The organism is Treponema sp. OMZ 798 (assembly GCF_024181385.1).
Classification (GTDB): Bacteria; Spirochaetota; Spirochaetia; order Treponematales; family Treponemataceae; genus Treponema_B.
The window spans coordinates 2,710,125-2,767,795 of record NZ_CP051305.1; the positions used below are offsets into that span (position 1 = coordinate 2,710,125).

At 39.0% G+C, this 57,671-nt stretch carries 51 protein-coding genes (2 of these 51 cut by a window edge); 26 read left to right on the forward strand and 25 right to left on the reverse strand.

All coding sequences use genetic code 11. The features are described 5' to 3' along the window. The 5 genes from E4O07_RS12570 to E4O07_RS12590 all read right to left on the reverse strand — a co-directional run. Nucleotides 1-120, reverse strand: partial view of a hypothetical protein gene (locus E4O07_RS12570; protein ID WP_253686336.1) — the 5' portion only. It extends 540 nt beyond the left edge of the window; only the first 120 of its 660 coding nucleotides appear in the window; its start codon is at nt 118-120; the stop codon falls past the left edge of the window. A gap of 120 nt (nt 121-240) precedes the next feature. After that, complete coding sequence (locus tag E4O07_RS12575) at nt 241-696, reverse strand: DUF2004 domain-containing protein (protein ID WP_253677614.1); 456 nt, start codon at nt 694-696, stop codon at nt 241-243. A 280-nt stretch (nt 697-976) separates the two neighbouring features. After that, complete coding sequence (locus E4O07_RS12580; protein ID WP_253686338.1) at nt 977-1,804, reverse strand: exonuclease/endonuclease/phosphatase family protein; 828 nt, start codon at nt 1,802-1,804, stop codon at nt 977-979. A 1,139-nt stretch (nt 1,805-2,943) separates the two neighbouring features. Next, on the reverse strand, nt 2,944-3,339 hold the full coding sequence (locus tag E4O07_RS12585; RefSeq protein WP_253686340.1) for a type II toxin-antitoxin system VapC family toxin: 396 nt from the start codon (nt 3,337-3,339) through the stop codon (nt 2,944-2,946). After that, nucleotides 3,336-3,575 (reverse strand): type II toxin-antitoxin system Phd/YefM family antitoxin, encoded by a 240-nt coding sequence (locus tag E4O07_RS12590; protein WP_253677608.1) that lies wholly within the window; start codon nt 3,573-3,575, stop codon nt 3,336-3,338. Before E4O07_RS12590 ends, E4O07_RS12585 begins: the two co-directional genes overlap by 4 nt. A 254-nt stretch (nt 3,576-3,829) precedes the next feature. On the opposite strand from E4O07_RS12590, the gene E4O07_RS12595 reads away from it, so the two are divergent. Both E4O07_RS12595 and E4O07_RS12600 read left to right on the forward strand, forming a co-directional pair. After that, nucleotides 3,830-5,803 (forward strand): hypothetical protein, encoded by a 1,974-nt coding sequence (locus tag E4O07_RS12595; RefSeq protein WP_253686342.1) that lies wholly within the window; start codon nt 3,830-3,832, stop codon nt 5,801-5,803. A gap of 324 nt (nt 5,804-6,127) precedes the next feature. Beyond that, the gene (locus E4O07_RS12600) at nt 6,128-8,374 is read left to right on the forward strand and encodes a hypothetical protein (protein ID WP_253686344.1); all 2,247 of its coding nucleotides are present in this window, start codon (nt 6,128-6,130) and stop codon (nt 8,372-8,374) included. 67 nt (nt 8,375-8,441) lie between these two features. Here the strand turns inward: E4O07_RS12600 and E4O07_RS12605 are convergent, their stop codons facing one another. From E4O07_RS12605 to E4O07_RS12640, 8 genes are all read right to left on the reverse strand, one after another. Continuing rightward, nucleotides 8,442-10,199, reverse strand: a complete 1,758-nt coding sequence (locus E4O07_RS12605) for an FAD-binding oxidoreductase (RefSeq protein ID WP_253686346.1) — start codon at nt 10,197-10,199, stop codon at nt 8,442-8,444. Nucleotides 10,200-10,212: 13 nt separating this feature from the next. Further along, the gene (locus tag E4O07_RS12610; protein ID WP_253686348.1) at nt 10,213-11,772 is read right to left on the reverse strand and encodes an FGGY-family carbohydrate kinase; all 1,560 of its coding nucleotides are present in this window, start codon (nt 11,770-11,772) and stop codon (nt 10,213-10,215) included. Further along, entirely contained in the window at nt 11,769-12,125 is a 357-nt protein-coding gene (locus tag E4O07_RS12615; protein WP_253686350.1) for a DUF1667 domain-containing protein, read from the reverse strand. The genes E4O07_RS12610 and E4O07_RS12615 overlap by 4 nt, the downstream gene beginning before the upstream one ends. Next, on the reverse strand, nt 12,115-13,512 hold the full coding sequence (locus tag E4O07_RS12620; protein WP_253686352.1) for an NAD(P)/FAD-dependent oxidoreductase: 1,398 nt from the start codon (nt 13,510-13,512) through the stop codon (nt 12,115-12,117). Before E4O07_RS12620 ends, E4O07_RS12615 begins: the two co-directional genes overlap by 11 nt. After that, nucleotides 13,509-15,260 carry an NAD(P)/FAD-dependent oxidoreductase gene (locus E4O07_RS12625; protein WP_253686354.1) on the reverse strand — a complete coding sequence of 584 codons (1,752 nt, stop codon included), beginning with the start codon at nt 15,258-15,260 and terminating at the stop codon, nt 13,509-13,511. The genes E4O07_RS12620 and E4O07_RS12625 overlap by 4 nt, the downstream gene beginning before the upstream one ends. 17 nt (nt 15,261-15,277) lie before the next feature. After that, entirely contained in the window at nt 15,278-16,000 is a 723-nt protein-coding gene (locus tag E4O07_RS12630; protein WP_253686356.1) for a FadR/GntR family transcriptional regulator, read from the reverse strand. Nucleotides 16,001-16,160: 160 nt separating this feature from the next. Further along, on the reverse strand, nt 16,161-16,448 hold the full coding sequence (locus E4O07_RS13540; protein ID WP_371921864.1) for a CC/Se motif family (seleno)protein: 288 nt from the start codon (nt 16,446-16,448) through the stop codon (nt 16,161-16,163). Nucleotides 16,449-16,459: 11 nt separating this feature from the next. Beyond that, nucleotides 16,460-17,833, reverse strand: coding sequence for an L-cystine transporter (locus E4O07_RS12640; protein ID WP_253686358.1), 1,374 nt, complete (start codon nt 17,831-17,833; stop codon nt 16,460-16,462). Between the two features lie 152 nt (nt 17,834-17,985). On the opposite strand from E4O07_RS12640, the gene E4O07_RS12645 reads away from it, so the two are divergent. The 4 genes from E4O07_RS12645 to E4O07_RS12660 all read left to right on the forward strand — a co-directional run bounded on the left by E4O07_RS12645 (nt 17,986) and on the right by E4O07_RS12660 (nt 24,466). Further along, nucleotides 17,986-18,669 (forward strand): TetR/AcrR family transcriptional regulator, encoded by a 684-nt coding sequence (locus tag E4O07_RS12645; RefSeq protein WP_253686360.1) that lies wholly within the window; start codon nt 17,986-17,988, stop codon nt 18,667-18,669. Nucleotides 18,670-18,794: 125 nt separating this feature from the next. Next, nucleotides 18,795-20,657 carry an ABC transporter ATP-binding protein gene (locus E4O07_RS12650; RefSeq protein WP_253686361.1) on the forward strand — a complete coding sequence of 621 codons (1,863 nt, stop codon included), beginning with the start codon at nt 18,795-18,797 and terminating at the stop codon, nt 20,655-20,657. 30 nt (nt 20,658-20,687) lie between these two features. Then, nucleotides 20,688-22,427 carry an ABC transporter ATP-binding protein gene (locus E4O07_RS12655; protein ID WP_253686363.1) on the forward strand — a complete coding sequence of 580 codons (1,740 nt, stop codon included), beginning with the start codon at nt 20,688-20,690 and terminating at the stop codon, nt 22,425-22,427. A gap of 431 nt (nt 22,428-22,858) precedes the next feature. Then, complete coding sequence (locus E4O07_RS12660) at nt 22,859-24,466, forward strand: bifunctional aspartate carbamoyltransferase catalytic subunit/aspartate carbamoyltransferase regulatory subunit (protein WP_253686365.1); 1,608 nt, start codon at nt 22,859-22,861, stop codon at nt 24,464-24,466. Here the strand turns inward: E4O07_RS12660 and E4O07_RS12665 are convergent. Further along, a complete protein-coding gene (locus E4O07_RS12665; protein WP_253686367.1) occupies nt 24,463-26,868 on the reverse strand; it encodes an EAL domain-containing protein in 2,406 nt (801 codons plus the stop codon). The two genes, E4O07_RS12660 and E4O07_RS12665, sit on opposite strands and share 4 nt — an antisense overlap. Nucleotides 26,869-27,067: 199 nt before the next feature. After that, on the reverse strand, nt 27,068-27,409 hold the full coding sequence (locus E4O07_RS12670; RefSeq protein ID WP_253686369.1) for a helix-turn-helix domain-containing protein: 342 nt from the start codon (nt 27,407-27,409) through the stop codon (nt 27,068-27,070). A 505-nt stretch (nt 27,410-27,914) separates the two neighbouring features. Between E4O07_RS12670 and E4O07_RS12675 the strand changes: the two genes are divergently transcribed. Genes E4O07_RS12675 through E4O07_RS12695 form a run of 5 tightly spaced genes read left to right on the forward strand, consistent with a single transcriptional unit; the run spans nt 27,915 to nt 32,681 of the window. Further along, nucleotides 27,915-29,216 carry a hypothetical protein gene (locus E4O07_RS12675; RefSeq protein ID WP_253686371.1) on the forward strand — a complete coding sequence of 434 codons (1,302 nt, stop codon included), beginning with the start codon at nt 27,915-27,917 and terminating at the stop codon, nt 29,214-29,216. Continuing rightward, a complete protein-coding gene (gene dgcA, locus E4O07_RS12680; RefSeq protein ID WP_371921930.1) occupies nt 29,176-30,312 on the forward strand; it encodes a diguanylate cyclase DgcA in 1,137 nt (378 codons plus the stop codon). Before E4O07_RS12675 ends, dgcA begins: the two co-directional genes overlap by 41 nt. Before the next feature lie 21 nt (nt 30,313-30,333). Next, nucleotides 30,334-30,963: a rhomboid family intramembrane serine protease gene (locus E4O07_RS12685; RefSeq protein WP_253686376.1), complete on the forward strand. Its 630-nt coding sequence runs from the start codon at nt 30,334-30,336 to the stop codon at nt 30,961-30,963. A gap of 20 nt (nt 30,964-30,983) precedes the next feature. Continuing rightward, nucleotides 30,984-31,664, forward strand: a complete 681-nt coding sequence (locus tag E4O07_RS12690; RefSeq protein WP_253686377.1) for an LIM domain-containing protein — start codon at nt 30,984-30,986, stop codon at nt 31,662-31,664. A gap of 3 nt (nt 31,665-31,667) precedes the next feature. Further along, entirely contained in the window at nt 31,668-32,681 is a 1,014-nt protein-coding gene (locus E4O07_RS12695; protein WP_253686379.1) for a tRNA dihydrouridine synthase, read from the forward strand. On the opposite strand, the gene E4O07_RS12700 is transcribed toward E4O07_RS12695, so the two are convergent. Both E4O07_RS12700 and E4O07_RS12705 read right to left on the reverse strand, forming a co-directional pair. After that, the gene (locus E4O07_RS12700; protein ID WP_253709014.1) at nt 32,678-34,243 is read right to left on the reverse strand and encodes an LTA synthase family protein; all 1,566 of its coding nucleotides are present in this window, start codon (nt 34,241-34,243) and stop codon (nt 32,678-32,680) included. The two genes, E4O07_RS12695 and E4O07_RS12700, sit on opposite strands and share 4 nt — an antisense overlap. 22 nt (nt 34,244-34,265) lie before the next feature. Beyond that, the gene (locus tag E4O07_RS12705; RefSeq protein ID WP_253686383.1) at nt 34,266-35,465 is read right to left on the reverse strand and encodes a coenzyme F420-0:L-glutamate ligase; all 1,200 of its coding nucleotides are present in this window, start codon (nt 35,463-35,465) and stop codon (nt 34,266-34,268) included. Nucleotides 35,466-35,671: 206 nt separating this feature from the next. On the opposite strand from E4O07_RS12705, the gene fliS reads away from it, so the two are divergent. Next, complete coding sequence (gene fliS, locus E4O07_RS12710; protein WP_253686385.1) at nt 35,672-36,112, forward strand: flagellar export chaperone FliS; 441 nt, start codon at nt 35,672-35,674, stop codon at nt 36,110-36,112. 11 nt (nt 36,113-36,123) lie between these two features. After that, entirely contained in the window at nt 36,124-36,597 is a 474-nt protein-coding gene (locus E4O07_RS12715) for a flagellar biosynthesis protein FlgN (RefSeq protein WP_253686387.1), read from the forward strand. On the opposite strand, the gene E4O07_RS12720 is transcribed toward E4O07_RS12715, so the two are convergent. From E4O07_RS12720 to E4O07_RS12730, 3 genes are read right to left on the reverse strand one after another with little or no spacing between them, the layout of a single operon-like run. Continuing rightward, complete coding sequence (locus E4O07_RS12720; RefSeq protein WP_253686389.1) at nt 36,594-37,508, reverse strand: hypothetical protein; 915 nt, start codon at nt 37,506-37,508, stop codon at nt 36,594-36,596. The two genes, E4O07_RS12715 and E4O07_RS12720, sit on opposite strands and share 4 nt — an antisense overlap. 23 nt (nt 37,509-37,531) lie before the next feature. Further along, nucleotides 37,532-38,401, reverse strand: coding sequence for a nickel/cobalt transporter (locus E4O07_RS12725; RefSeq protein WP_253686391.1), 870 nt, complete (start codon nt 38,399-38,401; stop codon nt 37,532-37,534). 7 nt (nt 38,402-38,408) lie between these two features. Continuing rightward, nucleotides 38,409-39,056 (reverse strand): DUF1007 family protein, encoded by a 648-nt coding sequence (locus E4O07_RS12730; protein WP_253686393.1) that lies wholly within the window; start codon nt 39,054-39,056, stop codon nt 38,409-38,411. 102 nt (nt 39,057-39,158) lie between these two features. Here E4O07_RS12730 and E4O07_RS12735 point away from each other — a divergent pair, with 102 nt between their 5' ends. Then, entirely contained in the window at nt 39,159-39,575 is a 417-nt protein-coding gene (locus tag E4O07_RS12735) for a metal-dependent transcriptional regulator (protein ID WP_253686395.1), read from the forward strand. A 5-nt stretch (nt 39,576-39,580) separates the two neighbouring features. Here E4O07_RS12735 and E4O07_RS12740 read toward each other — a convergent pair whose 3' ends face one another. From E4O07_RS12740 to E4O07_RS12755, 4 genes are read right to left on the reverse strand one after another with little or no spacing between them, the layout of a single operon-like run. Beyond that, entirely contained in the window at nt 39,581-40,495 is a 915-nt protein-coding gene (locus tag E4O07_RS12740) for a PSP1 domain-containing protein (protein WP_253686397.1), read from the reverse strand. A 10-nt stretch (nt 40,496-40,505) separates the two neighbouring features. After that, nucleotides 40,506-41,066 (reverse strand): YaaR family protein, encoded by a 561-nt coding sequence (locus E4O07_RS12745; RefSeq protein ID WP_253686399.1) that lies wholly within the window; start codon nt 41,064-41,066, stop codon nt 40,506-40,508. A 9-nt stretch (nt 41,067-41,075) separates the two neighbouring features. Then, a complete protein-coding gene (locus E4O07_RS12750) occupies nt 41,076-41,495 on the reverse strand; it encodes a bactofilin family protein (RefSeq protein ID WP_253686401.1) in 420 nt (139 codons plus the stop codon). A gap of 2 nt (nt 41,496-41,497) precedes the next feature. Continuing rightward, nucleotides 41,498-42,529 (reverse strand): M23 family metallopeptidase, encoded by a 1,032-nt coding sequence (locus tag E4O07_RS12755; RefSeq protein ID WP_253686403.1) that lies wholly within the window; start codon nt 42,527-42,529, stop codon nt 41,498-41,500. 259 nt (nt 42,530-42,788) lie between these two features. On the opposite strand from E4O07_RS12755, the gene E4O07_RS12760 reads away from it, so the two are divergent. The 12 genes from E4O07_RS12760 to E4O07_RS12815 all read left to right on the forward strand — a co-directional run bounded on the left by E4O07_RS12760 (nt 42,789) and on the right by E4O07_RS12815 (nt 57,443). Further along, nucleotides 42,789-44,336, forward strand: a complete 1,548-nt coding sequence (locus E4O07_RS12760) for a phenylalanine--tRNA ligase subunit alpha (RefSeq protein WP_253686405.1) — start codon at nt 42,789-42,791, stop codon at nt 44,334-44,336. A gap of 33 nt (nt 44,337-44,369) precedes the next feature. Beyond that, nucleotides 44,370-45,995, forward strand: coding sequence for an alpha-glucosidase (locus tag E4O07_RS12765; RefSeq protein WP_253686407.1), 1,626 nt, complete (start codon nt 44,370-44,372; stop codon nt 45,993-45,995). 75 nt (nt 45,996-46,070) lie between these two features. Continuing rightward, on the forward strand, nt 46,071-47,084 hold the full coding sequence (locus tag E4O07_RS12770; protein WP_253686409.1) for a lipoprotein TP_1001-related protein: 1,014 nt from the start codon (nt 46,071-46,073) through the stop codon (nt 47,082-47,084). Between the two features lie 86 nt (nt 47,085-47,170). Continuing rightward, nucleotides 47,171-48,412, forward strand: a complete 1,242-nt coding sequence (locus E4O07_RS12775; RefSeq protein ID WP_253686411.1) for a DUF3798 domain-containing protein — start codon at nt 47,171-47,173, stop codon at nt 48,410-48,412. Between the two features lie 91 nt (nt 48,413-48,503). Further along, nucleotides 48,504-50,084 carry a sugar ABC transporter ATP-binding protein gene (locus E4O07_RS12780; protein WP_253686413.1) on the forward strand — a complete coding sequence of 527 codons (1,581 nt, stop codon included), beginning with the start codon at nt 48,504-48,506 and terminating at the stop codon, nt 50,082-50,084. A 1-nt stretch (nt 50,085) separates the two neighbouring features. Then, nucleotides 50,086-51,126 (forward strand): ABC transporter permease subunit, encoded by a 1,041-nt coding sequence (locus E4O07_RS12785; protein ID WP_253686415.1) that lies wholly within the window; start codon nt 50,086-50,088, stop codon nt 51,124-51,126. A 6-nt stretch (nt 51,127-51,132) separates the two neighbouring features. Next, nucleotides 51,133-52,269 carry an ABC transporter permease subunit gene (locus E4O07_RS12790; RefSeq protein WP_253686417.1) on the forward strand — a complete coding sequence of 379 codons (1,137 nt, stop codon included), beginning with the start codon at nt 51,133-51,135 and terminating at the stop codon, nt 52,267-52,269. Further along, nucleotides 52,266-52,670, forward strand: coding sequence for a DUF6672 family protein (locus tag E4O07_RS12795; protein ID WP_253686419.1), 405 nt, complete (start codon nt 52,266-52,268; stop codon nt 52,668-52,670). Before E4O07_RS12790 ends, E4O07_RS12795 begins: the two co-directional genes overlap by 4 nt. Nucleotides 52,671-52,812: 142 nt before the next feature. Continuing rightward, on the forward strand, nt 52,813-54,435 hold the full coding sequence (locus E4O07_RS12800) for an ATP-binding protein (protein ID WP_253686421.1): 1,623 nt from the start codon (nt 52,813-52,815) through the stop codon (nt 54,433-54,435). Between the two features lie 100 nt (nt 54,436-54,535). Next, nucleotides 54,536-55,258, forward strand: a complete 723-nt coding sequence (locus E4O07_RS12805) for a 5'-methylthioadenosine/adenosylhomocysteine nucleosidase (protein WP_253686423.1) — start codon at nt 54,536-54,538, stop codon at nt 55,256-55,258. Between the two features lie 14 nt (nt 55,259-55,272). Then, nucleotides 55,273-56,304, forward strand: a complete 1,032-nt coding sequence (locus tag E4O07_RS12810) for a 3-dehydroquinate synthase (protein ID WP_371921983.1) — start codon at nt 55,273-55,275, stop codon at nt 56,302-56,304. Continuing rightward, a complete protein-coding gene (locus tag E4O07_RS12815) occupies nt 56,301-57,443 on the forward strand; it encodes a cysteine desulfurase family protein (RefSeq protein WP_253686427.1) in 1,143 nt (380 codons plus the stop codon). The genes E4O07_RS12810 and E4O07_RS12815 overlap by 4 nt, the downstream gene beginning before the upstream one ends. Before the next feature lie 16 nt (nt 57,444-57,459). On the opposite strand, the gene E4O07_RS12820 is transcribed toward E4O07_RS12815, so the two are convergent. Then, nucleotides 57,460-57,671, reverse strand: the final stretch of a protein-coding gene (locus E4O07_RS12820) for a cyclic nucleotide-binding domain-containing protein (protein WP_371921984.1). It continues 1,096 nt past the right edge of the window; the window shows 212 of its 1,308 coding nt (coding positions 1,097-1,308); its start codon lies beyond the right edge, outside the window; its stop codon occupies nt 57,460-57,462.

The following is a 57,671-nucleotide window of genomic DNA, read 5'->3' on the forward strand; positions in this document are numbered from 1 at the left end:
AAAAGAAGGACCTAGAAATTCTCCATTATCAGTATCTTCAGTCATCTCAGAATAATGCTTATAAACCCATTCTTTGTATATTCTCACTTCTTCATTTAGTATTCGGCTGTATTTATTCAAACGCCCACCCCTAACATTTATTTGATATGAATTTTTTCATATTCTTCTCTTTAAAACTTAAATTTGTAACTATCATTTTTTTCTCTTCTTCATTTTCAATCTCTTTAGCTACAACACCAATTAACTTTCCCAATCAATGGATATGATTTTTGCATCTTCACCGAATTTTACGCAGAGTATTTCATCGCTTTCATCAGGTGCAATCATAAAATCCATTGCGATGTGCGGCTGTTCACTGTCAATCCATAAGTCTACATTCGTTACCGTCATTTTACTTACAAACTCGGTAATATCGCTCGGCAAATCTTCCAGTCCGCATTCTTCAATATGAAAGTCGATATAGTAGCTGTCATCTTTTAAATATGCTATAAGTGTTTTTCTTGCTTCTTTTATTTTATCATCTATGTTCTCAAGAAACTGTGCATAAAGGTCGAGTATGCCGGCCGGTACTTCTCCATTTTTATCGAACCAAAGACAGGTATCTATCCCCTGAATCTCTTTTTCCCAAATTACTTCCGCATCGTCTGTTATCGCAAGATTCAACTGACCGAAGTATTGATGTTCCATTTTTTTCATAGCTTAATCTCCTATTATTTAGTATATCATGGGCACCTCTAAAAAGCTGTTTTTTAGTAACCATAACGGGCGGCGGATAAGCTGCAAGAAGTGAGAAAGCCTTTAGGCTTTTGAGCTTCGCCGTCAGCTTAATTCGCATGTTGGACGGCGCTGCGCTCCGGACGACAGGCGGATATGCCGCCGCCCGTTGAACGGACGCACTGCGTCCGTTCAACATTCGCTTAACCTGCATTTGCGGCTCCTCCGCAATGTCAGGTTGAAGCGGGTGTTAGGTGCAATTTTATTCCTTAACATCTAAGGATATATATAATATTGAATGATCACTTAAAGTTTTGATCTTTCCATAATTGAAGTTTTTCCCTTTATATTGCTTTACATCATCCATGTGTTGTGTTTCTACAAATTGATATAATTCTTTGCTGATAAAAATATGATCATCTTGTATTACTTCCACATCATTATAACCGTTCAAATTACCACGAAAGAATGTTTGTTTGTATAAAGGTTCACATTCTATTAAGTTGGAATTCTTTATTGTTTCATTAAAGAATACTTTATCATCAGGATTTCCATGTATATAATACTTATCGCAGTTTAAATCTCCTCCAATTACAAGATTCTTTTTTGAAACAAACTCTTCAGTAAAAAAAGTTTTTAATTGTCCGGGGCCTTTTTCATCAGTATCTATATGAAGACTACAAAACAGTATTTGGTTATTATTAAAATTGACCTGCACTACTTTAACTTTACCTGTATATTCGCTATTATATTTATTATTTTCATTTGGAAATACTTCTAAAGTAATATCTTTGGTGAAGTTACAATACTTTTCGTTCACAAATATTGCAGTACCCCATTCTGAACCATTATTTTTTGAACCGGCATTTTTTGATGTATGACTTTCTGTCCAAAAAATATTAACATTTAATTCTGTTTCATCAATTGACTTTAGTAAAACTTCTTGTAAAAGAGCTACATCCGCATTTAGGTTATTTTTAAGAAAATCCAATGCTTGTCTTTGTCTGGCAATTTGTTTTTCAATGAATGTTTGACTTTTAAATTTACACCAATACTCTGCAGCCATTAAATTCCAAGTAGCTATCTTCATTTTTTCTCCACTATAGATGATATGTAATTTATAACTATTACCTAACTGTTACGCCCTGCGTAGTCAATCTAACATTTGCTTAACCTGCGAGGCGTATATTGGCGCGAAACTTGCCGAGCGAAGCGACAAGCAAGTTTCGTGACAATAGCCGAGTCAGGTTGAAGCAGTTGTTGGATGCTCTTTATTTTGTATTCTATTCAAACTATCAATTATGAACCAAAGATTCCAAATCGCAAAAATAGTTATGATACAGACATTTATATATTTATTTAATAAGTACGGATATGCTTCTATAATTAATAACAGACCAACAAATAAACTCATAACCTTTTTAAGAATATTATTTTTTTTATTAAGACTCAGTATTATCACAATTGCTCCAATAATAAGAAATAATATATGTTGTGAACCAAAATATATACTTAATAACAATGTAATATTTGATTCAATTAATACTAAATTGTTTATTTGATAAACCAACCTTCCTTGGATAATCATTATGAATAATAATATTGGTATACATAAAAGAACTAATGCTAATAGTATAAGGTTTTTCTTACTACGATTAATTATTGGATTACAGATACTTAAAACAAAAAAGATACATAACGAAACAGTTGAAAAACATAAAGATTCATTTGAAAGCTGGATTGACAATTTATTATTTATTAACCATGTATCCATACTACTAGTAAAATCATACATAAAAAGACTATTAAACAAAAACGAAAATGTAAATAATGTTACAAAAATGATATATGCAATCACTAATTGCTTGATACTTTTCATTTCTTATTCCTTTATTTTCCTCTGCGCGAAGCGTCCATCCAACATATATTATGCGTATCTTGATAATAAACCAAAAAAGAAGTTTTTTCAAGTATGGAAAGCGGGATATTTTTACTTAATTGGAGATAGTTAATTTTATTTAGCCTTTGCGAATCTCAAGAGAGAGCTTGTGTGTCTTTGCGTTCCTTGCGGTTAATTTTTGATTGGATTAACCGCTAAGATCGTTAAGGCCGCAAAGAATGTTGGATTTAATTTGTATATCATGCCTTTAATTAGACCTTGGTAATGTTTTTCGCACATTCTCTTAAAGTGCAACAAGGCTTGTCGCAATGTCAGGTTGAAGAAGAGTGTTAGGACAAAATTTTTAAACCGTATTTTTTATAATTTGTAATCTGATTATCAACAGATAAAAAATAGTAATCAGACTTTATTGATTGCCAAATCATAATTCTATCAAATGGATCTTTATGCTCTATTGGTAATTTATAAAAAGTAATTAGTTCATCGTTTTGAAAAGACCTGCATTTTAAAAAACTATTTTCTACTTCTGCGTAGAATTCTTCCGGTTTAATTCCATTTAGCGATAATTTTCCCATATTAAATTTTATTGATATTTCCCATAAACTAGCCTGACTATAAAAAACTTCATTTTCATCGGCTAATAATTTATTATAAACCGACCGAGATATTTTACTTGTATCAATAAATGACCATAATAAATAATGTGTATCTAATAGGATTTTCATAAATTAATAAACTCTTCATCCGTAATAGCCCAATTTTCACTAAATTCAACTGTTGCTTTCCCTTCCAATGTACCGAGTTTCCTCATTTTTATCCTTTTATATTCTTCAATTGGAACAATTACCGCTATTGTTTCTTTTTTTCGGCCAAATGCTATTCCGATTTCGTTACCTAATTCCACTTCTTTCAAAAGTGCAGAGAAATTTGTTCTTATTTTCGCTACGGACAATGTTTTCATATAAGTATAGTACCATATATGTATAACATAGTCAAGTTGTACATGTTTTAAGAAATGCTATTTCAATGTTACATAGCGTTTTCTTAATTTTACTCACCGCTACTCTATAATTAACCGTAAATAATTTTATCTATTTGTTACACCACAGGTGTCGTCCTATGTAAACTGCAACTGCCCTTTGAAAATCTCTTAATCTATGTTATAATGCAATCATAAAATGTCCGCAAGGTTCCGGCAAAGAAGAGGTGATTATTTTGAGTTTCTTAAATATTTTTAATAAAACAAATAGAAAGGTAATTCCGTTAGCTTATTATTTGGATTATGAGCAAGATGGAGAGTTCATTGAAGAAAATTATAATGATGTAACACTTGCGAATCCTGATGACTTTCCGGAAGATCTTTTTGAAAAAATAATAATTATGACAAAAAGACTGCACGAAATGGGTGTATATGAAGAAAAAGAGATTGTCAGATTTATCATTCCTAAAATGCTTGAAGCTCTTGAAACAGGCGGAATTTTGTCGGGTGTTTCCATATCGAGTTTTGATACGGCAGGTATTGTTTTCGGAGAAAATTATGCAGGCTGGATATATAAGGGCGAAACAAAAAAAAGGGATGAACTTTTTTATAGAGTGCCGTATCAGTTAATTTTTTATCATAGCAAAAAAGAAGATAACTATTTTATTTGTAAAACAAAAGACAGACTTGAATTAAGACAAAACAAAGTGTCCGTTACAAATTCGGAAAACAAAGAGCATATCATAAAAAATACAAAAAGTGTAAGCTTAACCGAAATAGAAATGAAAGAACTAAAAGCTTCGTTCTCTATATTATTTATGTATACCAAAATGAATATTTTATTGAAGATGAAAAAGCTCGGCTACTCGGCGTTTGCAGAAAAGATAGCGGAGTATTTTTGCACATCGGCAACAAAAGATGCATTTATATCCTGTGTCAATAAATATTTTTCTTTAAGTATATCGAAAGAAGATGAAAATAACTTTGTGTATGAAGATCGCTCCTTTAAGGAATTTTTATTAGAGCTTTTGATTAGAAACAATGAGAGTTCGCCCTTGAGCTCTTCCTATGCAGGTATTATTAAGTGGGCGGAAGAAAAAACCGGTATAAAAATCCGTCCTCAAAAAGAGTATGATGACCATATGGAATTTATACGATATCTTTCCGATGTTCTTGCAGCCAAAGGTTTCTATCTTTATTTTCTGATAAAGGAAGATGTTTTGCATAGGACTCATCTTTTAATTGGAAAACAAAAGCATATTTTTGAAAGCAATCCGAATTTCAGTTATGAAATTACAGCCCTTAGTGAGGATTTACTATACCGCTATGCTGAAGATATTTCAATCGAAAGAAAAGTAAGAGAAAGCGCGAAAATCTTTTATCATATTATCGAAGTAGAAAATATAGATACGATGATGATGTACATTATAGGAAATAGAGTATTGGATTATGCACTTTTTCAAAATTATTATTTATCGGTAGTTTGTTCCGATGAAGATATGGATATCTATGATATTTTGAGTGAACTTTTATCAAGATACGATATGCCCGATTTGATAAAACACGCATCAGATTGTGATAGTACATTGGATAATCTTTATTTTTCAGAATTTGAAGCTGTGAATCCCGTGGACAGAGCTATACTTTATGCAGGTTTAATCAGACAAAATAAAAAGCTGCTGTATTCATTTGAAGTAGGAGACTATTTCTATCTTGGAATTATTGAAGATAATCTCGAAACAAAAGAAAGTTTTATAAAATGCGTAGACAATCTTTTAGAAATGAAGGAAATTGAAAATTACGTTATCTATGATGGTGAAGACAAAGAAATGCCTGTAAATCTTCTTTCCGGAATGGACATAACAATAGACGGTAAACATATTTATACACAAGAAGATCTAAAAGAAAAATTTTATAAAGAGAATGCAGAAAATATAAGCCAGGAAGAAGCTGATAAATATCTATCAAGAATTGCGATTAAAAAGCCTGAGGTTAAAATATGTGTTTCAAATTATGAGGAAGAACCGGAGTTTACAATAAAAGCGGAAAATGGGAAGTATTTTACAAACCTGGATTTACTTTTCCAAATACACAAACAGTTGGTTGAAAAAACAGATTTTGCAAAAGTATTCGGCAATAAGATATGTATTTCAGGTTTAAGGTTAAATGTAGACAGAGATAAATACTATCTTTTTTGGGATGCGGCATAAGTATCTATTTATAAGTATGGTGAAAAAGGAGTTTGATTTTTTAGAGTAGACAAAAGCTCAAAGATAGCTTATTATTTTTAAAACTTAAATTTAAGGAGAGTCATTAATGAAGAAAAAATTATTTAATTTTTTTGTGACAGGTATGCTTTGTGCAGTGGTTTTTAGTGCCTGCGATCATAAGCTGAATTCAGACGGGGGTGGGGGGGGGCAGTTCAAACCCCTTTAAGTACTCCTAAACCTGTAAAGGTTACGTGGAGTCCTGCATCTTCAGCAGATACCGAAATAAAAGTAGGCCGTCAAAATAGTGCCGGGCATGTTTTTAATTTGCTGCAATCAGGTGATGAGGTTTATACCGGATTAAAACTTTGGATAAACGCAAGCAGAAAAACAAAAGCCCTTGATAGAGATAAGACTACAATCAACGGTAAATCGATCAAAGATATCGGTAGTGATATTGCTGGTTTTACGGTTGATGGGCTTATATATTACACTATACCGCATACTGATACAAAAGTGCATATAGATTTTATATTTAGGGATGCTGAGCCGGTAAATATTGAGTGGAAAAGTAAAAATTCCGATGGAGTAGTAAAACGCTGGCTTGACTATGTTGAGGATGGTCCTCCTAATTACGACGACAACACAAGCGGATCTTTTGCAGAAGATTCTGTGTTGTATTTTAGCGGCCTTCCAAATCATGGTAAAATCATAAAAAAATGGTATATAAATGGCAAAGAACAAAATACCGCTCATAGGTTTATCGCATATAAGGTATTAAAAAATGATATTGTTGGCGGCAAAATCCTAATAGAAGCCGAATTCGGAGATAAGGAAACCGATATACCTGTTTATTGGAAGAGCTTGGATGAAACAAAGGGAGCGGTTTATGCCAGAGGTAAGGTGAATGGAAAATGGACAGATTTAACCTCAGGACATAAATTTGAAGAAGGATATTTCTTTTATGTAAATGCTCGGCCAAAGCCGGGCTTTATCGCGGATAAATGGTATATAAACGGCGAAGAAGTTCCCGGGACAGGTATTAACCAACTTAGATATACAGTAGCCTCAAAGGACATAAAAAACGGTAAAATAGAGATAAGCGTTAGTTTTAAAGAAGCTCCTAAAATTAAGGTAGAATGGTTCATAGATGAACCGGACAAGGGAAGTATTAGGGCAGAGCAGGTTATAAATGGAAAATGGACTGAAGTTCAATCAGGAAGCCTTTTTGATCAAAGCTCAAAGATCTGTATTGTTGTAGAACCCAAAGAAGGCTATGCTCCAGATACCTGGTATATCAACGGCAAGGAGGCAGATACTGAGACTAAGGGAGAACCTGAGTTTTGGTACACCGTAAAAATTGAAGACATAGCAAACGGCAGTATAAAGATAAGCCACAAGTTTAAAGATGCCGAAAAAATTCAAATGGACTTCATCAAAGAAGGAAACGGAAGAATAAGCGTACATAATCCAAAAACTAATGCGCTTATTACCGACACCCAAATATATGAAGGTACTCAGCTTAGGATAAAGGCCTCTCCCTTTTTAGGCTCGAAGTTTAAGCATTTTGAACTTAACGGTAAAAAGATAAATTCTTCGCATTGGGGAAATGGTGTATATGCTACAGATTATACTGTAAAAGAAAAAGATAAGGATAAAAATTCGGGTAAAATCAGTATAAATGCTGTTTTTGAAAATGATCCCGATGCTCCTTCTCAGGGTACTATACCTGTAGAATTTTATGTTGAATCAGGTCATGAAGATAAGGGTAGTATCATCGCATTATTCAATGATAAAAAAGAATTTGCAAGCGGTTATAAATTCAAAGAGGGAGATGGGATTAGCTTTTATGCCCTGCCCAAGGACGGCTATCAGGCTAAGTGGTTTGTAAATGGAACGGAGTATCATACGGGTAATAACTGTTATATTGAATTAGATTCTCAAAACATATCTGGTGGAAAATTATCCGTAAAGGCTCAGTTTGTTTCTGCTAATCCTGTTAGGCTTAATTTTAGTTCAGAAGGAAACGGGAATATAAGGGCCGAAAAGCTCATGGGAGGGGATTGGATTACTGTCAACTCCGGTGACACTGTTTATGAAGGTACGGATATTTCTTTTGAGATTGAAGGTGCCGAGGGCAATATGGCCGATTGGTTTATAAACAATAGCGAAGCGGTTAATGAAATAGGTTGGGCCGGTTCTCTAGGTTTTAATATAACGGATCATAACGCTGGCGGGGTGTGCACGGTTGAGGCCTCATTTAGAAAAGCCGAAACCTATCCTGTTTCTTTTAAGATTGCAGAAGGCGGAGAGGGTAAGGGAAGCCTTTCAATTAAGTATTGGGATATAGTAACAAGAACAACAGTTACTACATCAGAACAAAATATATCTATTAAGGAAGGTTCAAGTAGTTTAAGGTTTATGGTCAGCTTAAATGAGGGAGCACAGGTAGAAAAATGGACTATAAACGGAGAAGCCCAACAACACAATCCAAAAACTTTTTGGTTTGGAGCCCTGCATAAATCTAAACTAGGCGGTCAAAACAAGCTGGAAGTTGTAGTACACCTAAAGTAAAAACTTAATTAAAAAGCCGATTGGACCCGCAGGGACTAATCGGCTTTTTATTTTATATTATAAAAAATTAAGCTTCCGTCCAAGTTTTTCCGGCGTATTTCGGTTTCCGCTTTTGGTCTTCCGTCATGTCGAGGCCGAGGGTTCCGCCCGGGTTCATTATGTTGTTCGGGTCGAAGTGTTTTTTTAAGGCCTTAAAGATTTCAAAATTGGTCTTGCCTATGGACTCTTCAACCCAGGCTGCCGTCATCTTGCCGACACCGTGATGGTGGCTCATGGCAGCCCCTGCCTTCATTATATTGTCGAAGATGCCGTACTGGTATTCTACATATTCTTCCTTATTTTTAAAAAGGCCTATAAAGATAAAGTAGAGGTTGGCTCCTTGAGGATAGGCATGGGAAAGATGGGTCATGCAGACCGTGTGAGGGCGGGATTTTGCAAATTTTCTTACCTCTTCGTGAACCCTCGGCATCATATCCCAGGTTACGCTGCATTCCATTGTGTCGATTATTACGCCGTAATCCTGTAAGGATTCCCTTAAATAGGGATCGGTAAAGCGGCCGTGCTCCCAGCCGTCTACAGGCTTACCGGTTAAAAAAAGTCCGCCGTTTTGTTTACATATCCGTTTTACCTTTTTGTAAAGCTGCTTTGAAAATTCTTTAGCTCCTTCGCTCCAACCTAAAAAGAGGCAGCGCTTCATCGGTTTGTACCCCATGAGGTTCATTGCTGTTTCGGCTATGGTGCCCTCTACTCCGTAAAGCTTTAAAACCATGTCGGTTTCTTCCGCATCCGAAAGCCTAAACACCGAAGGAAAGCCCGATTCGTTTTGCATAATTTCGCGGCAGGCCCTCATTCCGTCTTCCCAAGTTTTAAATATAAAGCTGAACTTTTTGCGGGTTTCAGGCCTATATCTAAAAAACCGCAAGGTTACATTTGTAAGAATTCCAAAAGAGCCTTCGCTTCCCATCATAAGCTCATCGATATCGGGGCCGACGGCATGGGCGGGAAGTCCGTAGCTTTTGACTATGCCGGCAGGCGTTACATAGGTTTGTTGGAATACAATATCCTTTATGTTTCCGTAATAGGTGGAATTTTGGCCTGCTCCGCGGGTAACTACCCAGCCTCCGACGGAGGAGTACTCAAAGGACTGCGGGAAGTGTCCGCAGGTGTAGGCCATCCTTGCGTTGAATTCTTTTTGTGCATTGTTTAGGTGAGCTTCCAGTTGAGGACCCGACATTCCGGCTTGAACCGTGATTGTCTGGTCTACCTCATTGAAGGCTAAAACCTTGTTAAAGTTTTTACGCATATCGAGGGAGACGCCTCCCTTTACAGCCTCAACACCCCTTGTAACGGAAGAACCGCCTCCGTACACATAGAGGGGAATCTTATGTTCATTTGCATATTTTACGAGTTTAACGATTTGCTCATGATCGGAAGGGTATACAACAACATCGGCTATGTTTTCGAGGATGCCCTCACGGAGGCGATAGGCATCGTACATTGTTTTTCCGTAGGCGACAGATACCCTGTCCTTAACGGCTGTGCTTACATCTGCCTCTCCGAAAATTTCTTTTAGGGCCTCAATGTGCTTTTGTTCCAGGTTTACCGGAAGGCTTTTGGGCAGGGTTTCAAGCCCCTCAAAACGCTTTTGCTTAAAAACCTCATCTCCGATGCCGAAGACGGTTTTCATATATTTATAAAGCCTTTCGTTAGGCTCCTTAAATTCGTCTGGGCTGCCCCACTTTGCAGCCTCTCTAAAAGAGCCCTTAGGCGGCGGTACCTGTTCCCAAACAGGCTTAAAATCCTTGTACTCGTATCTTTTTCCCATAGGTCATTCTCCTTTACCCGTTCATTTTTTTTGTTTCGGGATAATTTGTTACTCTTTGAATATCCTTGTAAATATCTTTTAATGCAGGATATATTTTTTTGTATACGCCGAAAAGACCGTCATAAAGGGAGCGGTGCTCGGGGTTCGGTATAAATTCTTTTTCGTATAAGACCATTTCTTTTACGGCATCTTCGATTGAAGCATACTCGCCTATTCCGGCTGCCGTTATGATTGCAGCTCCGAGGGAGGAAGCTTCCGCCGTTTTTCCCCGTACAAGGGGGCGGTTTAGGATGTCTGCGGTAATCTGACAGATAGCATCACTTTGGGATGCTCCCCCCGAAGCAGCAACTTTTTCACATCTCAACCTTCCCTTGGCTTCGATTAATTCCAAGCCTTCACGCAAAGAGTAGGCAAGACCTTCGATTATAGCTCTGTATAGGTCATCTCGGCCATGGACATCGCCGAAACCTATGATGCTCCCCTTAGCATAACGGTCAAAGACGCTTGCTCCCCAGTAGGGCTGGAGCATAAGCCCTCTTCCGCCCGGCGGAGAAGCGTGCAAGAGCTTATCCAAAATAACTTCGGGGATGATGCCCTTGGATTCGGCCAGCTTACATTCTTCCTTGCCGAGTTCTTCCTTAAACCAGCTTATCATCCAATAGCCGCGGAAGATTTCCAATTCCGAAAGCCATGTATCTGGAAGAATGCCGCAGTAGGCAGGAAAGAGTTTTTTATATTCAAAGTATTTTTTTGAGCAGACTTCGATTGTGGCGGTTGTGCCGAAACTTAAAGAGGCCAGAGATGAATCTACTACGCCCGCTCCAATCGTTTCACAAGCCTTGTCGCTTCCGCAAGCAACAAGGGGAATACCTTGAGGGAGTCCCAATTCTTTTGAAATTCCATCCGTTAGGGTGCCGATTATTTTTCCGCTTTCGGTAAGGTCATGCCTTTTTTCGTTTTCCAGGGGCATAAGAGTTTCTTCGATCGAATGTTTTTTTGCCCACGCTCTTTTTCGATTCACGAATGGAACATAACCGACCATCGAGGAGACGGCATCGCAGGCCTTTCCTGTGAGCTTATAAATAAACCAGCCCGAAAGAAAAAACATCTTCCATGTTTTATCCCAGATTTCGGGCTCGTTTTCCCGAAGCCAGTTCATCTTACAATTTGACTGAACTGTAACTATAGGATCGTAAACTCCGGCTGCATGAAATGCTGTTCGTACAAGAAAGTTGGGATGATAGGGACCGTGGGCTGTCCTGTTGTCGAGCCATACAATTGCGGGCCGCAAAACTTTTCCGTCTTTATCGACCAGAACTGTAGTAGCCCTCATTGAAGAGATGCCCATTCCTGCAATGTTTGCAAAAGCATCCGGGGCTTTTTCTTTAAGATTGGAAAGGCCTTCTTTTAAGGCATTCCAGTAAACTTCAACATCCTGTTCTGCCCATGCCGGTTGAGGACTTGTATGGGGTTTATAGGAAATACGGCTTGCTGCCAAGATATTTCCCTTTAAGTCAAAGAGCATGGTGCGCAAACTTTGAGTTCCGCAATCGACCGTCAAGATGGTTTTCACTGGGATCCTCCTGCAGAGATTAAATCGGCTCCGCTTTCGGCAAAGTTTTTTACGATTATATCTCCAGGGCTTTTTGAAGAGTCCGCTTTAAGTTTCCTGATAAGGTGCATGTATTCTGCAAAATTTTTTAAGGGAACTTCTTTGCTTGTTTTTACCGGAAGCCTGGGGAATCCCTCTACCGAAGAAGCTATCGTGCTTGTAAGAATTCTCATCGGGCAGACGGCCTCGGCTTTTCCGTAGGAAAGGCCCTTGGGGCATTTATTGCCTGTAACGCTGATGTTTTTGCCTTCGATTTTTACGCTCAGTCGGCAGCCTCGCGGGCAGGCTGTACAGATAATGTTTTTAGTTTCCATTATTGGCCCCCTTATTTTCCGATGAAGATTCGCTTAAAACTATTTCAAGCTTTTTTGCCCCTCTTAGTTTTTCGCAAGGCAAAATAAAGCGTTCCATTTCGGGAGGTTTAAGCTCTTCGTATTTACGATGAAAGACAGTTTTGCCTCCACTCTTAGTTTCCGCCTCAGGGCTGTCCTCAAAGCAGACTTTAAGACTCACCGTAACATTTTGCATTTCTTCTGAGGCTCTAAAATAAAAGATGATAGAGCCCTCTGCCTCTGTGTCGATTTTTTGCGGAACAACATAGAGGATTTTTCCTCTGATATTTAAGGGCAAAAGTTTTTCCGCCCCGGTGCTAATATTTAAAGGGCAAGTTTTTTCTTCCCCGGCCCTCATGTTTAAAGCAAAATCGGCAGCGGCTTCTCCCGCAATTTTTCCCGATTCGGAAACGTAATCGACAAGGTCGTTTACATGCAGGGCATTTCCGCAAGAAAAGAGACCCGCAATTTCCGTGTGCATAAATTGATCTACGATTGGTCCCTTTGTTCTTCCGTCTATAGGAACATTGAGGCTTGACAGTATATCGTTTTCGGGGATGAGGCCTACGCTTAAAATCAGGGTGCCGCAGGGAATTCTTTTTTCGGTTCCTGCAATCGGATGCATATTTTTATCCACTTGGGCAATCTTTACTGCCTCGACCCTTTCCCTGCCTTCAACCTCAATAACTGTTGTTGATAGATGAAGGGGTATGCCGTAGTCGTCAAGGCATTGCACGATGTTTCGGCTGAGGCCTGAGGGGGTGGGTTTAATTTCGTAGACCCCCTCTACCTTTGCGCCTTCAAGGGTGAGTCGGCGGGCCATTATAAGACCTATGTCTCCCGAACCCAAAATTACGCATTTTTTTCCCGCCGTAAGCATCGGCATAAACCCGTGAAGGTTTATGAGGGCCTGTGCCTGTCCTGCAGTAAAAATACCTGCCGGTCTTTCCCCGTGAATGTTTACCTGCCTGTCAGTCCTTTCACGGCAGCCCATAGCTGCAACAAGGCTCCTTGCTTTAAGCTCAAAAATTCCGTATTCGGGATTTGTAAATTCCATGCAGAATAAATCATTTTCTTTTTTTAGTTTGGTTAAAAAGGTAAAAAGAAAAATATCGATATTTTCTTTTGCCTCTGTCATTTCCTTATAACGCCATGCGTATTCAGGGCCGGTAAGCCTTTCCTTAAAACGGATTAGACCGAAGCCGTCATGGATGCACTGCTTTAATATTCCGCCTATCTGTCCCTCTCTTTCTACAAGGGCAATTTTCAGCTCAGGACTTTTTTCTGAGGCAGCCAAGGCCGCCGCCATTCCGGCAGGGCCTCCGCCTATAACGATGACATCATAGTCGTTAAATGCAAGTTGTTTCATTTTTCGCCTCCGCTAAAGGCTTCAAAGTTTTCTATCGGCTGAACAAGCTCGGAACCCTCTCCCTTCTTTGTGATCGTTTCAACGGGGATGCCTTTTTCTTCTGCAATAATTTTTAAGATATGGGGAGTACAAAAGCCTCCGTGACATCTGCCGGCTCCGGCTCTTACCCTTCTTTTAATTGCATCAAGGGTGAATACATTTAGAGGATTGTTTACCGCATCCCTTATTTCGCCCTCGCTGACCTCTTCACAGCGGCAGATTATTTTTCCGTACTGGGGATTTTTTTCGATTAAAGCTTTTCTTTCCTCAGTTTCCATTTCGGAAACAGGCTTCATAGCTTTTCTGATCGGCGAAAAATTCTCTTTTAATTTTACGTCCATTTTTTTCTTTAAAATTGAAACGGAAATCTTTACGATGTCCTCTGCTACGGCAGGAGCGGAAGCAAAGCCGGGGGACTGAATTCCTGCAGCGTGTACCAAGTTGTCGACCCTCTCGGAAGCTTCAACGATAAAATCTTCTTCCCATGTGCAGGCCCTTGTTCCGCTGTAGTAGGTTATTATGTCGGAGGGTGAAACCTTTGAGTTTAGCTTTAAGTGTTTTTTTATTTCTTCAAAGGCTTCGGGCCTTGTAGAAAAATCCTCCCTGTCCATAACCTCTACGGCATTCGGCCCTATGAGGAGATTGCCCTCAACGCAGGGCATGATGCCGCCGCCCTTTGAGTGCCCTTTCCGCAGTCTTAAAAGGCTCGGCATGGCGGAGCTTGTTTTTTGCAAACCCTTTAGCCTCTTATCGAGGATGGCATCCGTTCCCTTGCGTGCATGGATCGAAAAAAATCTGTCGCCTGCAAGACCTGCAACCTTGTCTGCCCAAACTCCGGCAGCGTTTATTAAAAGTTTTGTACGGCAGGTTCCGCGGTTGGTTATAAGTTCTGTTACGGCAGTGCCTTCTTTTTTGACACCGGTGAGGGCCGTGTTAAAAAAGAATTCCGCTCCGTTTTCGCAAGCGTTTTCGGCATAACAAACGGTAACCTTCATGGGGGAAGCAACCCCCGCCGAGGGAAGCCATAGGCCTCCGTAGTTTTTATCGGTCATAAAGGGATCTATTTTTTTTACTACCTCGCGGGAGCGGTAGCCGTAATCTCCGTCCACTCCGTTTAGGCGGCATCTTCTTTTCATAAGGGGAATGAGCAGTTTTAAAATCGGGTGATAAAAGAGGAAAAAACTTCCGCAGCGGTTTATTTCAAAGCCCAGCTCTTCGGAAACCTTTGTGTACATCCTGTTGCCGCGGGTGTTGAGTTTGCCCTTTATCTTTTTAGGATTATCTGCAAAGCCCGGATGAATCATTCCGTCATTGTGCCCCGATGCCTGCATTGCAACATCGCTTTCTTTTTCAAATAGGGCAATTTTTAAATCGTAGCGGGATAATTCTCTTGCGATGGCGCATCCTATTACTCCCCCGCCTATGATCACGGCATCAAAGTTCCTGTCCTCTAAAAGAGAATCTTTTATTTTCGGCAGGTGCATGGGTTTTTCCCCCTTGCCGTTTATAGTTAGATCGTTTACGACTCCCTTAAAACCGCAGCGGGCGGCAGCATAGCCGGCCGCCATCCTCTCCTCCATCGAAGAAACATCGCCTTCTAAAATAACGGATTTTACATCAAGGGCGATTTTAACCTTTTTATCGAGTCTAAGCCGTTTTAATTTTTTTTGTAAGCGTAACAGTTTTTTACTAAAATCCTCATCTTTCATAACATTGCCTTCAATAATTATTTATGATAAGCTTCATCCCGATATGTTTCAGGCTTAGTTAACTGTATCATTATACGTAAAGCCCTTTCTTCATCTGCCTCGATTAGAGCATTAAAAAAAAGCTGTTTGTATTCCGGAATTTTATCTGCATAGGAAAGGTCTTCACATAAAAACTGTTTAAATTGGTGTTTATAAATTTCTTTTGCTGTTTCAAAGGTTAGTAGAAAAATAGGGCTGTCAGATAATTCTATCAGTGTCCGGTAAAATTCAAAGTCTTCAATTGCTGAGGTTTCAATGTTTTCCGGACTTGAAAAATGTATCTTATTATTTAAAGGTAGAAAAAAATGATAGCGTTCTTTTACCGATAAATTTGAAATTCTTTTTATAAGTTTTTTTATTATATGAGTTAAAATAAGCTGTCTGAATTCTACAAGTCCTTCTTCAATTTTTTCAGGCTCGGATATTTGCTTATTGCGATAGAGTTCGGTTAAAAGTCCGATAGATATAAATGAGGTAAAATCGTTTACTGTACAGCCGTGCCGCGGTCTAATTGTGATAAGCCCCTTGGTTTGCAAGCTGAGCAGGGCCTCATGTACTACCGGTCTTGAAACACCAAAGCGTTCTGCCAATTCTCTTTCAGGAGGGAGATATTCTCCGGCTGAAAAGATTCCGGTTAAAATTTCGTCCTGAATAACCGATGCGATTTTTTCTTTTTTTAAACCTTGTTCCTCCGTTTTCATAACATTCCTCCCATAAAACTTTTTTTAGTCGTGGCCTTACCACCAATATGCTAGCACAGAGGTTTAAATTTGTCAAGTTTTATTTAGAAGATTTTAATAAAAAAGCGGCAGAGGCCTATAAAGACCTTCCTGCCGCCTTAATTATATTTTATTCAAATGCCTAAAAAACGATACCTTCGACAATCAATTTTTCGGAGAACAATACTTTCTTGTATTTTACAAAAAGAGTATCGTTGGATGCATTGATTTTATTTTTCACATAAACATCAATATCCCCCGATTTTATCAATTTGAAGTCTTCTTTATCTTTTTTAGGTTCTACCGGTGACACGACCGGCTGGGGTTCCCCAACGCCTCAGGAAGCACAACCTATTAGGTCAATAGTTATTGCCTTAGAATCGATTTTCTTTAAATAGTCCAATACCTTGGAATCAATATTTATTGTCATATAATCACTCCTTATTCAACGATGATTTCTTTTCTATTGTAAATTGAGTCATCCAGTTCACCCGTTCTTTTTGCTGCAATTACACCGGAAAGAAGAGAATCGCTTACGTTTAAGGCTGTGCGGCCCATATCGATGAGGGGTTCAATAGCAACAAGAAGACCTGCAAGAGTTATCGGAAGGCCCATTGAGGATAGGACTATGATTGCGGCAAATGTTGCACCGCCTCCTACACCAACGATTCCGAAACTGCCCAAGGCTGTAATTAGGATAAGCTTTACAAGGAAGACAGGTGCCAATGGATTTATGCCCAATGTGGGGGCAATCATAACTGCCAACATTGCGGGATAAATTCCTGCACATCCGTTTTGTCCGATACTGGTACCCAAACTTCCTGCGAGGTTAGCTATACCTTCGGGAACACCTAAGTTGTTTACTTGGTTTGAAATAGTCAGAGGAAGGGTTCCTGCCGAAGATCTTGAAGTAAATGCAAACATAAGATTTGAAAAACTTTTCTTAAAGAAAGTTATGGGATTTAATCCTGCTGTAAGTAAGTACAAGCCGTGTACGATAAACATGATGATAATTGCAATATAGCTTGCTCCGATAAAGCCGATAAGTCTTAAGATTTCGGAAAAATTTGAAGTAGAGGTAATATTAATCATAAGGGCTAAAACGCCGTAAGGTGTAATGCGGAGAACCATTCGGACAAGTCTCATTACTACATCAGAACATGAATTAAGCCATTTAATAAATACCTCTGCACTGTCGGGATTGCTTCTTTTTAGGAATAAGGCTGCAAAACCAAGCATGGCCGAAAAGAAAACCGTAGCCAGAGTTGCGTTTGAGCCCTGACCTGAAAATGCGTAGAAGGGATTTATCGGTATGATTTCGAGAATTTGCTGCTGAATCGGCTTTGCCTCAAAGTCATGAAGTCTGCCTTCCATGGCCTTTCCTCTTGCGATTTCACTTTCACCGGCTGTGAGATTTTCTGCCGATAAGCCGAATGCAGAGGTTGTAAGGGCTCCAACTAGTGCGGATATTGCAACGGTTATCATAAGAACAGCTAAAATTCTTCCTGCTGCTTTTCCGATATTTTGTTTTTGTGTAGCAATCGATTTTGTAATACTTACAATAATTAAAGGGTAAACAATCATCCTAAGCAATCTTACATAACCGCTTCCTACTAAAGTAATCCAGCTCATAGCTTTTTTGATTAAAGCCGTATCCTTAATAGTCAGCTGCAATATTGCACCAAAGATGATACCGACGGCAAGGGCTGTAACTACGCGCACATTAAAGCTCATGTTAAGTTTTTTCATGTATCTAATTCCATACATGAGTAAGAGTGCTGCGGCTACAATGCCTACTATCCATATTGTGTTCATAAAAACTCCTAGTGATTTTGTATTTTAAAATCTATGGACCATTTTATATCATAATTGAAAACTTTTTACTAGAGTGCTTTTATTAAATAATTTTTTATATATCGGAACAATATTCTTGACAAAAAAGTTAAAAATGATAACATAACTTTGTTATGGAAAAAGATGTTAAATCTTCAAAAAAAAACGATTTAAAAGATAAAAGCATAAAAGCTCCGATATCATCCAAAGAAAATATTCTAAAATATGCCGCTAAAGAATTTTTAAAAAAGGGCTGGGAAAAGAGCAATATCAGGGATATTGCAAAAAAAGCAGGCCTCACGACCGGGGCGGTTTATTTTCATTTTAAAAATAAAGAAGCCTTATTCGATGCCTTAGTAAAAGATACATATTTTGAGCTTTTGAAAAAACAAAAACTTATGTACGAAAAACATTTTGCTATTCCCATTACAGAAAAAGAAAAACGGAGAGTCGTACGCTTGGAAGGCCGGAAAGAAATGCTTGAATATGCGTACCGGAACTTTGAAGCAATGAAGCTGCTTTTATGTTCAGGGAAAGGAACAAAATATGAAGACTTGTTCGATAAAATGATGAATGCCGTGTATGAGGCTGATCGCAAAGCATATGAAGAATACGGTATGCTGCAAGGCCGGCCCCATGTTGATATTGAACTTTTCAACACTATCGATAGATCTTTTTGGGAATGCCTTTTCCGCACAATAAAGATGGATACTCCATACGAAAAGGCTCAGCGATATGTTTTGATTCTGGACGATTTTTATGAGGCCGGATGGCAAAAAATTTGCTATGACCCCGCCGAAAGTTACGCTCTTGAATAACCGCACACCACGAATTCATCTTCTTTTTATTTAATTTGCTATTGACAAAATTGTAATAAACTACTAACATAACAAAGTTATGTTAGCTTGTGTTAATATCTTAATTTCACAAGGAGAATAAATTTATGAATGAAAAAGAAGAAAAAAAAGCGCCTAAAAAAGTGAAACAGCCAGGAGTTGTTACCCGCATTTTGGCTTATGCGGGTAAACACAAGCCTTTGATCTATTTGTCGCTTTTTTGTTCGGCGCTAAGCACAATTGCGCTTCTTATTCCGTATGCGCTGGTTTTTTATGTAATGCGCGATATCATTTCGGCATATATGGCAGGGACTGCGGTAGACCTTGAGCAGATGATGGTTTATGGAGGAACCGCTTTAGCAGCTGCTGCAGTGGGCTTCCTCCTTTATTTTGCTGCTCTTATGTGTTCGCATATTACCGCATTCAATTTGATGGGAAATATGAATATGCTCTTAACGGACACCTTTGCAAGATTGCCGGTCGGCTGGCATACGGCACACTCAAGCGGGGCAGTGCGCAAGGTTTTTGAAAAAAATGTCCATTCGCTTGAAGCCCTTATAGCGCATATGTTGCCCGATGTTGTGCAAAATGCGGTAAGCCCCATTGCCGTTTTATTTTTAATGTTCTTTTTCGATTGGCGGTTCGGGCTTATTTCGTTTTTGCCATTGGTTATCGCTTTTGTTCTGCAAGGTGTGTTTATGGCAAAGGGGCAAAAAAGCGGCTTTATGGAAAACTACGAAAATGCCCTTGAAAAAATGAACAGTGCAGGAACCGAATATATCCGCGGCATTTCAGTCGTAAAAACATTTAATCAATCAGTACACCGCTTCAAAGATTTTTATACTTCGATTATAAATTACCGAGATTATGTTTTAAAATATTCGATGAGCTGGGAAAACGGCTTTTCCATGTTCCTTGCGCTCTTAAAAACGGGCTTTGTGTTATTAGTGCCTGCCGCAATCATCTTTGCAGGAACGGCAGCTCAAGGCGAAGGATATACAGAATTTTTATACGGCTTTATTTTTTATCTTTCCCTTTCGCCGGTTATGCTCAACATGATGATAAAAATAATATACGGCTCAAGTTTGAATATGCAGGGAGGAGATGCGCTTAACCGTATCGAAGCGATTTTAAGTGAAAAAGCGGCGCCCGAACCGGAAAAGTCTATTATGCCGCAAAGGTTTGACATCGCATTTAAAGACGTTGTGTTTTCATATCAGGATGCAGAAAAAAAGGCGGGCGCGGAAGAGAAAACCGCAGGCTCTTTTAAGAAGGCTATCAACGGCATATCGCTGAATCTTAGCGAACATTCGCTTACTGCTCTTGTCGGCCCTTCAGGCGGCGGAAAGACAACCCTCGTCAATTTGCTCGGACGCTTTTGGGAGCTTGATTCGGGGGAAATTACTATCGGCGGCGTAAACATCAAGGACATCAAAACCGACGACCTTATGCATCTTGTCAGCTTTGTGTTTCAGGAAAACAAGCTCTTTAAAGAAAGTATTTTTGAAAATATCCGCTACGGCAAAAAGGATGCAACGCGCGAAGAAGTGCTTGCAGTGCTCGAAAAGGCTGAATGTATGGACATTATCGAAAAGCTTCCGAACGGCATAGACACCGTGTACGGCACCAAGGGCACCTATGTTTCAGGCGGAGAGGCTCAGCGGCTTGCCGTTGCCCGCTCTCTTTTGCAGGACGCTCCGATTGTCGTGCTCGACGAGGCGACCAGCTTTGCCGATGCCGAAAACGAACATAAAATCAAAAAAACATTCAGTCAGCTGCTTACAAACAAAACCGTCATCATGATTGCTCACCGGCTTTCTTCTGTCGTAAATGCAGATAAAATCTGCGTCATCAATAACGGCAAGGTTGAAGAAATTGGAACGCATGCAGAGCTTTCGGCAAAGGGCGGCTTGTACAGCAAGATGTGGAACAACTTCCAATCGGGTATCAGCTGGAAACTGAATGCTTAGGGTAATTATAAATTTTTATAGGGAGAAGTTATGTTAAAGGATTATTTTGCTTTATCGGACAAGGGAGCACGGGATTTAAATAAGGCATCCGCTCTTGCGACCTTTGGAAATTTGTTTTTGATTGTACCGCTCGGTCTTTCATTTTATGCTTTGCAGGAACTTTTAAAACCGCTTCAAGGAGAAACTACTGCGCCTCTTAATCCGTGGCTGTTTGCGGGTTTGTCTTTACTCATTATTCTTGTGCTGTTCTTAATTGAAAAACTCAAGTACCGCAAAACATTTAATACTTGTTATGAAGAGTCGGCAAATGTGCGTATCTCGCTTGCTGAAAGCATTCGAAAACTGCCGCTTTCATATTTCGGAAAAAAAGATTTATCCGATTTAACGGCAACGCTTTTAAATGATGTTACCACAATAGAACACGCTATCGGGCATACGGGTGCCGACTTATTCGGAGCTATTGCTTCAATCATTATATCGGCCGCGATGCTCGCATTTTTCGATTGGCGCATGACCCTTACGCTCTTTACCTGTTCTGCAATCGGTTTTTTTCTTGTCTATATGTCGCGTAAACAATCGCGCCGCTTCGGCGTTCAGATGAACAGTATCCTTTTCGGTATTTACAATTCCATTCAGCAAATGCTTGACAATATTAAGGTACTCAAGTCTTCCGACAAAAAAGATGATTATGTGCAGGCGGTAAAAGACCGTATTGCATTTAGCACCAAGGAAGCGGTAAAAGCCGAATTGTTTACAGGCGTGGTTATGATAGGTTCGATTATCGTTGTGCGCTTCGGCTTCCCCCTTGTCATTGCGGTCGGTGCCGTTTTGTATGCGAAGGGAAGCCTGCCGCTTTTTACCTACCTTGTTTTCTTGCTGATTGCGGGAAGAATCTTTGAGCCGCTTACTGCAGTCTTTATGATGCTCGGCGAATTCTTTTTTGCTCGTACGGCGGTAGAACGTCAGCTGGAAATCATAAACTATCCTAAGCAGGCGGGAAGCGAAACATTTAATCCTAACGGCTACGATATTCAATACGACAACGTTTCGTTTTCGTATAATAATGATGCCGAGCGCGACACGGTAAGCAATATCAGCTTTACCGCCAAGCAGGGAGAAATTACAGCACTTGTCGGACATTCGGGCTGCGGCAAATCCACGATTGCCCGCCTTGCAGCGCGCTTTTGGGATCTTGCTTCAGGCACGGTGCGCGTCGGAGGTATCGACGTTTCTACCATAGACCCTGAAACGCTTTTATCCGCTTTTTCGATTGTGTTTCAAGATGTCGTCCTCTTTAATGATACTGTGTACAACAATATCCTTGTCGGAAATAAGGATGCAACAAGAGAGCAGGTACTTGCCGCTGCAAAGGCTGCGCGCTGTCATGATTTTATCGAAAAACTGCCGCAAGGCTATGACACGGTTATCGGCGAAAACGGCTACACCCTTTCAGGCGGAGAGAGGCAGAGGCTTTCCATTGCCCGCGCACTTTTAAAGGATGCACCCATCATTCTCCTTGATGAAGCAACCGCAGCCCTCGATCCCGAAAATGAAACTCTCATTCAAGAGGCTTTGACAAAGCTTGTCGAAAACAAAACCGTTATCGTTATCGCTCATCGTTTGCGAACCATAGAAAATGCCGATAAGATAGTCGTTTTAAAAGAAGGCAAAATAGAAGAAATCGGTACACACGAGGAATTGATGAAAGGAAAGTCATCGTATCCGAGGATGTATACGTTACAGAAAGAAAGTGAAGCCTGGTCAGCATAGGCTTTTAAATATGCGGGCGATTACGTTGTCGCTGCATAAAAATTAATCTTCGACGTGCAACAAGCACGCCTCCGGTTAATTTTTATTGGCTCCTAGTACTCACCTCGCCTATTTAAAAGCCGCGGGCAGTAGGGGTTGACTCTTTGTACTTGGCCTTTAATCCCTAAATAATGGACTCAGCCATGGACTGAATATTTCCGGTGACGCTCCAATAAATAACAGCAATTTTTGATCATTCTATTGACAGCTTTTTTATTTTTTGATAAAATCTTCATTAATGTGTGCGGTTGAGTCCGTATTTTCATGGAGGTGCAAGATGATTTATTCCTTAATTACTATAAGTTGCAAATTTTGCATCTCTCGTTTATTTTGAGAACATCGGTTTTTCCGATGTTTTTTTTTTGCATTTTTGTTTTTAACAGGAGTTTAAAATGGAAAACAAATTTATGGGGCGTTCATTGACGGTTATCGATGATTTATCAATCGATGAAAGAAAATACCTTTTTGACAAAACAAGGCGGCTAAAAAAAGCCATTCAAGAAGATGATCAAAAGGTTATGGATGAATTTAGAATTAACGACAAAGACTTCGGTATTTATGAAGTTTTTTTGGAGCCAAGCACCCGCACAAAGGAATCATTTAGAAATGCAGCTAAATTTCATCAAGTAAAATTAAGCGATCTTGCAGTAGAATCTTCATCTTTTAACAAGGGAGAAAGTTATGCCGACACCTTTAATACCCTTGCCGGTTATCAAAACAGCATCTTCATTGTCCGAAGCAAGGTAGAAGGGGTATGCCGCTGGCTTGAGGATGAGGCTCAGGCCTTTTATCAGCGAAACAACTTAAAAAGAAAGCCTGCCTTTATAAATGCCGGAGACGGAAAGCATGAGCACCCTACTCAGGAGCTCCTCGACGAATTTACCTTTATCGAAGATAACGACTGGTCATTTGACAGTATTCACATAGCCTTAGTCGGCGACCTCTATCACGGACGTACGGTTCATTCAAAGGCCGACGGACTCAAAATTTTTAAGTCTGTAAAAGTTGACTTGATAGCTCCCTCTGAACTTGCTATGCCCGAGTACTACAAGGTAAGAATGAAGGAAAACGGATTTACTGTAAGGGAATTTTCGTCCATTGAGGAGTACCTTGAACAATCCGAGGTAGCTCTCATCTGGTATTTTACACGTCCCCAGCTTGAAAGAATGGGTGAGCAGGTTCTAAAGAAGCAAGACGAACTTCGCCGCTCCATTACTTTCCGAAAAGAATTTATCGAAAAACTTCCTGAAAAAACCCGCTTTTATCACCCCCTGCCAAGACACCGTGTCCATCCGACTATTCCCACCTTTTTAGATACAACACCTCTTAACGGTTGGGAAAGGCAGTCTATAAACGGAATGTATGTCAGAATGGTTCTTTTATCGATGATAGCAGGTAAAATAGGCAGCGACTATACCGGACCTGAATTTAAGCATTGCTCACCTTTTGAAGAAGAGGATTATATTGTAGAAGTGCCTGTCACCAATGCGGGCGAAAGTAAGGTAGAAACCTTTTCTGAGGGGGTTCGGCCTATACAAAACGGAATAGTTATTGACCATATTTGCCGCGGAGATAAGCCGTCCGTAATCAGGCATCACATGTCTAAGATAATAAACGTTATGGGGCTTGAAGAGGGCCGAGGCGGAGAGTGGGTATCCACATCTACAAAGGATAAGGGTACCTTTAAGGGTATAATTTTCCGTCCGGGAGAGTACAATTTTTCAAGGGCAGACTTGAAGCGGTTGTCGGCCGTAGCTTCAAGCTGTACCCTTAATCTTATAAAAGACGGAAAGATTCAAGCAAAATACCGTACACATTTGCCGCCCCGAATTTACAATTTTGAAGATCTTATTTGTAAAAACGAGGCCTGTGTTTCTCATCCTGCGCAATCCGAAGGCGTTCCTGCTATCTTTTACCGCACTATAGACAATAGATATGCCTGCCAATACTGCGGAACAATCCACACCTTCAAAGAAATATGGGGTGAAAAAAAGGACTAAAACCTATATCCGTTCCTATCGGTTCGAGGTTTTATAGCCTCCCTGATAGGAATCGGCTTTTGGAAGGCATATCCCTGCCCGTAATCTACACCTATATCTTTTAAAATTGAAACTATCTGCTCATTTTCTGCATATTCACCTATTGTGTAAAGACCTAAATGGTAACACATATCCCTCATGGTCTTAACCATTGAAAAATCTATGTAGTCTTTATCTATGGACTTTATAAAGGACCCGTCAATTTTTACATAATCTATCGGGAGGGTCTTTAAATACGGGAAAGAAGAAAAACCTTTTCCAAAATCATCCAAAGAAAAAGAAAACCCTTGTTTTCTTAATTCGGTAACAAATTTTGAGGTTGCTTCCAAGTTTCTTACTGCACAGCTTTCCGTTATTTCAAAGCAGAAGTTATGAGCCGGAACGTTTAATGTCTTGCGGCTCTCAGCTATAAATTCTACAAGGTCATTTGAAAAAAATGAGTCTGCCGAAATATTGATTGAAAATATTACGCCCTCGTCCAAGTAACCATTACTTACCGCTTCTGCAAAAAAGGCAAAGGTATTTCTTATAACCCACTTATCTATTTCATATATGAGATTATATCTTTCAGCTATAGGGATAAAAACATCCGGCATAATAATATGATCATCATTGGTTTTAAGTCTTATTAAAATTTCATACTTAGGATGATGAAAAATATCATTTAGAGGAATAATTGCCTGTGCATATAAAACGAAATTGTCCTCTTTAAGAGCTTTTTGGATGGTATTTAACCAAAATGAAATATTTCCGCCGGAAAATCCTGTGAGCCCTGTAGACGATAATAGTTCGTAACAACCGCCCCCATTTCTAAAAGCTGTAGAGCAAGCGTCATATACATTTGATACTATCTCTTGGGCACTTTGAGGTATCTTAGGAATATTTACGATACCGACACTTATGGAAATAGTCAGTTTTTTTTCGTTCCAGGTAAAGTATTCACGATTTATTTTATCTATAAGGTCTTGTGTAAATTGACAGACTTCTTCTTGGTTTCCGAAGTAAAAGATTGCAAATTCGTCACCTATGACATGTATAAGAGAATTTTCTGGCATATTTAGAGATTTTATGTGATCTAAAACCATGGAATATATGTGCTGTATCAGTGCATTGCCGGCATAATACCCCCAAAGCTGATTTATGGTTTTAAATTTATCTATATCCAAATATAAAAGATATACTTCTTCATTTTCACTCATTTCGGTAATTATCTTATCTATCTTTTGAGTCATGGTAAGAGAGTTAAGACTAAAATTTGCTTCCCCCTGAAGATTCGATTTTGCATTTTTTACTACAGAGTTAAAACTCTTTGCAATTCTTGCAAGTTCATGATTTTGTCTATCCAAAAAATCGAATTTAATAAGCTCATTGTTTTTTGCCGCCTTTTCTAGCCGGTTCGTAATAGTTTCTATTGGTGATGCTACTTTTTTTGCAATTAAGAGGGATAGAATACTTACGAAGATAATAAAGATACATGCAAATAATATAGCTCTAAATTTTAGACCGTTTATGGGATAATAAAAATCAGATGCAGGTATTGTAAATCCAACCGTCCACCCGGCCGCCGCTGATTGCGCAAAGTAGAAGAATCTTTCGGCTCCGTCATAATCTTTTACTACGGGCAAGCTTTTGCTATAGCCCTTATCCATTTTTAGCTTGGCGATATGTTCTATAAAATCTATGCCGCCCTCAATATTATAAATCTCCGTAAAGCTATCAATATCTAATTGATATCTTTCATTGGGGTGAGATAATATTCGATAATCTTTTCCTATCAAAAAAGCGTAAGTCCCATCTTCGTTTTTAAATTTTTCTATAAGGGATAATAGCTCTTCTATCTTTATTTCACCTAAAAGTAATCCGTCCACTCCGTTTTTTGTGGTAAACTGTTTGATAATGGAAAAGGATATTGTATCCGGTTTTGCACTTATACTGTGATAAGGATTGGTAATTACGGTTTCTTCAGTGCTTTTTGCTTCAATATACCAAGGCCTCTTTCTTGGGTCATAGCTGTCGGGCGGTCTCCAACCCTGACCATTTGCAAAAACACCTGTTTCAAAAAAAACTGCATAATCGGTTTCAGGACTAAGCCTGTTTAAATTTACCAAAAATCCGGTGCATTCCTCATAATCCGTAATATCCATATAAACCAAAGTTTCTATAGTTTGCTCGATCTCGGTCATTTTTTCGACAAGCCATTCATCTATTTCCTTGGCAATCAGTTGAGCTTTTAATTGGTTTTTATTGTTTAGGTTTGTTGAAAAAATGTTTGCCGCATAAAAAAAGTTGAGGAATACAGAAATAATTATTAAAGCACTAAACACTAATGCGTTTGAGAGAACAATTTTCTGTTTTAATCTCATGCGTCCCTCCTTCAAATGGATGCTAAAATTTATGCACAAATCTATTTTATAAAAATTGACAGTAAGATAGACAACTTAAACAATCTTTCGTCATTATAATCGATTTAAAATAGATATGCCGTATTGTTCTTGTTCAAAATATAACTAAATTTCAAACTAAAAGTTACTTGTTTTTCTTTATTATCTTTACAAACTAAAATTATTGATATTTATCTAAAGGTTTATCTTTAAAGCAGCCGGATGTGTATTTTTTTAATAATTTATTCAAGTCTGTTATCAGTTCGGCATGTCGTCCTGCTATTATCGTTAAATCTTCTTGACTTATATCGTCTGTAAGAAATAGTTCGTAAGGAGTAGTATTTAGTGCATCCGTTATTTTTGATAAGGTTGCGGCAGACACCCATTTTTGCTTGTTTTCAATTGCATTGATAAATGCAATTGAAACATCAGCCCGCAGAGCCAACTCCATCTGGGACATTTCCAGTTTATGCCGAATCCTTTTTATATTTTTAGCTAAAACAGATGCATAATCATAACTCATAATTAATAATACCCCCAAAATTTGATGACAGCAAAGAGCCAATAGTGTAATAAAATATTCTATCAGTTGAAATCTAGCTTTTAACTAATGCAGAATTTGAATTTTATATAAGAATTCTATACTATCTTGAAAATAAGGGTAATTTTTGATAATATAGAAAGTGTTAATTTTATCTAATTTAATCCGGCATATAAAAGAATTCTTCTATTCTTTGTTTTACTCGAATGAAGAAGATATGAACTCCCAAAAGGCCCTGCGCAATATTATTCAGGAATTAAAGCGGTGTAAGTACCCAGTATATCGTAATGACAATACTATCTTGGCCGGCTTACCGATAATTATCTATGAGATTTATAGGATAAGCTTGACTTTTAAACATATTTTGCGTGAGACTATATGTTCTAATGACATTAGGCTTTCAACTTTTTTTTTAGATAAGCTGGTAGAGTCTTCATTTTCAGATCAACAAAAAATACTAAAGGAAAAGATATCCTTTAACAGCCGTATGGAAAAGATTTCGGATTTAATGAGGGAAGATTTTGACCAAAAAATTAAGGATCAGACAAACGAATTCGATGATCTTGTATTTTCCTTGACCGATCCTGCTTTTAAGACTGTAGATGTCAAAATAAATAAACTGTTTGCATTTTTTGATTTTTGCAGTTTTCAATTTAATACTTTTTTTGCTTATTTTGATCCCGGTTTTAGTACAATTATAAATACTGATTCTGTAAGAGAGCATTATAGTTTTGAAAATGTAGACGGAATGACTGTTCTTCAAGAGATTCTTGATTTGGATTATCTTATTCGGAATATATCTATAGATGAACAACTGGCGGATGGAATCTTGTTTCTTAATTCATGCCTCTCTTCAGATAAACAGACAGATGAAATTTATATAAAAAAGAATTTAAAAAATTTTTCCTCAAAGCTCGAAAATAGTTTGGGTAAGGATACGCTAAAAAATATTGCAAAATTGGTTAAAAAGGACCCTAAGTTTGAGGATAAAACAAAGTCGCCTCGTGCTTTCTCGGAAATAGAAGAGTACAAAACACGACTTGCAGCTAATTTTAATGCGGATACAAAAAAAATACTTAAACTAAGGCAGGATCTCCAAATGGAATCTCTTATCAGCGGTTTATTTGGAGATATTGAAATACTCAAGCTGGATGTTTATAACGAAGAGCTGAACGGCAAAATTCAAGCTTTAACCGGCCTTTCATTAGACTGGATAAGGCCCTTAGAGATTTTAAAAACATATGCAAAAAGTTTTTTTGAACCCTCGATAGAGCCTTTTTTGAGAGAGCTTTTAGTAGAGGGACTTTTTGAAGACAAAAAAATGAAGTCTGATTTTGCTGCAAATTATTATTACTGCTCGGCTGTTACAGACAAAATAGATGAACTGGAAAAAATGATGTATGGTAAGAATGAGTCCTCAATAGAGCTTATAAGGGGATATTTAACGCGTATGGAGGCCGGAGGAGATTTTGAAAAACCCTTATCAAAAATTATTGACGAGATTAACCTTCGTGCAAAGAAATTTTTGGAAGAATCGGGCAAGTACTATTTAGACCTTCTTAAATTTTGTAAGTTAATAATAAAGGATACGTATAGACCCGTACCTGAAAACGTACATAATATAACTGCAATGATAAATTCTACAAAAAACAAAGACAGATTTACGGTTTTTGCAAACGGGATAGAAAATTTTGAAAAAATGATTGAACTTTTAAAAAGATATGTTGTCATCGATATATCGGAGCTAAATGAAAAGGCAGGTAAAAATTATGAAAACTACTCCAAATGAAAAATTATTAAAAAAAGCATTAAATGCCGGCAAAACTAAAAAATATGCCGATAAAATTTTTCACCAAGAAAAAGAAATCTTTGATTTAAAGCAACTATTGCAGATTTCAAAGAGTTTAAACTCCGTTTTGCAATTTGACCGCCTTATTGAAGCAATATTATATATAGTTATGGCCCAGTTAAAAACCTTTGGAGCTGCAATTTTTACAAAAAAATCCTTTGATGATAACCTATTTGTATTAAACAGGGACCATTATGGTTTTGATATCTCCCGCGAGGTTCAATACTCTATAAATGTGGATCATCCGCTCATAAATTTTTTGGATAAATCCGATTCGGGGTGTACTCCCGATGAGATAGGTAAAAACATAAAGACAGACAAGATAGTAAAGGATTTATTCAGTCTAAGCCCTTCTTTTTTTGTACCCTTAAAAGCAAAAAATAGAATGATAGGCTTTTTACTTTTAGGCGAGAAAATGGAAAGTTCCCATGAATTTACGGACTATGAAAAAAACATTATAGAAAATATAGCTTCCTTGGCTGCCATAGCTATAAACAACTCCCAGCTTTTGGAAATGACTACAACCGATATAATGACGCACTTAAAATTAAAGCATTACTTTTTCACCTTGCTGATGGAGCGCTTGGATATTATAAATTCTTCAGACGCAAAAAAAGAACCGCTTTCAATTTTAATGATTGATATAGACTTTTTTAAAAAGATAAATGACACCTATGGTCATGCTGCCGGTGATATTGTTTTGGAAGAGGTTGCAAGAGTTATAAAATCGTGTACGCGAAATGCCGATACTGCTGCAAGATACGGCGGTGAAGAATTTGTAGTAATGCTTAATAATACTCCGGTTAGTGCTGCTATGGCTATAGCCGAAAGAATAAGAAAGCTTGTAGAAGAGACTGCTGTTTTTTATGACGGTCAAAAAATTAATGTTACTATCTCTATAGGGGTATCAAGTTATAACTTTGATCTTGAGCCTGCAAAGTCCATAGTGGACAGGGCAGATAAGGCCTTATACGAGTCCAAACAAAACGGACGGAATCGTGTAACATTATCTAAAAATAACTTGCCTAAAGATTGATAATTTTCGATATTTTATATTATGAAGTATTTACGAAAACCTTTTAAATATACATATAAGAATGCCGTACTTGCCATAGCTCTTATCAATGCTGCCGTGTTTGTACTTACAAGTCTTTTTAGAAATTTGAGTGCATACTTAGGACTTGTGCCTATTCTTGTATTGTATGCTCAAACTTATTGGCAAATATTCACTTACCAATTTGTTCATGGGGACTTTTTTCATTTGGCATTTAATATGCTTGCCCTATTCTTTTTTGGTGTCCCGGTAGAAAGAAAAATCGGAACAAAGGAATTTATACTTTACTATCTTCTGATAGGAACGATTGATGGTGCTTTGAGTTTTTTGGTGTATGCGGCAACAGGCTTTTATAATATTACCCTTGTAGGTGCATCAGGAGCAATTTTCGGTGTTTTACTTTTATATGCCGTAATTTATCCTAACTCCGTGATCTATCTTTGGGCTGTGGTTCCTGTGCCGGCCCCTCTTTTGATTTTAGGCTATGCAGTAATTGAGCTCATCAGCATATTCTCTGTAGGTGACGGGATTGCGCACTTGACTCACTTTATAGGGCTCCTTGCCGGTTGGGCATACATAAGAATCCGCTTCGGCATAAAGCCTCTTAAAGTCTGGAATTCAACGGGAAGGTAAAATTGCCCGATAATTAGACTATGAGAAAGTTCATTGCTTTGCTTCTTTTTTTTATAAGTCTTTGTCTATATGCGGATACTTATTCCGGGGCTTCAGGAAGTGATGCCTTGATTGTAAGAGCTCCGGTCTGGGTATTTCTTGATGAAGCCCCTAAGCTAAAAGATGATGAGAGCAAGGCAAAATTCACTCCTCCTAAAGAGGCCTTGCTTGAGCTTTCAGCCTATATCCTGTCAGGCATGACCTACGGTTTAAAATTTTCTTATACACCCTTCGATAAAAAGCGTAATGTAGAAGAAGTCTTTGAGCTGGAGACTGTTTTTAAGCCAAGTACCGAAAATATAAAAATTACCGATGTAAGGGTTAAATATCCTTATTGTTATTCTTGGGCCGAATACGGCATCCCTGAATCCTATTCAGGGCATTTTAAGCTTTGGACAAAGAACGCTCATAAGACAATAAAGGGTAGAGGCAAGGGAGACCGCTTTGATGAGCTTGAAGGGGTGTATACCGCTTATACTGAGGCGATAAAAAATGCCGTCCGTCAATATGCTAGAACCTTTTTAAAAAATAAACCTAAGGAAATTCGAGGGGCTGTTTTGATAAAATCTTCTCCCCGTCTTTTTGTAGAATCGGGTTTTTTTAAGGCTGAACTTGAACTTTACATCCAAATAGATGAAATTATAAAATATACGGTTTTTTAATTTATGAATTTGATATCGGCACCCATGGCTGCAATAACTCACTCCGCTTTTAGAAGACTCATAGCCTGTTTTAAGGAGCCGGATGAGTATTTTTCTGAAATGATACATGCTCCATCTGCTATTTCAGGCGGAGGTTTTGAAAAATGGTATTTTAGGGCAAATCCGTCGCCCGAAAAGCTTGTTTGGCAGATTACGAGCCCTGAGGAGGAAGCTGCGGCTGCCTGCATCCCTATTTTGCTTCAATACGGCGGCTTTGGCATTGACCTAAACATGGGCTGCTGTGCCCCGCAGATCGTTAACACCGGAGCCGGCTTTGCATGGATGAAAAAGCCGCTTTCTCAAACAGCCTCCTTAGTAAGCAAGGTAAAAAAGGCTGTCCTTCTCTGTGATGGGCAGAAATCAAGGCCGCAGACCGAGTCTATCCGCCTTAGTGTAAAACTGCGCCTAGGCGAAGAAGAAAACTATGATAAGCTTTTGTCCTTTTGTAAGATGCTTGTTTCGGAAGGAGTAGACCTGATAACCCTGCACCCCCGCACTCAAAAACAAAAATATTCAAGGCCGTGTAAACATGAGTACACAGCCCGTCTTGCCGCCGATTTAAGCGTTCCCGTTTACGGTAACGGAGATATAAATTCCCTTGAAATCTTAGAAAAAACCGGCTCAAAATATCCATGTTCGGGCTGGATGATAGGCCGGGCAGCCGTGCAAAAACCGTGGATTTTTTATGAGCTCTCAAAGGGGCATTTAAAAAACGGTGCAGCTGCCGGAAGAGAAGAAAAAATCGAAATCGACTTATTAAAAACAGCGGAGCTGTTTTTAAGTTTTTTACAGGAAGAACAACCCCAAGAGTTTTACCTTACAAGGGCTCAGCGCTTTTTTGCCTTCTTTTGCGATAATTTCAGCTTTGCCCACCATATAAAAAGCAAGATTCTAAATTGCAAGAACCTTGATGATATGCTCCTCAATTTAAGAGCCTATTTTGAGGAGGTTCCTCAAGACAGGCTGATAAGGGTTTAGTCTTTTTTCATCAACTTTTCTTCATAAAAGATTGAGCGTTTTTCGATTTCTGAATTGAGCTTCTTTAAGCCCTTTTCTTCCAACAGAGTTTTTTGGCCCGAAAAGAGGGAGCGGCCAAGGCCTAAACCCGAGGCATTGAATTCGATACCAATGCTTTCTACGATTGTGGGAAAAAGGTCAAAAGTTGTAAAGAGCCGATTTTTGTTTTTATCAGTTGTTTTTGCAGAATTTATAAAGGCGTTGTAGGGATGTCTATCTTGTAATTTTACGGTCGGCGGATATAGATCTCCTCCCATGTATAAGTGATCTCCTAAAATGACTATTGTAGTATTTTCATAAAAGGGCTGGGTCTTAGCCCATTCAACAAAGTCATAGGCTTTTTTTGATGCTCCGGCATAGACATTGTGTATTTTTTCAAAATAAATGTTAGGGCATTTTTCATCGGCATAGCCTCTGGGAGAATGTGTGTCGGCAGTAAAAAAGATATAGGCGAAAGGCCTATCTTCTTTTGAAAGCTCAGTGAGGTCCTCCCGTGCAAATCGGTAAAGTTTTTCGTCTTCAAAGCCCCACCATACATTGTAGCCTTTGGGTATTCTCCCTGCTTCAACAAAATAAGAATAATCTTGAATCTTAAAGTTTTTATGGCCGGTTAAAAAATTACCCAAGCAGCCGAATTCCTTGTCAGCCGCCATGCTGAAAACGAGCGTGTAGCCGTTATCGTATAAAAGATCTCCTAGACCGTAACCTCCTTCCATAAAATTATCAATTTTTATTGAGGCTGTATTTAAGGATGAAATTCTAAAAGAAGATGAATCAAAAGCAGGAAGATTTAAGATTAACGGAACGCCTAGGTTTAAGGAAGTAAGGGATGCTATTGAGTGAGATGTCCCCGTAACCTGTGTAAGCCCTCCCAAATTTTCGCTGTGGCTGAATGAAAGGTTTTGTTCGGCTATTTGCCGTAACTCAGGAATAAGATCATAGCGGGATAAGCCTCCGAATTCCTTTGATACGGCACTTATCTCCATCGATTCAAGGTAGAGTATTATGAGGTTTCGCTTTTTTTGAGGGAAAGTAAATTTTACTTTAGAAGGGTCTATATAGTTAATCTCATAAAGGTCTGTAGGAGGGCTTAGCTTATAATAAACATATTGAATATACCCGAATTTATATTGACTATATCCTAAAATAATACATAGATAAATCAATAAATAAAGGCGGGGTCTTCTTATTAAAATAGGGAAGATGCGGTAAGATCTTCCTTTCTTTGTTTTTAAAAGAAATTTTACTTCTTTTAAGATTAAAACAAGGTTTACCAAGGATAGAATTATCGGAATTACAAGGGCTTTTAGGTAAAAGCTTAGAAGAACCTCGCTGCTTGTGCCGTCAATGGGAGTGATAGCTGTAAAGATAAGCTGATCTATTTGAGCATGAGGGAAGATGCCTAAAAGCCAAATGATGAGCATTAGAAGAAAAGCATATAGAAGTACGAATAAGCTGCCTAAAAAAGCCTGTTTTTTCTTTTCTTTTTTATTTGTGAATACGATCTTTTCTCTTATAAACATAACACATCTTCAAAATAAAAGATTACCCGGTATATTTGTCGAAGTATCCTTGTATAAATATTATGGGTGTTCCCTTATCCCCGCTTCCCGATGTAAGGTCTGAAAGCGAACCGATTAGGTCTATAAGCCGCCTAGGTGTAGTTCCTTGAGATTCCATAGAGTCTATACGGGAAGAAGTTTCTTTTTGGTGCTTGTCGATATATTCGGCAATTTTTTGCTTTTGTTCTTCTTCACTCAGGTCTTTAAAATTGTTGTCGGCCAGATATTTTAGTTTTACCTCATTCGGTTTTCCGTCCAAGCCCTTTGTGTAGGCCGGTGAAACAACAGGATCGGCGAGTTCCCAAATTTTACCTATCGGGTCCTTAAAGGCTCCGTCCCCGTAAACCATAACCTCGATGGTTTTTCCCGTTTTTTCTTTTATTATGGACTGTATCTTATCTACAATGACTTGTGCATTATGAGGGAAGAGCTTTACTCTATCGTCTCCGGATTTATTGGAACCTAGGAGTCCGTAAGCCGAATTAAAGCCGCTTCCATTTACTGAGCTGCTTAAAATATCGTCAAGGCCCAAAACGGTTTTTGCCCCGGCTTTTTTTAAAAGTTTTTTTGTTCTATTTCGTGTATGAATATCGCATGCTAAAACTGCATCGGTATATTCGATTATTTTTTTTGGATCATTGGATAGAATTACAAAGGATTCGGGGTTGTGCTTTTTGATTATCGATTCATAATATTCTACATAATCCATTCCTGTAAATTTATGTTTGTGGTCGCCGAATTTGCTTCTAAATTCTTCCCGAGTGAAGGAATTTGTCCACGGATTTACGTCGGAATCTTCAAAAACATCGGGGTCTATCAGGTGGTTGCCAACCTCATCACCGGGATAGCTTAGCATGATAATGAGCTTGTTTTTTGAGCGGGCTATGCCTTCCAAACAAACCGAAAAACGGTTTCGGCTTAAAATCGGAAAGATTAAGCCTATGCATGAGTCTCCGAATTTAGCCTTTACATCGGAAGCTATATCGTCAGCTGTTGCATAGTTTCCTTGTGCTCTAGCAACTACGGACTCCGTAACGGAAAGAATATCCCTGTCATTTATCTTAAAGCCTTCAGCTTTTGCGGCATTTAAAAGAGTTTCTGCAGCAATTGATGCGATATCATCGCCTTCCCTGACTATCGGAGCAATCAGCCCCCTCGATGTAGTTCCTACAAATTTCTTCATTTTGAACCTCAGAAAGATATTATAGGGTCTTTTTTTTTGTTTGTCAATAAGTTTTAAGTAAACCGTTTTTATGTAACTTTTTGGATTTTTATACATTATTATCAATTTTAAGGTAATAGGCAAATTGAAATAAAGTCTTTTTCTAAAGACCTTATTTTAAATACCGATAAACTTAGGAGACACCTATTTTTATTTTTGGAGGGGGTATGAGTTATAATAGTCAGGCTGCAGCAGCCTATAAAGAAACAAGTGTTAAAACGGCAAGTCCGGGATCTCTTATTCTTATGCTTTATACTGAGGGGATAAAAGAAATAAATTTGGCAATTTCTAAAATGCGTGTGCCTAAAATTCCCGCAAAGGATATCGAATCCATCAATAACCACATAATTAAGGCTCAGGAGATTATAACTGAGCTTATGGCAGCCTTAGATATGGATATAGGAGGAGAAATAGCTGCAAATCTTCTTTCAATTTATTCATATTTTAACCAGCAGCTTTTGACTGCAAATTTAAAAAAAGACTATAAACCCTTGTTGGATGTCAGCTCTATGATGCAGGAATTATATGACGTATGGAAACAAATTCTTGTATCCCGGCCTGTACCTCAAAGGGCTGAGGTTTCTGTAGGTGTAAACATAGCCGGGTAAAGGGGATTCTTATGAAACAAGCATTAAGCCGTCAAGAAATCGATCAGAGGGTAGCTGTTCTCAAGAGGTTTAAGGCCCTTTTACAAGAACAAAGAAAAAAATTCAGTGACTATCTTGTTGTACTTGAAACACAGGAACGCAGTATTCATGAAGACAATATAGATGCTCTTGTTCATCACACAGAATTGGAACAGTCGATAATCGGTGATATTTTTACAATTCAAAAGGTGATAGATCCGATAGAAGAAATGTACCGCTTCGGTATGCCCGATAAGGACGATACCGAAGTTGTAAGGCTCAAATCAGACCTTAATAAGCTTCAATCCCAAGTCTTGGACCAAAACAAAAAAAACAGAGAGCTTCTGCAGTCCAGAATGGCTGATTTACGTCAAGAAATGATATCCCTAAAGCCGGACTACCGATACTCCTCACAAATTCTCTCAAAGAAAGAAACTTCTGCAAGTCTGGTAGATATCAGCATTTAATTCTTATTTTTTAAGTATTCAATATCTTCTTTTATGGTTTTTGCTCTAAAAGAGTCCGGAGCTTTTTTTAAGGCTTGCTCAAGATATTCCAGTATCTTTTTTATTGGAGCATTCGGCAGGCGGGAATAAAATGAAGCTATATTACACAGGGTAAGCTGCTCTTCTTCCGGGCTTAAAAGACCTGTTTCCAGGGTCTTTTTTAATTCTGCTATTATTTCATTATATTTTTGCTGTTTAAACAAGGGTTCAATATTTAAGTTCATTCTTGCAAGTATAAAAGAGCCTAATAAGCCGCTTTCATTTGAAGGATCGCTCGCTATCCCCTCATCAAAAAGATTCCTATATTTTTCGGAATCGACAAGATAAATTTTGTCAAAAAATGCGTTTATCGCCTTTATTTTTTCGGGGCCTGCTGAGTCATTGATGTTTTTTCGTAAATTTTCTACTGTCACTCCCTTTTCTTTTAGTTTATTTAGATGGGTTAAAAACGAAGAGGGAGTATTAATTTGCTCAGGAATCGAATCCGAATGATAAACATCTCCGTGTTCATTCATCAAGCAAAGATAGGGTACTTGAGTAATATTATAATCCGAAAAAAGTACATAATTTTTCTCCAATTGGACCGAATCAACCGAACTGTCCTCTTTTACTATATCTATATTATAAAAAATAAAATCCTTATTTATCTTTGAAAATAAGCTGCCCGTAAAAACGTTTTCCAATAAGTTTTTACTTTGAGGATCCGTATCGGAGGCGCTAAAAAACATGAGGCCTTGTTTCTTTGATAGGGCTAGATCTTTTTCTATAGTGGATCCGTCCGTTTTCCAATCCTTTTGTACGCTTGAGCAGCTTCCAATAAGTATCGCAAAAAAGACAAAGAGGTAAATTCTCATGAGGTTTATAAATTTCATATTAACTCCATTAAAAGCAAATTTTATTTTAACATTCTAAACAAACTTAAGATAAAAGGCAAGGCCGTTTTTACCGAAATGTAGAGTAAAAAGCCGTAAGCTCCTATTTGAAGGATAGAACCTATAAGGCCTACAAGTCTTTCCTTATCCTTTAGCTTGTAAAAAAGGCTTGTTCTTCCGGCCCAGGCTAAGTATCCCGATGCTATTATCGGAATGCTCATGCCTAAGGACATGGCTATCGCTGCAAAGATGCCTAAGGCCAAGATATCGAGGCTTACAGCCAGCACCAAGACAAGCATGGCAGCGGGACAGGGATAAATACCGCTGATTAAAATTGCTCCGAGTTTAAGTTTTTTATGGTTTGAATCTTTTTGTGTATTTATATCCTTTACCGCATCTATTATTCCGTAAAGGGATAAAATTATTAAGATTAAAAAGGAGATTCCCTCCATATATATCATCGTATCATTTGAGCGTGAGAGGATGGCTCCCGAAAGGCCCTTAAAAATCATCATGAGGACTATGGCGGCTCCTCCGTGCATTCCTGCCAGAGCAAGTCCGGTAAAAAGAGGCTCTAAGCTTGTAGATTCTTTTGTAAGGTAAAAAGAGAAAATAATGGTTTTACGGTGTCCCGGGCCTGCCGCATGTACCAAACCGTATAAAAATGAAATGGCCAGTATGGACAGTAAAACATCAAAATCTTTATTTTCTTTCCAAGAGCTTATATAGTCTCCCAACTTTTGGTTTAATATACGCTGTCCTTTTAAAATGTTTTCTGGAGGCTGTCCTTGATATACGGGAACGGGAGAATTCTTTTTTCCCGTAAATGGATTTGCAAATAAGAGGCTCATATTAATAATAAAAAGAATACTAAAAATGTGTCTTTTTTTCATAAGCATTTTAAAACCTGATTCTTACTTCTTTTGGATAATAGGTATTAAGGCCGGGTGCCCACTTATAATATATTCTGTTATCGTCCATAGCGCCCAGAGGGTTATAATATACAGGATAGTTTTTATTTTCGATAATGGAGTATGAGGGGGCTATTAGACTTTTGTCATATATGAATTTTACGGCCGTATTTTCAGGATAGCTTATATCGCAAAAAAAAGTATAATCGTAGCAGGCTAAAAATATTTCCTGTCCCTTAAATTTGCTCAGGTCTATAAAAAACCGGTAGCTTAAAATTCCCTTATTTTGCCAAACGGAAAAAGAGGCCTTTTCAATGTGTTCAGGAGTGCTGCGTTTTTGTCCTTGTCTTATGAAGGTAAAATAATAAAAATTTTCCGAATAACTGAAGGCATTTTCATATACATCGGCTGTTTCCTTTGCATCGAATGCTCCGTCTCCGTTTAAGTCATAACCGCTTATTATATCGGCACTAAAAAATCTATCAAAGGTCCATGTAACATAGGCTCCTTTTAAGGTCTTTCCTGCAAAGACAATCTCGAGGGAGCTTGTAAACCACATATGCGGGTGAGAAAAGGATTGAAAATTTATAAAAATTAAAAAAATAAATAAAAGTATATTTTTTTTTGATCTTAACATATTTCTATTTTGCCGCCCAAACATAAAGTTAGAACAAATATTCTTCCGATATGATACAAAAAAGTTCTTGTTTTGTCAAAGGAAATAGTGTATAATATGAGCATGAATAAAAGAACACATGTAGCAGGAACTATTACTTCCTCAAAAGAAGATTATCTTGAGCGGATTTACGACTTATCTTTGGTTGATGAACAGGTAAGATCAATTGATGTTGCCCGTGCATTGAATGTTTCACGAGCGAGCGTTAATAAATCTCTTGGGGGACTAAAAGATGACGGATATATAGAGCAAGAGCCTTACGGTACAATTACCTTAACAAAAAAAGGAAGGGCCATTGCAAAGGATGTCCGTACAAGACACAATGCTCTTAGGACATTTTTAACACAAGTTCTTAAAGTAGATTATGAAATTGCAGATATCGATGCCTGTGAAATGGAACATGCAATAAGCAAGCATACTGCAGATAAGCTTTATGCTTATTTAAAAAAATTGGGTATAACCGAAAAAGAAGCAGATTAACCGCTTTATCTTACCTGCCACTTTCCGCCGATATTGACTATCCGTTTTGACGGCAGGGAAAGTATACGCCCGTCTTCTCCCAATAAGGAAACCATTTGGGTAAGAAGGTTTACCTCGGTAATCTTAAAGGTGGTGCCGTCATACGGGAATCTAGCTCCCTCAGGCGGCATTGCCTTTCGGGCTTCTGCATACCAATCATATTCGTAAGAGAGGCAGCATAAAAGCCTTCCGCACTGACCGGATATTTTTGATGAATTGAGGGACAGGTTTTGTTCCTTGGCCATTTTTATTGAAACAGGTTTAAGCTTATCCGTTACATTATGACAGCAATAGGGGCGTCCGCAGCAGCCGAGGCCGCCTATAATTCTGGATTCATCTCGAACTCCTATTTGCCTTAGTTCAACGCGTACCTTAAAAACTGAAACGAGATCTTTAACCAGCTTTCTAAAATCGATGCGGGTGTCGGCACTAAAAAAGAATAAGACCTTAGGTTCATCAAATAAAAAGTGGCAGCCGATAAATTTCATTTCCAGATTATTTAGGGCAACCTTTTCTTTAAAGATTTTGGCGGCTTCTTTTTCTTTTTTACTGTTTTCTTCTAAAATAATCTCTTCTTCAGCGTTGATTTTTCGAATAATTTTTACAACCTCATCCTGGTTGGCATTTATGGGAGCCTTGACGGGGCCTCCAAACCGTGCAACATCATTACCATACCGGGTAGGAACAAGGACAAAGTCCCCTGCACTAAATTCTTGATGTTCGGAGGCTGTTGCATAGAAACTCTCCTTCGAATAATCCAGATTAAGCTCATACAGGGGTTGAGGAAAGTCGTTAGGATTTGAGCTCATTTTTACAGGCCTTTGGTCCTTATCTTCAAGAGATTCAATATCTTCTGTATTTTCGTTAATATCATAATCCATTAGTACCCCGCTATGTAGTCAAGTTGACCAAAAGACCTTTTATTTCATCAAGTCTATCCAAAATTTGCAGCTTTTCAAGTTGATTAAATAAAAGTTCCTGTGTTAGTTTATTTATTTTTTCATCAATAACCTTTACAATTACATAATTACGCTGTTTTAACGGATTTAGGCCGCCTGAAGTTACTGCCTTAACATTGAGCGAATTTTGAACTGCAAAGTTTACAAAGCTTTTGACAGCTTTTTTATATTTATTAATTGTTTCGGTATTTACGTTTTCAGCCAGGTTAGCCCCGCTGGAATAAACCTCGTCCTGCAAAACGGCCAAAATATCTTCTACTGCCTTTTTTCTTTCTTCAGGATTAAGGCCTTCCAGCTTTTTTTCATAATATAATTCTTCCGAATCCACAATAGTGTTATCCAAAATTGTATCTAAAAAAGTTTTAGGCTTTTTTAGCTTGGAATCTTCCGTTTTACGTGTTTGATTTTTTTGAATGTGAGAATCTTTGGCGATTAGAGGTGCGGCCGTATTAAGAGCGGAAACGTAGTTGCTTGTATCCACAGAGTTTCCCATAGGGTTACCTCACCTGGAATGAACAAGGGCTGAGGCTGCAAGCCCCTGCCTGTTTTTGTATTCTTTTTCCGCCTTTTCAAATTCGGCTTGATTGTCTACGGCAAAGCAGTAGCCATGTAAAAATACATCATCATCCAATCGTATTTTTTTTGTCAGAACCGAACCTAAAACAAGGCCTGTCGACAAGACGACCACGCTTTCCGGAGCTATAACATCGCCTTGAACCATTCCGCCTATGGTTATCGATTTGGCATGTATATTTCCTCGGACTCTTGCGTTCTCTGCAATTATAACCCTTCCGGGAGTTTTTATATCTCCGTTTATATCTCCGTCTATACGTAAAAATCCGGGCACACTTAAACTTCCGTTTACAAAGCTTCCCGGGCCTATGATTGTATTTATGGAAATATCGTCAATAAAATCAGCCATGACTATTTTTTTCTTCCGGTATTTTTTATGTTCAGATATTTCATAGGATCTACAACGTCTGAACCTATGTGAACCTCATAGTGCAAGTGGGGTCCTGTAGATATACCTGTGTTGCCTACATAGCCTATAACCTGACCCTTTTGTACATGCTGTCCGCGTGTAACTCTAAACGAGCTTAGGTGAGCATATCTTGTAAAAAAACCATGCTTATGTTTGATGATAATGTAGTTTCCCCAGCCCGGATCGGTTTCTACCGTAATAACCTGTCCGTCAGCTGTAGCCATAATGGGGTCGCCGGAGCGTCCCGTCGCAAGGTCTATACCGGTATGAATGTACCATTGACCGGTAAAAGGATGACGGTTTTGACCGAAGGCCATCGTGATATGTCCGATACCGCCCTTAATCGGCCAAAGACTGGGAATATCCGAAAAGAGGGCTGTTTGAGTGTCCATGAGTTTTGCCATTTCCTGTACGGGCTGAATGGTATCTTGTAAATAGGCTGAAAGTTTTTTAAGCTCGCTTACTTCTCTTGCCGTTCCTTGGGCCTGCTCTTGTACATTAAACAGGAGAGAAAGGTCGCTTGAATCGTCATTTTCTGCGCCTGTTTCCATGATAGACTGTAAACCCAATGAGGTTAATGTAGAAGAAAGCGTAGATTGAAAATTCTTTGCATTTTTTAAAAGGTCATTTGTTTCATTTTTTAGAACATTAAGACTGGCTTGAGTCTTGCGTGTTTCTTCTTTTAGGTTGGCAAGTTTTCTGGCTGAAGCTATGGATTCGGCTGTAAACCAAAAAAATGAAGCCAAGATGCCTACAAGAAGTATTGTTACAAAAACAAGTGAAAAAATACTTGCCTGAAAATTTACAATCCTTTTTTGAGAATGCGGAACAACCATGATGGTCAGCTTTTTGCGTCCGCCATTGATGAATTTCATTATACCCTTAGATACGTTTGCACACAAAGCCTTAAAAAGCTCATTAAAATACCGTACTAAGTTATTTTCTGCTCGTTTATATGTTCGTGTTCTTGACACTTTAAACCCCTTAAACTGTTTTTGACTATACCATAATTAAATAATAAAAAGCATAAATTCAAATTTCAAAAATTATAGATACCGTCTTTCTTTTATCGGCTTTTTAGCCCAAATTATTTAGCACACAACCGACACAGTATTATATAATAAGTAAAGTTTTTTGTAAAGTCCTTAAAAATTATATAATCAGAATTGTGTACAAAGACTTAAAAATATGATATAATCTCCTATCTTTTTAGACGAATTTCGGAGTAAATTTATGGATATCAAAAGTATTATCAAAAATCTTCATCCTCTTGAGATTAAGGTTTTAAAAAATTTTAAAATAGGCGACTATCTTGATAATAAAAAACTTGAGCTTAAACTTTCATATAAAGAAGGCCATGCAAATCAGGTTTTCTCATGGCTCAAAATGAAGGGGCTTATAAAAGAAACCGACCGCAAAAAACACATATTTTTTGAACTGACAAATATTGGAACAGATTTTGCCGAACGCGGCACTCCGGAACAAAGAATTTTACGGCTTTTAAAAGAAAAAGGCGACCTGAAGCTGCCTGAAATTGCCGAAGCTCTTAATTTGGAAAATAAGGATGTAGGTTCGGCCTTCGGTATTCTTTCAAAAGAAGGCGCCGTTAAGATGAATGAAGAAAAAAAGGCTTCCTTTGTGCAAGAACCTCAATCAAAGCGCTTTAAGATAACCGTCGAATTGCTGAAAAAGGGACTTAAAACCGAAGGTCATATCATAGCCGAGGAAGATCTTGATGATGAAGAGCGCGAAATTATCAACTCAATCGCAAAAAAACGCGGAGCCGCTGACAGTCCTTATAAAATTGTAGAGCGCGACTCTGTTGTGTACGGCTTTACGGAAGATGTTCCTTCTCTCCAAAAAGAGCTTGAAGCCGAGGGGATAACGGGCGATGAAACAGGCCGGCTTACAGCCGAGAGTTTAAAAACCGGAAGCTGGAAAAATCAAACTTTTAGAAGCTACAATATCAATCTTCCTCCTGCGAGAATAGTTGCAGGAAGAACAAATCCTTACTGCGATTTTTTGGAAGGTGTAAAGGATAAGCTCGTAGGTTTGGGCTTTGAAGAATTTGACGGACCTCTCGTAGAAACGGATTTTTGGAACTCGGATGCTCTTTTTATGCCCCAATTCCATGCAGCCCGAGATATTCACGATGTTTACTATATAAAAAATCCGACTCATGCAAAAAGTATTGAAGAACCCTTTTTATCCCGCGTTGCCGAGGCCCATGAAACAGGCGGAAACACGGGCAGCCGGGGCTGGAATTATTCCTTTGACAGAAATTTTACAAGGAGGCTTTTGCTTAGAAGCCAGGGCACCGTTCTTTCAGCCCATCAGCTTGCAAAGGCAAAAATTCCCGGTAAATATTTCGGCATAGCCCGATGTTTCCGTTATGATAAGGTAGATGCTACCCACTTATCCGACTTTTACCAAACCGAGGGCATAGTTTTAGGCAATGAGGTCAATTTAAAGACCTTGTTGGGAATACTCAAAATGTTTGCCGTCGAAATCGCCGGGGCTACCGAGGTAAAATACGTAGGCGGCTACTTCCCCTTTACAGAACCTTCTATTGAAGTGCATATAAAGCACCCCGTTTTGGGCTGGTTTGAGCTTGGCGGCTCAGGAATTCTCCGCCCGGAAGTATCGAGAACTATGGGGGTCGATGTTCCGGTCTTGGCATGGGGAATAGGTATCGACCGAATGGCCCTGATGGCTCTGGGCTTAAACGACCTAAGAGAACTGTTCAGCTCGGACATTGAAGGAGTCAGGCTGAGAAAGTAAGACTTTATAAGCTTTATAAAAGGAGGTAAAACTATGGAATGGTGGAATAAAAGAGTAATTTATCAGATATATCCCAGAAGTTTTTGTGATGCAAACAATGACGGGATGGGCGATATTCAGGGTATTATTTCAAAATTGCCTTATTTAAAAGATCTGGGAATAGGAGCAATTTGGCTTTCCCCCGTAACGGCATCCTCCGATTATGATAACGGCTACGATGTTTCCGATTATTGCGATATCAATCCGAAATTCGGCACGATGGACGATTTTAAGGAACTTTTAAAAGAAGCTGACAAACTTGATATAAAGATTATTATGGACTTGGTTATAAACCATACAAGCGATCAGCACAGATGGTTTATCGAATCCAAAAATCCCGAATCTCCCTACCATAATTACTATGTATGGAAGGAACCCAGGCTTGTAAAGGGTAAAAAACTGCCGCCCAATAACTGGGACAGCCTTTTTTTGGGCTCGGCATGGAAGTATTGTGAAGAAAACGGACTCTATTATCTTCATCTTTTTACCGAAAACCAGCCCGATTTAAACTATAATAATCCGGCGGTAATTGAAGAAGTAAAAAAGATATTGAAATTCTGGCTCGATATGGGTGTTGCAGGCTTCCGCTGCGATGTTATAAACTGTATTTACAAAACCTCCTATGAGGATGCAAAAAAAAGAAGAATTAAAACAGGTAAGGAGTTTTATCTGTCTCAAAAGGGCTGTCACGATATTTTAAAAGAATTAAATAGAGAAGTTTTAAAACCCTACAATGCCTTTACTGTAGGCGAGACCATGGATGTTTCACTGGAGGAAGCCAAGGATTTTATTCAAGACGAGTTGACTATGGTCTTTCCTTTTGAGCATCACACAGGAGTTGACTGCTGGTTTCAGATTCCTGTTTTTAAACGGAAATATAAGCCTTTTCGAATGATTAAAATTTTAAAAAAATGGCAGACTAAGATGCCGTGGACACCTCTCTTCTTTGAAAATCACGATCAGGCTCGCTCCGTTTCACGTTTTGGGGATGAGGGAAAATACTATAAAGAAAGTGTAAAAATGCTTGCAACCGTGCTTTTGACTCAAAAAGGAACGCCCTTTATTTATCAGGGGCAGGAAATCGGACTTACCAATACCGATTTTAAGAGCATGGATGAGATCGATGATATAGCTACAAAGAATATTTATAATATGCTTAAGTCTCTTAAGTTCGGTAAAAAAAGAGCTTTTAGGCTGGCAATGAACTTTGCCCGCGACCATGCAAGGACTCCCATTCCTTGGGATGATTCCGAAAATGGGGGCTTTTGTACTGTGAAGCCTTGGCTCCGTCTGAATGAAAGGTATAAAGAAATAAACGTAAAAAAGAACCTATCCGATTCTGACTCATGTTTTAATTATTACAAAAGATTGATAGCCTTGAGAAATTCGGAAGAAGCCTTGCAGTTCGGCGATATAGAATTTACCGATTTAGGAAGGGATGTATTTGCCTATTACCGCAAAAAAGACGATAAAAAGTTTTTTATTGTATCTAATATGTCGGGCAGAGCCCGGAAGATAAGGGAAGAGGTACGAGGCCTTCCTATTCTATTTAACTATAGGAACTTTAATCCTCAGCAGAAAATCTTACGCCCCTTTGAGTCCGTAATTACAAGAATTTAGACCTAATTTCTAAATAAAGTTAAAAATTTGCTATAAATAACAAAAAAAACATACAAGATAGGTAGGAGGTCTTTTATGAAAAAAAGATTTTTTTTACCTTTTTTGTTGGTTTTGAGCTTATGTGCTTCTTGCAGCGGAATGATTGAGCAGCCCGGCTTCGTTTCAATTTTTCTAGGGAACGATGACGGCATTACCCTCAAAGGTTTTGAACAGTCTCAAAATAATGAGATAATCCTCTTCTTTGAAGGCGGTGTCAGCAAGCTTCAAGTTCATGCTTTGAAAGGCGCCTTGCCCGAAGAAATTTTGTGTAATGTTGAAGAGATTGAAGCTGCCGAGTTTTTGCAGGACAAGGCTTATAAGGCTAAGAACGGGGATTTTCCTGTTTCCGTTTTTAAAATTACACCTAATGCAAATTTTGAAATAGGCGAGGACTTTAAAATCTGCGGAAAGGTTTCAGGAAGCATAAATCAATTCCTTGATTTTGAACTTCCCTTTAAGGGTGCAAACAATAAGCCTGCAGAGCTTTCCTTTTATTCGCTTAAATTGGGATCAGCATCTAAACAGGGCTTTATAAGATTTAACGTAAAAAAGAGCGGAAACTTATTTGGGATAAGTCTTGTAAATGCGGGTAACTCAAAAGAGTCTGACTATATATTTCCTGCCTTTGAGGCAGAAGCAGGAAGTATAATTGTATTCTATTGGTTTTTACCGTCGGACGGCTCAATTCCTGAAGATGGAGCCTTAGTTTCTTCCGATGCTTGTAATGCTCTTGAGGCCGGAGAAAAGGGGTTTTGTTTTTGGGGAAGGGTAAAAAAGTTTCAGCCGAAAAGAACGAATGCAGTTCTTATTAAAACCGGCCAAAATGAGGGTTTACAGGATGCCGTCTTGTTTAGACATCCTAATGATCAGGACTGGGGAAGGCCTGAAATTGAGCAAGCTGCCTTGGAAGCTGCCGAAGCTTGTTTATGGATGCCTGACGGAGATCTTTTAAATGCAATACAAGCAAATATAACGCCGGCAAAAATGATTAAGAGGATTTCGCAGGAAACGATAAATCATAATGCAGCAGACTGGGTTTTGACAAAGTAAATTTTTAAGAAATTAAACAAAAAACTTGACGGCTGAGTATATGTGTGGTACAATTCTATAGTTTTCTTATAAATGGAGGTTTATTTATGAAAAAGAGAACTTTGATGTTCGGTGTTTTTCTGATAGCTTTATTTGCTTTTATTGCAGGTTGCAGTAAAAAAACCGAAGAAAAAGGAGCTGCTCAGGCAGAAGCAAAGGGGCCGGCATATCATATTGGAATTATGACTGGAACAGTATCGCAATCTGAAGATGATTTGCGCGGAGCTGAAGAGCTTATCCGAATTTACGGGTCCGTAAAAGACGGAGGAATGATTCAGCACATAACCTATCCTGATGACTTTATGTCTCAACAGGAAACAACAATCTCCCAGATTGTAGCACTTTCCGATGATCCTAAAATGAAGGCTATCATTGTAAATCAAGCAATTCCGGGAACAGCAGAAGCTTTTAAACGAGTACGTGAAAAGAGACCTGATATTCTTTTATTGGCAGGCGAAGCTCACGAAGACCCGCTTGTAATTCAAGCTGCTGCCGATATGATCGGAAGTCAAGATTTTATTTCCCGCGGTTATACAATTCCTTGGGCAGCAAAACAACTTGGAGCAAAGAATTTCGTTCATATTTCCTTCCCCAGACACATGTCCTATGAAACATTGGGTCTTAGAAGGCAAATCATGGAAGAAGCTTGTAAGGACTTAGGTATTAACTTCTACTTTGAAACAGCTCCCGACCCCACAAGCGACGTCGGAACAGCCGGTGCTCAGCAGTTCATTCTTGAAAAAGTACCCCAGTGGATAGAAAAATATGGAAAGGACACAGCCTTCTTCTGTACAAATGATGCTCACACAGAGCCCTTGTTAAAGCAGCTTTTTGCTTACGGAGGTATGTTTGTTGAAGCAGACTTACCCTCACCTTTAATGGGTTACCCCGGAGCTTTAGGTATTGACCTTTCAGCAGAAGCCGGAGACTTCCAGAAGATTCTTAAGAAGGTTGAAAATTCCGTTGTCGAAAAAGGCGGTGCCGGACGTTTCGGAACATGGGCCTATTCTTACGGATTTACCGTTTCAGCCGGTTTGGGAGAATATGCACGCCGTGTTATCGATGGAGAGGCTAAGAAGGGAAATATGGCCGACTTGGCAAAGGCTTACGGAAGGTTTACGCCCGGAGCAAAATGGAAGAGCGGTGCTTACATTGATGCCAGCACAGGCGTTAGATCAAAGAATCAGGTACTCCTGTTTATGGATACCTATGTTATGGGTCAGGGCTACTTACCCGCAACAGAACAAGACATCCCCGAGAAATACTTCAATATTAAGTTTCAAAAATAAAACCTTGTAGTTGAATTTTTAGGGAATCCTAACGGAGGGTCGGGACAAAGATCCCCACCCTCCGTTTTTATTTTAAGGAACAATGCGGATTATGGACAATAATGAATTTTTTTTGGTTCTTGAAAATGTGACAAAGGAATTTTCAGGGACGCAGGTACTTCAAGGTGTAAATTTTTCTTTAAAAAAAGGAGAAATACTTGGCTTAGTCGGCGAAAACGGGGCAGGAAAGACCACCTTGATGAAGATTTTATTCGGTATGCCTGTTATAAATGAAACGGGCGGATATGGGGGAAGAATTCTGGTTGATGGAAAAGAGGTCAAATTCTCAAGCCCCTTTGATGCTCTTGATGCCGGTATAGGAATGGTTCACCAAGAATTTTCACTGATTCCCGGCTTTTCTGCAACGGAAAATATCATGCTGAACAGGGAATTACAAACCCCTTCTATTCTTTCAGATTTATTTACCCCGAGATTAAGTTTACTAAAGAGAAAGGAAATGAATGATAGAGCTCAAGCCGTTTTAAACGAGTTGGGCGTTTCTATAGATGCACATACATTGATTTCGGAAATGCCTGTAGGGCATAAACAATTTACCGAGATTGCACGTGAGATAGATAGAGATAATGTAAAGCTCTTGGTTTTAGACGAGCCTACAGCCGTTTTAACCGAATCTGAGGCGGATATTCTTTTAGCGGCAGTAAAAAAACTTGCAGCTAAGGGGATATCGGTAATTTTTATTTCTCACAGATTGCAGGAAGTTATAGACATATGCGATAGGGTCGTAATCTTAAGAGACGGAAAAACGATTCAAGATAAGAAAACAAGCGAGATTACAATTCCTGAAATTGCGGCAGGTATGGTAGGCCGCGAAATTTCCAACACGGAAAAAAAGGATAATGATAAAAAAATCGGGCCTGTAGTGCTTGATGTAAAGAATCTTTGGGTTGATATGCCCGGTGAGCTTGTCCGAAATGTCAATTTTTCGGTTAAAGAAGGTGAAATCTTCGGTATAGGAGGGCTTGCTGGACAAGGAAAGGTAGGTATTCCCAACGGAATTATGGGTATCTTCCCTGCAGGAGGAACCGTAACCTTTAAAGGAAAGGAGCTTACCTTAAATAATACCAAGCAGGCCTTAGAGGACGGCTTAGCCTTTGTTTCTGAAGACAGGCGGGGCGTAGGTCTACTTCTCGATGAAAGTCTTGAGTGGAATATCGCCTTTACGGCTATTCAATCTAAGAGAGCCTACCTAAAAAGTTATTTAGGCGGTTTGCTTAAACTTAGAGATGAAAAGGCTATGAAAACTTTGGCAGATAAGTACATAGATATGCTTCAAATTCGCTGTACGGGAAGCCATCAAAAAGCAAAGGAGCTTTCAGGCGGCAATCAGCAAAAGATTTGTTTGGCTAAGGCCTTCTGCCTTGAACCTGAAATTCTTTTTGTTGCAGAGCCCACTCGCGGTATTGACGTAGGTGCAAAGGCCCTTGTTTTGGATGCCTTGAGAAAAATCAACAAGGAACTTGGAACTACTATTGTTATGATTTCCAGTGAGCTTGAAGAACTTCGCTCTATCTGCGACAGAGTTGCAATCGTTTTCCACGGAGAGATTTCTGGAGTTTTATCGCCGGAAGAAAAGCCGGCCGAATTTGCTTTATACATGGCGGGGGTAAAATAGTATGGAAAAATTTAAAAAGATAGTTGCAGATTTCGGTATACCGAGAATAATTATTCTCTTATTCCTTCTTACCCTTTTTATAATTGCTCCCTTTGTTAAGGTAAGCATCGGAGCCTCTCTTTCGGACGTTGCAAACCGTTTCGGTATGAATGCCTTGATGGTTCTGGCCATGGTTCCGATGATTCAAACAGGCTGCGGCTTAAACTTCGGTCTTTCATTGGGAGTTTTGGGCGGTCTTTTGGGCTCAACCCTTGCAATGCAATTCGGACTTGTAGGTCTTGCCGGTTTTGCCGTCGCCGTGCTTTTAACGATAATATTCTCAGGAGTAATAGGCTTAGGTTATAGTCAGGTATTAAATAAGGTTAAGGGAGAGGAGATGACAATAGCCATGTATATCGGCTTTGCATCCGTCACCTTTATGGCTATTTTGTGGATAGTTCTTCCGTATTCAAATCCGAGTATGGTTTGGGCTTATTCGGGACAGGGCTTGCGTACTACAATAACTCTTGAAGGTTATTGGGTCAATATTTTAAATAACTTTTTGGCTATTGAGATCGGTTCATTTAAATTCCCGACGGGTGTTATCTTGTTCTGTGCAGTCTGTATGTTCTTGATGAAGATTTTTATGAAGACAAGAACGGGAACGGCTTTGACGGCTGTCGGTTCCAATCCCGATTTTGCAAGGGCAAGCGGCGTAAGCATAGACAAGGCAAGGACCATAAGTATAGTTCTTTCGACAATATGCGGAGGAGTCGGTATCTTGTTGTATCAGCAGAGCTTCGGTTTTATTCAGCTTTATAAGGCCCCGCTCTTTATGGCCTTCCCCGCAGTAGCCGCTATTCTTATAGGCGGTGCTTCGGTAAATAAGGCCTCGATTTTAAACGTTGTAATAGGTACTGTTCTTTTTCAGGGAATTTTGTCGATGACGCCTTCGGTTATAAACAGTATTTTGCAGACCGACATGTCTGAGGTTATCCGAATCGTACTTTCAAACGGTATGATCTTATATGCTTTGACAAGAAAAACGCAAAAGACGAGGTAATTGATTATGAATAAAATAACGGAAAAATTAAATAGAAAATTAAAGAAATTTTCGATGCTCGATTTTTTGGCTGATAATCTTGTTTCGCTTCTCTTCCTATTAATTTCCTTTGTGGCTATTCCCGTGTCGGGGCTTTCGGCCCATCATATTATCGGCGAGATTTTAACCCGAATAGGAAGAAACTCCTTTTTGGTTTTCTCGCTTATCTTACCGATTATGGCCGGTATGGGTATAAACTTCGGTATGGTCTTGGGTGCAATGGCAGGACAGATAGGCTTGATCTTTGCTATGGACTGGGGTATCGGAGGTATTTACGGATTGGTCTTTGCGGCCTTGATAGGAATGCCTCTTTCGGTTTTGCTGGGCTATATAGCCGGTTCCATCCTCAACAAGGCAAGAGGCCGGGAAATGGTAACAAGTTACATCTTGGGCTTTTTCTTCAATGGTGTATATCAGTTCTTTGTTCTGTATCTGATGGGTTCTGTTATTCCTATGCACAACAAGGCTATAAAACTATCCCGCGGCTTTGGGGTACGAAATACCCTTGAGCTTGCTCCCGTAAGGCAGGTGCTCGATACGACATTCTCGTTCAATATTGCAGGCTTACGCATACCTGTTTTGTCCTATCTTATCATCATAGCTCTTTGTTTCTTTATAGTATGGTTTAGAAAAACAAAGCTTGGACAGGACATGAGGGCAATCGGTCAAAATCAATCCGTTTCAAATTCGGCCGGTATCGCAGTTGAACACACAAGAATTATTTCGATTATAATTTCGACGGTTTTGGCCTGTATAGGACAGATTATATTTTTGCAGAATATGGGAAATATGAGTACCTACAATGCCCACGACCAGACCGGCTTCTTTGCTGCAGCCGCCATCTTGGTCGGAGGCGCTTCTGTGAGCAGGGTAAGTATAAAGAACGTTTTTATAGGCGTTGTTCTCCTCCACTTCTTGTACATTGTTACCCCCATGGCAGGCCAGCAGCTTCTTGGCTCTGCAATGATTGGAGAGTACTTTAGAGACTTTGCAGGTTATGCAGCAATAGCTCTTTCCTTAGTGCTCTATGCTGCAAGAAATCAAAGAAATGCGGAAAAGAAACGTTCCGAATTGCGTTTGCAAGCTGAAGGAGAAGAAAAATGAGAATACAGTCGAAAAAAACGGTTTTGGCAATAAGAATAATTTTGCCTATTCTTTATGTTTTGCTGATCGCTCTTATGTTTACCCTCGGCAGAACTCATGCAGTTTTATTTGAAAATAAAAAGGCTGCCGACGGAAGTTTTAAGGCCTTTGATGCAATTGAAGTTACCTTTAATAATGAAGAGCCCTTGGAGCTTTTTAAGGGCGATAGGGATAAGATTCTTTTGCGAGGTCAAAAACACAAGGTTGTTATAAGATTTACCGACGGAAGAGAAGACTTTGTCGGAGAGTTTAGAATTCCGCTTTTTCAGGATACCATCCTGTTGTCCCTTCCGGCCTTGGTAGAAGGCCTGCCCTCTGCAGTAACGCCTTTCGAGTTATATACCGAGCCTTCAAAAGAGTAAAGCTGTAAATATTTTAAATCAACCGCCTTTGTAAAACATTAAGTTTTTACGGGGCGGTTTTTTGTTTGTATACCGTCTTAATAAATCAAGATATAGAATAATCCCCTCTTTTTATGCTATAATCTTATTAAGGAGGCTTAATATGGATTTTGATTTTTCACGAAAGATACCGATAGGGATCCAAAGTTTTGAAGATTTACGCAGAAAGCAATTTTTATATGTAGATAAAACTTTATATGCCTTTAAGCTGGCTAACTTAGGCAAGGTGTATTTTTTAAGCCGTCCGCGCCGCTTCGGTAAAAGCCTCTTTCTCTCAACCTTGAGGTCTTACTTTTTAGGTCAAAAAGAACTGTTTAAAGATTTATATATAGAAAAAGCTGAAGAAAAAAGGGCCGAAATCGAAAAGACTGAAGCTTGGGTGGAGTATCCTGTGCTCTACTTGGATTTTAATATAGGCAAATACGATGAACCTCATTCCTTAAAAAGTCATTTAAACCTTGCCCTAAGTCAATTTGAAGAAATATATGGGGCTAATAAACAAGAAGAAGAGCCTGCCCAACGCTTTGCCGGTGTGATAAAGCGTGCTTACGAAAAAACGGGGCGCCAAGCGGTCATCCTTGTGGACGAATACGACAAGCCGCTTTTACAGACAATGAGTATAAACGAGGCCTTAAACGAAGAATACCGCAATACCCTAAAAGCCTTTTATTCCGTAATAAAAACCTGCGACCAATATATCCGCTTTGCCTTTTTAACGGGGGTAACAAAGTTTAGCAAAATAAGCATATTCAGCGATTTAAATAATTTACAGGATATAAGTATGCTGAATGATTATGCCGAAATATGCGGACTGACACAAGGCGAAATAGAAAACACCTTTCAGCCCGAAATAGAAAGATTAACAAATAACACTAAAAACTCTTATGACAAAATGCTTGAAGAATTAAAAAAGCGCTATGACGGTTATAAGTTCAGTGTTTTAGGAGAATCGGTATATAATCCTTTCAGCATATTAAATACTCTCAGCTCAGGTGAATTAAAAAATTACTGGTTTGCGACAGGTACACCTACCTTTTTGGTAAACTACCTAAAAGACGCTTATTACAATGTGCCCGATTTAGACGGAGGAGTCGAAATAAATGAGGCAGGGATAGACCTATATCGAGCTGATGCAAAAGACCCCTTGCCCATACTTTTTCAATCGGGGTATTTAACGATAAAAGAATATATAGAGGCTGCCGATATCTACCGCTTGGGCTTCCCTAATGATGAGGTGCGTTACGGCTTTTTAGAAAACCTTGTGCCTGCATACTCTTCTCTTAGGCCTTATGAAACGGCCTCTTCCGTATGGAGGTTTGCCGAAGATATCCGGGCGGGGAATGTAGATGAGTTTATGGAGCGGATGCAGGCTATAATAGCAGGCGTTCCTTACGATAACTTGCCTAAAGATAAGCTCAAACTAAGGGAGCAAAACTATCAGACGGCAGTCTACCTAATCTTTAAGCTTATGGGACAATTTGTACAGACTGAAATCCACTGTGCAAAGGGCAGGGCTGACTGCATTGTGCATACCAGAGACACAATCTACATCTTTGAGTTTAAGCTTATGAGTGCCGGCACCGCCGAAGATGCGATCGCACAAATAAAAGAGAAGGGCTATGCCGAACAATTTAAGGCAGAAGGGAAAAAGATAATCCTGATAGGTTCAAGCTTTGATGAAGAAGAAAGAACTATCGGGGAATGGAAGACGGAAAGCTTAAGCTGATTTAAAATATAGAAGAGGTAAAAGCTTTAAGCTATTGAAACACTGTAAGGCATTTGCTACAATATATGCCCTTATTTTGAATTTAGAAAGAGGTTAAGATATGAAGATAGGAATTTTCGGCGCTGAAGAGCAGGAAGTTAAACTTTTAAAAAAGCATTTAGTTGGGGAAATTCGTAAAATTGCCGGCCTTAATTTTTTTACCGGTACGATAATGGGAAAGGATGTTGTTCTGGTTTGCAGCGGAATAGGCAAGGTGAATGCAGCTCTTTGCTGTCAAATTCTTATTTCGGAGTTTAAGGTTGATGCCGTAATAAACACAGGGGCTGCCGGCGGTCTGATAGAAGACTTAAAGGTTTTTGATATTGTTGTATCGTCGGAAGCCGTTCAGCACGATGTGGATGCAACGGCCTTCGGCTATCCTCTTGGACAGGTGCCTATGACAAAGTCGCCTTTTTGGCCTGCCGATAAAAAGCTTAAAAATCTCGCCGTAAAAGCCTTTAAGACTATGCAACAAGAACATGACGATGAGCATATAAAAAATTTAAAACTTGTTGAAGGCCTCATTGCCTCAGGAGATGTTTTTGTATCCGATGAAAAAATCAGGGCAAGGATTATCAAAGAATTTAATCCTGCCTGTGTTGAAATGGAAGGTGCCGCCGCAGCTCAGGTGTGCAAAATAAATAAAATCCCCTTTTTAATTTTGAGAAGTATTTCCGATACGGCCGGCAGGGACGAGGCTGCTAAAATTTCTTATGATGTTTTTTCGGCACAGGCAGCAAAGGATTCCTCTCTTCTGGTGCTGCAAATGCTGAAGATGCTTTAAAAACTATGAAAGTTATGGATAGCTTTGAGTTTACAACGGTTCAAGGAAAAACTGAAGTTTTTTACTGCGATGAGCCTTCTTTACCGCCTGTAGGCATATCGGGCGGAATGTACATTGCCGATTCCAATACGGCCTCTATCGCAAGGGCTGCAAAGAATTTCCGTTCTGACCTTCCATTGGTTATAATTGAAGCCGGAGAAGAACATAAGAATTTTACCTCCCTTGTGCTCATCTTAAAAACAGCCCTCGATGCGGGCTTAAGCCGTAATTCTGTTTTTATCGGAGCCGGAGGCGGCCTTGTTTGCGATTTGGCGGCTTTTGCTGCCTCGGTTTATATGAGGGGGGCAAAATGCAAGCTTGTTCCTACAAGTCTTTTAGCCATGGCTGATGCAGCCATAGGCGGAAAAACCGCAATAAATTTTGACGGTTATAAAAACATGGTTGGAACCTTTTTTAAGGCTGATGAAGTTTACATAAGTCCCAAGGTTTTAAAAAGCTTAAGCGAGGAAGAATATCTTTCAGGTTTGTCGGAAATATTTAAGATGGGCCTTTTATATTCAAACGATATTTATCAAGCCTTTAGGACTCAAAAAGAAAAGATATTGGCAAGGGATGAGGACCTTTGTTTAGAGCTTGTAAAACAGGCCGTTGAGGCTAAGGCTCAGGTTGTAAGCCGCGACTTTGACGAAAAAAATGAAAGGGCCTTTTTAAACCTAGGGCATACTTTTGGTCATGCACTGGAGTCGGTTTTAAACTTTTCTCAAGTTTCTCACGGAGAAGCTGTTGCTTGGGGAATCTCGAGGGCTCTGCTTGTAGGTAAAAAACTTGGCTTGACCGATCCCGCTTATACTGATGAGGTTATAGATCTTATCAAGGTCTACGGCTTGCCGGATGAATCGGTTTTACCTGACCCGGATGAAATAATTTTAGCAATGAAAAAAGATAAAAAAAACATAAACGGAAAGATCCGTTTAATTTTGCAAAAAAATATTTGCGAAACCTTTACCTGCGAGGTTTCTGAAGATATTATTCGGGAGGTCCTATGATTTATTTGGATTGGGCGGCTACAGCCCTTCCTCAAGAAGATATAATTACTGAAGCCTTAAAAAAATCTTTTGAATACTTTGCAAACCCTTCTGCAAAGCATTTTATGGGTAAAGAAGCTCGAAAAATTCTCGAAGAAGCCCGTTCTGAAATTGCCGGTCTTTTAAATACGGTTCCTGAGCATATTGTTTTTACATCTGGCGGAACCGAGGGTGATTACATACCCATGCTCTCCCTTTTGTCCCATCCTTCTACATGCTCGATTGCGGTAAGCAATATAGAACACTCCGCCGTTAGGGAGCAGGCTGATATTATGAAGGCCCGAGGTTATAAGATTTTGCAAATTCCGGCAGACAAAAACGGTTTTATAAGTGCCGATGCCGTTTTAAAAACCATAGATTCCGATACGGTCTTTGTTTCTGTAATGGCAGTAAACAATGAAACAGGAGCAATTCAGCCCATAGCCGAAATAGGGAAGGCCCTTGAGGAATATTCTAAGGGAAAAAGAAAGATTCACTTTCATACGGATGCTGTGCAGGCTATAGGGAAAATTCCCTTTGATTTGTCAAAGACGGCTGTTCATTCCGCTTCTTTTAGCGGGCATAAAATAGGAGCTCCCAGAGGAATCGGTTTTTTGTATCTTAAAAAAAACATAGAATCCTTTATCCGCGGGGGCGGGCAAGAAAATGGTATAAGGCCCGGAACCGAAAACCTTGCTGGTATTTTAGCCTTATACGGCTGCTTAAAAAAATATTATGAGAACTTAGATATTTATGTTTCTCATGCAAAAAAACTGATGGATTTTTTAATTGATGAGTTATCGGGTATTGCGGGTTTAAGTTTTATCCCTGAAGCTCGTCCTCAGCTAAAAGATAAATTTTCTCCGTGGATTTTACAGTTTGCCGTTAAAGAATTGACAGGTGAGGTTCTTGTCCGCTGCTTATCGGAGAAGGGAATCTGTATTTCTACAGGTTCTGCATGTTCTTCAAGAAAGCAAATCCGTCCCGTTTTAGAGGCAATGAAAATCGATGCTAAGGTGCAGCAAAATTCGGTGCGGGTTTCGATAGGCCCTTCAACACAAAAAAAAGAGCTTGAGGTCTTTGTAAAAACTCTAAAAGAAATTCTGATAGAATTCCGCTAGTTAAACGAACGGCCTTTTATTGGGCTTCACACTTGTTACAGTTTTCTTGTTCTTCTTTTAGCTTTGCCGTAACCTTTGATTGGCGGGCTAGGCGGTTAGCCAACAGGCGGGACAAAAAGATACCGTAATGAGGATACTTCTCAATCAGCTGCATAAACTTCATTTTAGGAATCTTAACAAGAGAACCTTCACCTATGGACACCACTGTTGCAGATCTTCTGTCGTTCA

What these genes read in the sequence shown, in the direction of transcription:
- E4O07_RS12575 (WP_253677614.1), bottom strand. Translation starts at nt 696, where the DNA reads ATGAAAAAAATGGAACATCAATACTTCGGTCAGTTGAATCTTGCGATA.
- E4O07_RS12580 (WP_253686338.1), bottom strand. Translation starts at nt 1,804, where the DNA reads ATGAAGATAGCTACTTGGAATTTAATGGCTGCAGAGTATTGGTGTAAA.
- E4O07_RS12585 (WP_253686340.1), bottom strand. Translation starts at nt 3,339, where the DNA reads ATGAAAATCCTATTAGATACACATTATTTATTATGGTCATTTATTGAT.
- E4O07_RS12590 (WP_253677608.1), bottom strand. Translation starts at nt 3,575, where the DNA reads ATGAAAACATTGTCCGTAGCGAAAATAAGAACAAATTTCTCTGCACTT.
- E4O07_RS12605 (WP_253686346.1), bottom strand. Translation starts at nt 10,199, where the DNA reads ATGGGAAAAAGATACGAGTACAAGGATTTTAAGCCTGTTTGGGAACAG.
- E4O07_RS12615 (WP_253686350.1), bottom strand. Translation starts at nt 12,125, where the DNA reads ATGGAAACTAAAAACATTATCTGTACAGCCTGCCCGCGAGGCTGCCGA.
- E4O07_RS12620 (WP_253686352.1), bottom strand. Translation starts at nt 13,512, where the DNA reads ATGAAACAACTTGCATTTAACGACTATGATGTCATCGTTATAGGCGGA.
- E4O07_RS12625 (WP_253686354.1), bottom strand. Translation starts at nt 15,260, where the DNA reads ATGAAAGATGAGGATTTTAGTAAAAAACTGTTACGCTTACAAAAAAAA.
- E4O07_RS12630 (WP_253686356.1), bottom strand. Translation starts at nt 16,000, where the DNA reads ATGAAAACGGAGGAACAAGGTTTAAAAAAAGAAAAAATCGCATCGGTT.
- E4O07_RS12640 (WP_253686358.1), bottom strand. Translation starts at nt 17,833, where the DNA reads ATGAACACAATATGGATAGTAGGCATTGTAGCCGCAGCACTCTTACTC.
- E4O07_RS12645 (WP_253686360.1), top strand. Translation starts at nt 17,986, where the DNA reads ATGGAAAAAGATGTTAAATCTTCAAAAAAAAACGATTTAAAAGATAAA.
- E4O07_RS12650 (WP_253686361.1), top strand. Translation starts at nt 18,795, where the DNA reads ATGAATGAAAAAGAAGAAAAAAAAGCGCCTAAAAAAGTGAAACAGCCA.
- E4O07_RS12655 (WP_253686363.1), top strand. Translation starts at nt 20,688, where the DNA reads ATGTTAAAGGATTATTTTGCTTTATCGGACAAGGGAGCACGGGATTTA.
- E4O07_RS12660 (WP_253686365.1), top strand. Translation starts at nt 22,859, where the DNA reads ATGGAAAACAAATTTATGGGGCGTTCATTGACGGTTATCGATGATTTA.
- E4O07_RS12665 (WP_253686367.1), bottom strand. Translation starts at nt 26,868, where the DNA reads ATGAGATTAAAACAGAAAATTGTTCTCTCAAACGCATTAGTGTTTAGT.
- E4O07_RS12670 (WP_253686369.1), bottom strand. Translation starts at nt 27,409, where the DNA reads ATGAGTTATGATTATGCATCTGTTTTAGCTAAAAATATAAAAAGGATT.
- E4O07_RS12675 (WP_253686371.1), top strand. Translation starts at nt 27,915, where the DNA reads ATGGAAAAGATTTCGGATTTAATGAGGGAAGATTTTGACCAAAAAATT.
- dgcA (WP_371921930.1), top strand. Translation starts at nt 29,176, where the DNA reads ATGAAAAGGCAGGTAAAAATTATGAAAACTACTCCAAATGAAAAATTA.
- E4O07_RS12685 (WP_253686376.1), top strand. Translation starts at nt 30,334, where the DNA reads ATGAAGTATTTACGAAAACCTTTTAAATATACATATAAGAATGCCGTA.
- E4O07_RS12690 (WP_253686377.1), top strand. Translation starts at nt 30,984, where the DNA reads ATGAGAAAGTTCATTGCTTTGCTTCTTTTTTTTATAAGTCTTTGTCTA.
- E4O07_RS12695 (WP_253686379.1), top strand. Translation starts at nt 31,668, where the DNA reads ATGAATTTGATATCGGCACCCATGGCTGCAATAACTCACTCCGCTTTT.
- E4O07_RS12700 (WP_253709014.1), bottom strand. Translation starts at nt 34,243, where the DNA reads ATGTTTATAAGAGAAAAGATCGTATTCACAAATAAAAAAGAAAAGAAA.
- E4O07_RS12705 (WP_253686383.1), bottom strand. Translation starts at nt 35,465, where the DNA reads ATGAAGAAATTTGTAGGAACTACATCGAGGGGGCTGATTGCTCCGATA.
- fliS (WP_253686385.1), top strand. Translation starts at nt 35,672, where the DNA reads ATGAGTTATAATAGTCAGGCTGCAGCAGCCTATAAAGAAACAAGTGTT.
- E4O07_RS12715 (WP_253686387.1), top strand. Translation starts at nt 36,124, where the DNA reads ATGAAACAAGCATTAAGCCGTCAAGAAATCGATCAGAGGGTAGCTGTT.
- E4O07_RS12720 (WP_253686389.1), bottom strand. Translation starts at nt 37,508, where the DNA reads ATGAAATTTATAAACCTCATGAGAATTTACCTCTTTGTCTTTTTTGCG.
- E4O07_RS12725 (WP_253686391.1), bottom strand. Translation starts at nt 38,401, where the DNA reads ATGAAAAAAAGACACATTTTTAGTATTCTTTTTATTATTAATATGAGC.
- E4O07_RS12730 (WP_253686393.1), bottom strand. Translation starts at nt 39,056, where the DNA reads ATGTTAAGATCAAAAAAAAATATACTTTTATTTATTTTTTTAATTTTT.
- E4O07_RS12735 (WP_253686395.1), top strand. Translation starts at nt 39,159, where the DNA reads ATGAATAAAAGAACACATGTAGCAGGAACTATTACTTCCTCAAAAGAA.
- E4O07_RS12740 (WP_253686397.1), bottom strand. Translation starts at nt 40,495, where the DNA reads ATGGATTATGATATTAACGAAAATACAGAAGATATTGAATCTCTTGAA.
- E4O07_RS12745 (WP_253686399.1), bottom strand. Translation starts at nt 41,066, where the DNA reads ATGGGAAACTCTGTGGATACAAGCAACTACGTTTCCGCTCTTAATACG.
- E4O07_RS12750 (WP_253686401.1), bottom strand. Translation starts at nt 41,495, where the DNA reads ATGGCTGATTTTATTGACGATATTTCCATAAATACAATCATAGGCCCG.
- E4O07_RS12760 (WP_253686405.1), top strand. Translation starts at nt 42,789, where the DNA reads ATGGATATCAAAAGTATTATCAAAAATCTTCATCCTCTTGAGATTAAG.
- E4O07_RS12765 (WP_253686407.1), top strand. Translation starts at nt 44,370, where the DNA reads ATGGAATGGTGGAATAAAAGAGTAATTTATCAGATATATCCCAGAAGT.
- E4O07_RS12770 (WP_253686409.1), top strand. Translation starts at nt 46,071, where the DNA reads ATGAAAAAAAGATTTTTTTTACCTTTTTTGTTGGTTTTGAGCTTATGT.
- E4O07_RS12775 (WP_253686411.1), top strand. Translation starts at nt 47,171, where the DNA reads ATGAAAAAGAGAACTTTGATGTTCGGTGTTTTTCTGATAGCTTTATTT.
- E4O07_RS12780 (WP_253686413.1), top strand. Translation starts at nt 48,504, where the DNA reads ATGGACAATAATGAATTTTTTTTGGTTCTTGAAAATGTGACAAAGGAA.
- E4O07_RS12785 (WP_253686415.1), top strand. Translation starts at nt 50,086, where the DNA reads ATGGAAAAATTTAAAAAGATAGTTGCAGATTTCGGTATACCGAGAATA.
- E4O07_RS12790 (WP_253686417.1), top strand. Translation starts at nt 51,133, where the DNA reads ATGAATAAAATAACGGAAAAATTAAATAGAAAATTAAAGAAATTTTCG.
- E4O07_RS12795 (WP_253686419.1), top strand. Translation starts at nt 52,266, where the DNA reads ATGAGAATACAGTCGAAAAAAACGGTTTTGGCAATAAGAATAATTTTG.
- E4O07_RS12800 (WP_253686421.1), top strand. Translation starts at nt 52,813, where the DNA reads ATGGATTTTGATTTTTCACGAAAGATACCGATAGGGATCCAAAGTTTT.
- E4O07_RS12805 (WP_253686423.1), top strand. Translation starts at nt 54,536, where the DNA reads ATGAAGATAGGAATTTTCGGCGCTGAAGAGCAGGAAGTTAAACTTTTA.
- E4O07_RS12810 (WP_371921983.1), top strand. Translation starts at nt 55,273, where the DNA reads ATGGATAGCTTTGAGTTTACAACGGTTCAAGGAAAAACTGAAGTTTTT.
- E4O07_RS12815 (WP_253686427.1), top strand. Translation starts at nt 56,301, where the DNA reads ATGATTTATTTGGATTGGGCGGCTACAGCCCTTCCTCAAGAAGATATA.